Annotated in this window: 53 protein-coding genes; 36 read left to right on the top strand and 17 right to left on the bottom strand. The window is 64.6% G+C overall.

The window, feature by feature from the left end; all coding sequences use genetic code 11:
* Positions 1-104 precede the first annotated feature (104 nt).
* From AAG799_RS07195 to AAG799_RS07175, 5 genes are all read left to right on the top strand, one after another.
* The gene (locus AAG799_RS07195) at positions 105-1,391 is read left to right on the top strand and encodes a serine hydrolase (protein ID WP_341895131.1); all 1,287 of its coding nucleotides are present in this window, start codon (positions 105-107) and stop codon (positions 1,389-1,391) included.
* A 33-nt stretch (positions 1,392-1,424) separates the two neighbouring features.
* The gene (gene uraD / locus AAG799_RS07190) at positions 1,425-1,946 is read left to right on the top strand and encodes a 2-oxo-4-hydroxy-4-carboxy-5-ureidoimidazoline decarboxylase (RefSeq protein ID WP_341895130.1); all 522 of its coding nucleotides are present in this window, start codon (positions 1,425-1,427) and stop codon (positions 1,944-1,946) included.
* A 10-nt stretch (positions 1,947-1,956) separates the two neighbouring features.
* Positions 1,957-2,310 (top strand): hydroxyisourate hydrolase, encoded by a 354-nt coding sequence (uraH, locus tag AAG799_RS07185; RefSeq protein ID WP_341895129.1) that lies wholly within the window; start codon positions 1,957-1,959, stop codon positions 2,308-2,310.
* A gap of 15 nt (positions 2,311-2,325) precedes the next feature.
* Complete coding sequence (locus AAG799_RS07180) at positions 2,326-2,799, top strand: nucleoside deaminase (RefSeq protein ID WP_341895128.1); 474 nt, start codon at positions 2,326-2,328, stop codon at positions 2,797-2,799.
* A gap of 253 nt (positions 2,800-3,052) precedes the next feature.
* Positions 3,053-3,607, top strand: a complete 555-nt coding sequence (locus AAG799_RS07175; protein WP_341895127.1) for a hypothetical protein — start codon at positions 3,053-3,055, stop codon at positions 3,605-3,607.
* 51 nt (positions 3,608-3,658) lie between these two features.
* On the opposite strand, the gene AAG799_RS07170 is transcribed toward AAG799_RS07175, so the two are convergent.
* The 3 genes from AAG799_RS07170 to AAG799_RS07160 form a co-directional block, all read right to left on the bottom strand.
* The gene (locus tag AAG799_RS07170) at positions 3,659-4,846 is read right to left on the bottom strand and encodes a urate hydroxylase PuuD (RefSeq protein ID WP_341895126.1); all 1,188 of its coding nucleotides are present in this window, start codon (positions 4,844-4,846) and stop codon (positions 3,659-3,661) included.
* 115 nt (positions 4,847-4,961) lie between these two features.
* On the bottom strand, positions 4,962-5,570 hold the full coding sequence (locus tag AAG799_RS07165) for a PAS domain-containing protein (protein WP_341895125.1): 609 nt from the start codon (positions 5,568-5,570) through the stop codon (positions 4,962-4,964).
* Between the two features lie 106 nt (positions 5,571-5,676).
* Positions 5,677-6,225 (bottom strand): tetratricopeptide repeat protein, encoded by a 549-nt coding sequence (locus tag AAG799_RS07160; protein WP_341895124.1) that lies wholly within the window; start codon positions 6,223-6,225, stop codon positions 5,677-5,679.
* 71 nt (positions 6,226-6,296) lie between these two features.
* On the opposite strand from AAG799_RS07160, the gene AAG799_RS07155 reads away from it, so the two are divergent.
* Positions 6,297-6,848 carry a histidine phosphatase family protein gene (locus AAG799_RS07155; RefSeq protein WP_341895123.1) on the top strand — a complete coding sequence of 184 codons (552 nt, stop codon included), beginning with the start codon at positions 6,297-6,299 and terminating at the stop codon, positions 6,846-6,848.
* Between the two features lies 1 nt (position 6,849).
* Here the strand turns inward: AAG799_RS07155 and phnF are convergent, their stop codons facing one another.
* Positions 6,850-7,614: a phosphonate metabolism transcriptional regulator PhnF gene (gene phnF, locus AAG799_RS07150; RefSeq protein WP_341895122.1), complete on the bottom strand. Its 765-nt coding sequence runs from the start codon at positions 7,612-7,614 to the stop codon at positions 6,850-6,852.
* 113 nt (positions 7,615-7,727) lie between these two features.
* Here phnF and phnG point away from each other — a divergent pair, with 113 nt between their 5' ends.
* The 10 genes from phnG to AAG799_RS07100 are packed head-to-tail and all read left to right on the top strand — an operon-like array spanning position 7,728 to position 15,275.
* Entirely contained in the window at positions 7,728-8,219 is a 492-nt protein-coding gene (gene phnG / locus AAG799_RS07145; protein WP_341895121.1) for a phosphonate C-P lyase system protein PhnG, read from the top strand.
* 2 nt (positions 8,220-8,221) lie between these two features.
* Positions 8,222-8,830 carry a phosphonate C-P lyase system protein PhnH gene (phnH, locus tag AAG799_RS07140; protein WP_341895120.1) on the top strand — a complete coding sequence of 203 codons (609 nt, stop codon included), beginning with the start codon at positions 8,222-8,224 and terminating at the stop codon, positions 8,828-8,830.
* Position 8,831: 1 nt separating this feature from the next.
* Positions 8,832-9,938: a carbon-phosphorus lyase complex subunit PhnI gene (locus tag AAG799_RS07135; protein ID WP_341895119.1), complete on the top strand. Its 1,107-nt coding sequence runs from the start codon at positions 8,832-8,834 to the stop codon at positions 9,936-9,938.
* Positions 9,935-10,855, top strand: a complete 921-nt coding sequence (locus tag AAG799_RS07130; protein WP_341895118.1) for an alpha-D-ribose 1-methylphosphonate 5-phosphate C-P-lyase PhnJ — start codon at positions 9,935-9,937, stop codon at positions 10,853-10,855. The genes AAG799_RS07135 and AAG799_RS07130 overlap by 4 nt, the downstream gene beginning before the upstream one ends.
* Positions 10,852-11,634, top strand: a complete 783-nt coding sequence (gene phnK / locus AAG799_RS07125) for a phosphonate C-P lyase system protein PhnK (protein WP_341895117.1) — start codon at positions 10,852-10,854, stop codon at positions 11,632-11,634. The genes AAG799_RS07130 and phnK overlap by 4 nt, the downstream gene beginning before the upstream one ends.
* 7 nt (positions 11,635-11,641) lie before the next feature.
* On the top strand, positions 11,642-12,337 hold the full coding sequence (gene phnL, locus AAG799_RS07120; protein ID WP_341895116.1) for a phosphonate C-P lyase system protein PhnL: 696 nt from the start codon (positions 11,642-11,644) through the stop codon (positions 12,335-12,337).
* Positions 12,334-13,482: an alpha-D-ribose 1-methylphosphonate 5-triphosphate diphosphatase gene (locus AAG799_RS07115; RefSeq protein ID WP_341895115.1), complete on the top strand. Its 1,149-nt coding sequence runs from the start codon at positions 12,334-12,336 to the stop codon at positions 13,480-13,482. Before phnL ends, AAG799_RS07115 begins: the two co-directional genes overlap by 4 nt.
* Before the next feature lie 10 nt (positions 13,483-13,492).
* Positions 13,493-14,044: a phosphonate degradation HD-domain oxygenase gene (locus tag AAG799_RS07110; protein WP_341895114.1), complete on the top strand. Its 552-nt coding sequence runs from the start codon at positions 13,493-13,495 to the stop codon at positions 14,042-14,044.
* Between the two features lie 4 nt (positions 14,045-14,048).
* Positions 14,049-14,606 (top strand): phosphonate metabolism protein/1,5-bisphosphokinase (PRPP-forming) PhnN, encoded by a 558-nt coding sequence (gene phnN, locus AAG799_RS07105; RefSeq protein WP_341895113.1) that lies wholly within the window; start codon positions 14,049-14,051, stop codon positions 14,604-14,606.
* A 36-nt stretch (positions 14,607-14,642) separates the two neighbouring features.
* Complete coding sequence (locus AAG799_RS07100) at positions 14,643-15,275, top strand: LysE family transporter (protein ID WP_341895112.1); 633 nt, start codon at positions 14,643-14,645, stop codon at positions 15,273-15,275.
* On the opposite strand, the gene AAG799_RS07095 is transcribed toward AAG799_RS07100, so the two are convergent.
* Positions 15,272-15,964 (bottom strand): DUF1045 domain-containing protein, encoded by a 693-nt coding sequence (locus tag AAG799_RS07095; protein ID WP_341895111.1) that lies wholly within the window; start codon positions 15,962-15,964, stop codon positions 15,272-15,274. The genes AAG799_RS07100 and AAG799_RS07095 overlap by 4 nt on opposite strands.
* Positions 15,965-16,117: 153 nt before the next feature.
* On the opposite strand from AAG799_RS07095, the gene phnC reads away from it, so the two are divergent.
* From phnC to phnE, 3 genes are read left to right on the top strand one after another with little or no spacing between them, the layout of a single operon-like run.
* The gene (gene phnC / locus AAG799_RS07090) at positions 16,118-17,011 is read left to right on the top strand and encodes a phosphonate ABC transporter ATP-binding protein (RefSeq protein ID WP_341895110.1); all 894 of its coding nucleotides are present in this window, start codon (positions 16,118-16,120) and stop codon (positions 17,009-17,011) included.
* Between the two features lie 41 nt (positions 17,012-17,052).
* On the top strand, positions 17,053-18,054 hold the full coding sequence (phnD, locus tag AAG799_RS07085) for a phosphonate ABC transporter substrate-binding protein (RefSeq protein WP_341895109.1): 1,002 nt from the start codon (positions 17,053-17,055) through the stop codon (positions 18,052-18,054).
* Between the two features lie 56 nt (positions 18,055-18,110).
* Positions 18,111-18,923 carry a phosphonate ABC transporter, permease protein PhnE gene (gene phnE / locus AAG799_RS07080; protein WP_341895108.1) on the top strand — a complete coding sequence of 271 codons (813 nt, stop codon included), beginning with the start codon at positions 18,111-18,113 and terminating at the stop codon, positions 18,921-18,923.
* 71 nt (positions 18,924-18,994) lie between these two features.
* Here the strand turns inward: phnE and AAG799_RS07075 are convergent, their stop codons facing one another.
* From AAG799_RS07075 to AAG799_RS07065, 3 genes are all read right to left on the bottom strand, one after another.
* Complete coding sequence (locus AAG799_RS07075) at positions 18,995-19,174, bottom strand: hypothetical protein (RefSeq protein ID WP_341895107.1); 180 nt, start codon at positions 19,172-19,174, stop codon at positions 18,995-18,997.
* Positions 19,175-19,348: 174 nt separating this feature from the next.
* The gene (locus AAG799_RS07070; RefSeq protein WP_341895106.1) at positions 19,349-19,729 is read right to left on the bottom strand and encodes a hypothetical protein; all 381 of its coding nucleotides are present in this window, start codon (positions 19,727-19,729) and stop codon (positions 19,349-19,351) included.
* Between the two features lie 245 nt (positions 19,730-19,974).
* Positions 19,975-20,211, bottom strand: coding sequence for a YMGG-like glycine zipper-containing protein (locus tag AAG799_RS07065; protein WP_341895105.1), 237 nt, complete (start codon positions 20,209-20,211; stop codon positions 19,975-19,977).
* 236 nt (positions 20,212-20,447) lie between these two features.
* Here AAG799_RS07065 and AAG799_RS07060 point away from each other — a divergent pair, with 236 nt between their 5' ends.
* From AAG799_RS07060 to AAG799_RS07050, 3 genes are read left to right on the top strand one after another with little or no spacing between them, the layout of a single operon-like run.
* A complete protein-coding gene (locus tag AAG799_RS07060) occupies positions 20,448-21,026 on the top strand; it encodes a hypothetical protein (protein ID WP_341895104.1) in 579 nt (192 codons plus the stop codon).
* Positions 21,010-21,735 (top strand): response regulator transcription factor, encoded by a 726-nt coding sequence (locus tag AAG799_RS07055; protein WP_341895103.1) that lies wholly within the window; start codon positions 21,010-21,012, stop codon positions 21,733-21,735. The genes AAG799_RS07060 and AAG799_RS07055 overlap by 17 nt, the downstream gene beginning before the upstream one ends.
* Positions 21,728-23,233 (top strand): HAMP domain-containing sensor histidine kinase, encoded by a 1,506-nt coding sequence (locus AAG799_RS07050; RefSeq protein WP_341895102.1) that lies wholly within the window; start codon positions 21,728-21,730, stop codon positions 23,231-23,233. Before AAG799_RS07055 ends, AAG799_RS07050 begins: the two co-directional genes overlap by 8 nt.
* On the opposite strand, the gene AAG799_RS07045 is transcribed toward AAG799_RS07050, so the two are convergent.
* On the bottom strand, positions 23,234-23,806 hold the full coding sequence (locus AAG799_RS07045) for a DUF308 domain-containing protein (protein ID WP_341895101.1): 573 nt from the start codon (positions 23,804-23,806) through the stop codon (positions 23,234-23,236). It lies immediately after the preceding gene.
* 91 nt (positions 23,807-23,897) lie between these two features.
* Between AAG799_RS07045 and AAG799_RS07040 the strand changes: the two genes are divergently transcribed.
* The gene (locus AAG799_RS07040) at positions 23,898-24,908 is read left to right on the top strand and encodes an adenosine deaminase (protein ID WP_341895100.1); all 1,011 of its coding nucleotides are present in this window, start codon (positions 23,898-23,900) and stop codon (positions 24,906-24,908) included.
* Here AAG799_RS07040 and AAG799_RS07035 read toward each other — a convergent pair.
* Together AAG799_RS07035 and AAG799_RS07030 are read right to left on the bottom strand one after the other, a co-directional pair.
* Positions 24,905-25,381 (bottom strand): OsmC family protein, encoded by a 477-nt coding sequence (locus AAG799_RS07035; protein WP_341895099.1) that lies wholly within the window; start codon positions 25,379-25,381, stop codon positions 24,905-24,907. The genes AAG799_RS07040 and AAG799_RS07035 overlap by 4 nt on opposite strands.
* Complete coding sequence (locus AAG799_RS07030) at positions 25,378-26,280, bottom strand: LysR family transcriptional regulator (protein WP_341895098.1); 903 nt, start codon at positions 26,278-26,280, stop codon at positions 25,378-25,380. The genes AAG799_RS07035 and AAG799_RS07030 overlap by 4 nt, the downstream gene beginning before the upstream one ends.
* 130 nt (positions 26,281-26,410) lie before the next feature.
* Here AAG799_RS07030 and AAG799_RS07025 point away from each other — a divergent pair, with 130 nt between their 5' ends.
* Positions 26,411-27,601 (top strand): acyl-CoA dehydrogenase, encoded by a 1,191-nt coding sequence (locus AAG799_RS07025; protein ID WP_341895097.1) that lies wholly within the window; start codon positions 26,411-26,413, stop codon positions 27,599-27,601.
* 32 nt (positions 27,602-27,633) lie between these two features.
* Positions 27,634-28,854 carry a CaiB/BaiF CoA-transferase family protein gene (locus AAG799_RS07020; RefSeq protein ID WP_341895096.1) on the top strand — a complete coding sequence of 407 codons (1,221 nt, stop codon included), beginning with the start codon at positions 27,634-27,636 and terminating at the stop codon, positions 28,852-28,854.
* Here AAG799_RS07020 and AAG799_RS07015 read toward each other — a convergent pair.
* On the bottom strand, positions 28,851-30,071 hold the full coding sequence (locus tag AAG799_RS07015; RefSeq protein ID WP_341895095.1) for an ATP-binding protein: 1,221 nt from the start codon (positions 30,069-30,071) through the stop codon (positions 28,851-28,853). The two genes, AAG799_RS07020 and AAG799_RS07015, sit on opposite strands and share 4 nt — an antisense overlap.
* 329 nt (positions 30,072-30,400) lie before the next feature.
* Here AAG799_RS07015 and ggt point away from each other — a divergent pair, with 329 nt between their 5' ends.
* Positions 30,401-32,179, top strand: a complete 1,779-nt coding sequence (gene ggt, locus AAG799_RS07010; protein ID WP_341895094.1) for a gamma-glutamyltransferase — start codon at positions 30,401-30,403, stop codon at positions 32,177-32,179.
* A gap of 1 nt (position 32,180) precedes the next feature.
* On the opposite strand, the gene AAG799_RS07005 is transcribed toward ggt, so the two are convergent.
* From AAG799_RS07005 to AAG799_RS06985, 5 genes are all read right to left on the bottom strand, one after another.
* Positions 32,181-33,032: an ABC transporter permease subunit gene (locus tag AAG799_RS07005; protein WP_341895093.1), complete on the bottom strand. Its 852-nt coding sequence runs from the start codon at positions 33,030-33,032 to the stop codon at positions 32,181-32,183.
* On the bottom strand, positions 33,029-33,922 hold the full coding sequence (locus AAG799_RS07000) for an ABC transporter permease subunit (protein ID WP_341895092.1): 894 nt from the start codon (positions 33,920-33,922) through the stop codon (positions 33,029-33,031). Before AAG799_RS07000 ends, AAG799_RS07005 begins: the two co-directional genes overlap by 4 nt.
* On the bottom strand, positions 33,919-35,001 hold the full coding sequence (locus AAG799_RS06995; protein WP_341895091.1) for an ABC transporter ATP-binding protein: 1,083 nt from the start codon (positions 34,999-35,001) through the stop codon (positions 33,919-33,921). Before AAG799_RS06995 ends, AAG799_RS07000 begins: the two co-directional genes overlap by 4 nt.
* A gap of 26 nt (positions 35,002-35,027) precedes the next feature.
* A complete protein-coding gene (locus tag AAG799_RS06990; RefSeq protein ID WP_341895090.1) occupies positions 35,028-36,227 on the bottom strand; it encodes an extracellular solute-binding protein in 1,200 nt (399 codons plus the stop codon).
* Between the two features lie 64 nt (positions 36,228-36,291).
* Entirely contained in the window at positions 36,292-37,014 is a 723-nt protein-coding gene (locus AAG799_RS06985; RefSeq protein WP_341895089.1) for a GntR family transcriptional regulator, read from the bottom strand.
* A gap of 556 nt (positions 37,015-37,570) precedes the next feature.
* On the opposite strand from AAG799_RS06985, the gene AAG799_RS06980 reads away from it, so the two are divergent.
* The 10 genes from AAG799_RS06980 to AAG799_RS06935 form a co-directional block, all read left to right on the top strand.
* Positions 37,571-38,458 carry an AraC family transcriptional regulator gene (locus AAG799_RS06980; RefSeq protein ID WP_341895088.1) on the top strand — a complete coding sequence of 296 codons (888 nt, stop codon included), beginning with the start codon at positions 37,571-37,573 and terminating at the stop codon, positions 38,456-38,458.
* A 197-nt stretch (positions 38,459-38,655) separates the two neighbouring features.
* Positions 38,656-39,423, top strand: a complete 768-nt coding sequence (locus tag AAG799_RS06975; RefSeq protein ID WP_341895087.1) for an ABC transporter ATP-binding protein — start codon at positions 38,656-38,658, stop codon at positions 39,421-39,423.
* The gene (locus AAG799_RS06970; protein WP_341895086.1) at positions 39,420-40,121 is read left to right on the top strand and encodes an ABC transporter ATP-binding protein; all 702 of its coding nucleotides are present in this window, start codon (positions 39,420-39,422) and stop codon (positions 40,119-40,121) included. The genes AAG799_RS06975 and AAG799_RS06970 overlap by 4 nt, the downstream gene beginning before the upstream one ends.
* A 29-nt stretch (positions 40,122-40,150) precedes the next feature.
* The gene (locus tag AAG799_RS06965) at positions 40,151-41,338 is read left to right on the top strand and encodes an ABC transporter substrate-binding protein (RefSeq protein ID WP_341895085.1); all 1,188 of its coding nucleotides are present in this window, start codon (positions 40,151-40,153) and stop codon (positions 41,336-41,338) included.
* A gap of 2 nt (positions 41,339-41,340) precedes the next feature.
* Entirely contained in the window at positions 41,341-42,201 is an 861-nt protein-coding gene (locus AAG799_RS06960) for a branched-chain amino acid ABC transporter permease (protein WP_341895084.1), read from the top strand.
* Positions 42,201-43,109: a branched-chain amino acid ABC transporter permease gene (locus AAG799_RS06955; RefSeq protein WP_341895083.1), complete on the top strand. Its 909-nt coding sequence runs from the start codon at positions 42,201-42,203 to the stop codon at positions 43,107-43,109. Before AAG799_RS06960 ends, AAG799_RS06955 begins: the two co-directional genes overlap by 1 nt.
* The gene (locus AAG799_RS06950; RefSeq protein WP_341895082.1) at positions 43,106-43,588 is read left to right on the top strand and encodes a GAF domain-containing protein; all 483 of its coding nucleotides are present in this window, start codon (positions 43,106-43,108) and stop codon (positions 43,586-43,588) included. The genes AAG799_RS06955 and AAG799_RS06950 overlap by 4 nt, the downstream gene beginning before the upstream one ends.
* Complete coding sequence (locus AAG799_RS06945) at positions 43,588-44,778, top strand: Xaa-Pro peptidase family protein (RefSeq protein ID WP_341895081.1); 1,191 nt, start codon at positions 43,588-43,590, stop codon at positions 44,776-44,778. Before AAG799_RS06950 ends, AAG799_RS06945 begins: the two co-directional genes overlap by 1 nt.
* Before the next feature lie 54 nt (positions 44,779-44,832).
* Positions 44,833-45,639, top strand: coding sequence for an ABC transporter permease (locus AAG799_RS06940; protein WP_341895080.1), 807 nt, complete (start codon positions 44,833-44,835; stop codon positions 45,637-45,639).
* A partial coding sequence (locus AAG799_RS06935; RefSeq protein ID WP_341895079.1) for an ATP-binding cassette domain-containing protein occupies positions 45,639-45,886 on the top strand: 248 nt, incomplete at its 3' end. The genes AAG799_RS06940 and AAG799_RS06935, both read left to right, overlap by 1 nt.

Raw genomic sequence — 45,886 nt, 5'->3', positions numbered from 1 at the left:
GCTACGGTTTCTTCCAGGCCGCCGGCAGCCTGATCATGACCGGGCCGACCCTGACCAACGTGAACGACTTCCGCGCCATCCTGATCCTATGACCCGCTGATCCCATGAGCCCGCGCGCCGCCCTGCTGCTCGCCGTCCTGCCGCTGCTGGCGCTGGGCGGCTGCGTGCCGAGCGGCAGCATGAAGGCGCCACAGGCGGCCGCATCTGCGCCGGGCATCCGCAGCAATCCCGGCGGCCCCGATCTGGACCGCTACACCAACAATGCCGGTCAGTATCCGCGCGCCACGCCGGCCACCTGGTGGCAGCCGGTCTACAGCGTCGACGGCTTCTCGCGGCTGGACGAGATCTTCAGCGCCCGCGTGGTGTCGCGTGCGCCGGCGCCGCGGCCCTGGCGGCGAGCCGCGGCCGAACCGGCGCTGCAATACTCTGCTCCGCCGATGCGCGGCGGCGGGCGCTACGATATCGATGGCTATCTGGCGCGCAATCCCGCCACCGGCCTGCTGGTGGCGGTGGACGACACCATTCATGTCGAGCGCTATCAGTATGCCCGCAGCGATGCGCATCGCATGGTGTCGTTCTCGATGGCCAAGACGATCTGCGCCATCCTGGTCGGCCTGGCGGTCGCCGATGGCGCGATTGCCTCGATCGAGGATGCGGCCGAACGCTATGCGCCGGCGCTGGCCGGCAGCGAATATGGCCGCACGCCGATCCGCCATCTGCTCACCATGTCGTCCGGCGTGCGGTTCCGCGAGGATTACGATGGCCGCGACGACACCGTGAAACTGTCGCGCGCCATGCTGTTCGGTCCCGGCGGCGCCGGCGCAGTCAAGCAGTTCGATACGCGCGAGGCGGTACCGGGCGCGCGCTGGTATTATGCCTCATCGGAAACCCAGGTGCTGGGCCTGGTGCTGACCGGGGCGCTGAAACGTCCGATTGCCGACTATCTGTCGGAGCGCATCTGGCAGCCGATCGGCGCCGAGGCCGATGCCAGCTGGGTGATCGACCGCACCGGCCAGGAAACCACCTATGCCAATTTCAGCGCCGTGCTGCGCGATTATGCGCGGCTCGGCATGTTGCTGGCCAATGGCGGCAAGGTCGGCACGCAACAGGTGATCCCGGCCGACTGGCTGCGCGAGATGACGCGGGCGCATTTCACCAGCACGCAGACCGGCCGCTGGTTCGGCTATGGTTTCCAGACCTGGGTCTTCCCCGAGAATGACGGCAGCTTCGCGCTGCTGGGCGTGCGCGGCCAGACCATCTTCGTCGATCCGCAGCGCCGTCTGGTGATGGTGCATACCGCCGTGCGGCCCGATGCGCGCGATGCCGGCGGCGCCGAGGCCACCGCGCTGTGGCGCGGCCTGCGCCAGCATTTCCCCCGTCGCGCCGGATAGGCTATACAGAACCGGTCACCCGCCGGAGGCCGCATGCAGTCTGTCACACTGAGTCTTGCCGATCTCAACCGCATGGGCGCGACCGATTTCGTCGCCAGCTTAAGCGGCATTTTCGAGCATTCGCCCTGGGTGCCGGAGCGCGCGGTGCCAAAGCGCCCGTTCGGCAGCCTCGACAGTTTGCATGGCGCCATGGTGGCGGCGATGTGGGCTGCCAGTGAGCCCGAAAAGCTGGTGCTGCTGCGCGCGCATCCGCAACTGGCCGGCAAGGAGGCCGATGCCGGCACGCTGACGGCGCATTCCACCAGCGAGCAGGACAGCGTCGGCCTGACCCGCCTGAGTGCGGAAGAGAAGGCACGGATCGTCACGCTCAATGCCGCCTATCTGGAGCGTCACGGCTTTCCCTTCATCATCGCGGTGAAGCTGCGCAGCAAGCGCCAGATTTTTGAGGCTTTCGAGGCGCGGGTGAGCAATCCGCGCGAGATTGAACTGACCGCGGCGCTGAGCGAGGTGGGCAAGATCGCCCGCATCCGCCTCGAAGCGCTGCTGCAGGCTTGAGGAGACGCGAATGGCCCGCCTGAGCACCCATGTGCTGGATACCATGCATGGCAGGCCGGCTGCCGGCGTGACCATCGAGCTTTACGCGCTGGATGGCGATGCGCGCCGTCTGGTGAAGACCGTCACCACCAATGGCGATGGCCGCACCGATGCGCCGCTGCTGGCCAGGGAAACCTATAAACCCGGGCAGTATGAACTGGTGTTCCATATCGGCGCGTATTTCCGCAGCCTTGGCATCACACTGCCCAGTCCGGGTTTCCTCGATACCGTGCCGCTGCGCTTCGGCATGGCGGAGGCCGACGGGCATTACCATGTGCCGCTGCTGGCCTCGCCCTGGAGCTATTCGACATATCGCGGGTCGTAACCGCAGGAGGGTCCGATGTCCGATCATGCCACCTTCATGCGCCAGGCCATCGCGCTCAGCCGCCTGCATATGAGCGCCGGGGCCGGCGGCCCCTTCGGCGCGGTGATCGTGGCCGATGGCAAGGTGGTGGGCGAGGGCTGGAACAAGGTGACCTCCACCAATGACCCCACCGCCCATGCCGAGGTGACGGCGATCCGCGATGCCTGCACGCGGCTGGCGCGCTTCGATCTGCGCGGCACGGTGCTCTATACCAGCTGCGAACCCTGCCCGATGTGCCTGGCTGCCACCTACTGGGCGCGCATCGACAAGGTCTATTACGCCAATGAACAGGCCGATGCGGCGGCGATCAATTTCGACGATGCGTTTCTGTATCGCCAACTGGCGCTGCCGCGCGAGCGCCGGTCACTGGTCTGCGAACAGATCCTGCGCGACGAGGCGCTGGAGGTGTTCCGCGAATGGGCCGACAAGCCCGACAAGGTGCCGTACTGAGGAGGACGCGATGCGCGCTGGCCTGATCGCCCTGCTGCTGCTCATCACCTGTCCGGCCCATGCCACGCAGGATCTCATACAGAATCTGCCGGTCCGCAACTCGGTCATGACAACGTATATCGCCCAGGCAGTTCAGCCTGCCCGTGGGGTGGTTGTTTTGATGGCCGGTGGAAGTGGCCGCTTGGATATTGATGGAAACGGTCGGATCAGAAAACTTACGGGAAACCAGCTGATACGAACGCGGATAGATTATGTGGCTGCTGGATTTATGGCCGCGACACCCGATGTGCCTGATGATTTCAAGGAAGGTGCCGATGGGGTGCGCAACGGCTATCGCTGGAGTGCCGAGCATGCCGCTGATATTGGACTTTTGATCGAGTCATTGCGGTTTTTTCATCCCAAAGTCTACCTGGTCGGCACCAGCCGTGGCGCCTTGAGTGTTGCCAATGCTGCTGCGCGGCTGTCGGGTGCGCAGAAGCCCGATGCCATCGTCATCACCTCAGGGATGCTGATGCAGACCGACGCGCGGCAGCCGTCGGTACAGCGCATGGTCAAATCCGATTCGATCACCATGCCGGTTCTGCTGATGGCGCATGAGAACGATGCCTGCATCTACACGCCGGCCAGCGCCACGGCACAGTTCAAGGCGCTGCTGACCGCGGCGCCGCGTGTCGACATCATGATGCTGAAAGGCGGCCAGGCCGACAAGAAGGGTGAGGAATGCGAGGCCGCCGGCCATCACGGCTTCGCCGGCCTCGACCAGGACGTGGTCGCCGCCATCACCGGCTGGCTGAAGGCACTGCCGTAAGTTTCCTCACTTCAGTGGCGCCCAGTCCTTCATGCTAAAGAGGTGCTCCCCTCAATTGAGGGGAGCACCCGCCGCGATCCAGGCGGCGAGAATCTGGCGTTCCTCATCCGTCATCTCAGTGGCGTTGCCCGGCGGCATGGTCTCGGTGCGCACCGCCTGCTGATTGATCAGCGATGCGAAGCGGCGGATCTGCGCCGGGCTTTCCAGCATCACGCCTTTCGGTGCCTCGGTGATGCCGTCGAAGGTCGGCTTGGCGGCATGGCAGGTGGTGCAGCGGGCGGCGACCACGCGCTGCACATCCTCGATGGTGACGCCCTCGGCCAGAGTGGCGCGGCGCGGATCCCAGTGGGTGAAGAAGACCAGCCCAACGGTGAGCGCGAAAGCGACGCCAAGATATTCATAGCGGATGCCGCGGCTCTGGTTCTTCAGGTTGAAGAAATGCCGCACCAGCCCGCCGATGATCATCACCACGGCAAGGATCGCCCAGCCATAGGGATGGCCGTAGGTGACCGGGTAATGGTTGCTGATCATGGCAAACAGCACCGGCAGGGTCAGGTAGTTGTTGTGCAGCGAACGCTGCTTGGCCTGTTTTCCGTAACTGGGGTCGGGCACCTGCCCGGCCAGCATCTCGGCCACCGCCTTGCGCTGGTTGGGGATGATGTTCATCGCCACATTGGCGGCCATGATGGTGCCGATCAGGGCGCCGACATGCAGATAGGCGGCGCGGGCGGAGAAAACCTGCGTATAGCCCCAGGCGGCGGCCACCAGCAGCACGAAGCCGACGCTGGCGAGTGCTGCATCGTTGTTGCCGAGCGGCGACCGGCACAGCAGGTCATAGGCGATCCAGCCCAGCACCAGCGAGACCAGGCTGAAGCCGATGGCTTCCCAGCGGCCGAGCGGCAGCACCTTGGCATCGATCAGGTAGAGATCGGCGCTGACGTAATACAGCGCGCCCATCAGGAAGAAACCGCTCAGCCAGGTGAAATAGGCTTCGTATTTGAACCAGTGCAGTTCGGCCGGCAGCTGCGGCGGCGCGACCGAGTATTTCTCGGTGAAATAGAAGCCGCCGCCATGGATCAGCCAGGCCTGACCCAGCACGCCCTGCTGCTGGTCGACACCCTTGCGCAGCGAATTGTCGAGCCAGACGAAGAAGAAGGAGGAGCCGATCCAGGCGATGCCGAAAATCAGGTGCATCCAGCGCAGCACCAGATTGAGCCATTCCATTGCCAGATCGATCATGCCGTCCGTCCCCCGGGCGCCGCGCCGATGTTGCGGCGCGGCAAAGACCAAGCCCTACCGAGCCCGGGCAGAATCGTCAATCCGGATTGTGTACAATTTTACCGCGCAGCGCGGCTCAGACCTGCTGCCGGCGTGCATCCTTGGCATGCAGGAGCAGCGGTTCGCCCGGCATGTTGCAGGTGAGGATGCGGGTGATGCGACCCTGTGCATCGCTCAGCGGCAGTACGATGCGGTCCCAGCTGTTGATGGTGATCTGCATCGGCATTTCATGCCAGGTGAACAGCGGCATCGGGCGGCGCAGCAGGGCGCGGTAGCCGGCGATGTAGAAGGTGCTGGCCAGCGAGCCGGTGACGATTTCAGAGGTGCGCTTGCCGGTCATGTCGAAGCCGGCGACGCGGGCCACCTCGCTGCCATAGAGGCGGTAGCGGAAATCCTCGCCGTCATCCAGCACGTCGATCAGCAGGATGTAGCCCAGCGCCGGCTTGAGCTTGAATGGATCGATCTGCTCCGGCGTCACGCGGCCCTCGGCGTCGCGCAATGACAGCCAGAGATTCAGCACGAAGGGCAGTTGCGTGGTGGGCAGGTCTTCGGCGCGCGGGTTCCACTGCACGACCGGCGGCTGCAGGCCATGGCGCAGGAAAGGCGCGGCGAGCGGCGCGAGATTGCCGGTCAGCAGGCCGTCACGCATCGCGTCGATGGCGGTCCGGTCGGGGAGGTCGCTCATGGCTGGTCCATCATTGCGCCGCAGAAATACTGGTTTCCCGCCATTGCGGCAAGCTGGCGAGTAGGGCTGTCGGCTATGCAATCTGGCCGGTCAGTCGAGGCGGGCCTCAGTTCAGACGGGTGGGCGGTGGCGGTTCCAGCTCGCCCAGCATGGCCCGCACGCTGTCCAGATGCGGATTGAGCTGCAGGGCGGCGCCAAAGGCGCTGACCGCCGCCGCCGTTTCGCCATGGCGCAGGCAGATCTGGCCGAAGCCGCAGATGGCGCCGAAATGGCGCGGCTCGAGCTGCAGGGTGGCGCGGATATCGGCAATGCTCTCGGCATCGCGCTGCTGCAGATACAGCAGCGTGGCGCGCTTGTTCCAGGCCTCGGCCCAGTGCGGCGCGGCGCGCACCAGCTCGTCCAGCACCTGCTCGGCCTCGGCGAAGCGTCGGCGGGCAATGCCTGAAATCGCGCGCTGCAGACGCGCCTCCAGCGCAGGATCGGCATGGCTGGTCCAGATCGCCCAGATTTCATCCTCGATCTCATGGGCCGGCTGGGTGGACGTGCCCTGCTGCAGCGACTGGAACAGCCGGTCGAGCCGCGTGGCGATGCCAGCCGGCGCCGTGCAGGCGCCGTTCAGAATCTGCTTCAGTGTTTCGGCAACCGGCAAATCCATGCCCAGTCCCTCGTCCGGTATCGCCTGCGCCCTATCATCTAGAGCCAACCCCAGATGCGGCGAGGGCGGGAATGCGACTCTTCCAGATTGCCATCGGTTTGTGGCTGTGCTGTGTCGGTGGCACGGCGATGGCGGAACCGGCCCTGTGGCAGGCCCTGCGCAGCGGCGAGGCGGTGGCGCTGCTGCGCCATGCCGAGGCGCCGGGCACCGGCGATCCGCCTGGCTTCCGCCTGGAGGCCTGCGCCACCCAGCGCAACCTGTCGCCGGCCGGCCGCGCCCAGGCCGCGCGGCTCGGCGCGCTGTTCCGCGCCAACGGCATCGCCAATGCCGAGACCCGCAGCAGCCAGTGGTGCCGCTGCCGCGACACCGCCGCCGCCCTTGGCCTGGGCCCGGTGCGGGATGCGCCGGTGCTGAATTCCTTTTTCGGCTCGCCGCAGGCCGCCAGCACGCAGACCGCGGCCTTGCGCGCATTGATCGAGAGCCTGCCTGCCGGCCAGCCCGCCGTGCTGGTAACGCACCAGGTCAACATCACGGCGCTCACCGGCATCTATCCGGGCAGCGGCGAGGTGATCGTGGTGGCACGGCAGGGTTATCGCGTGCTGGGCCGGCTGGGCAGCGACTGACTTATTCCAGATGCTCGATGCTGAGTGTCACATGGTCGGCGGCAAAGCGCGCGCGCACGAATTCCACCGGCCGGCCGCGCTCGTCCACATTCACGGTCTCGCTGATCAGCACCGGGCGGGTGCGCGGCAGGTCGAGCAGGCGCGCATCGCCGGCGGCGATCAGTTTCGCCGCGATCCGCGTGGTGCGCCGCGTATAGTCGGCCACCCCGGCCAGCTTGAGCGCGCCGGTGATCGAGCCGGCGCGGCGGAACAGCTCGGGCATGTCGGGGAAGCGCTCGACGCTGAAGCAGTGGCTGCTCATGCTGACTGCGCGGTCATCGGCATGGTTGCGGGTTTCGATCTGCCATAACGGCGCCCCGGTCGGGATGCCGAGCGCGCGGGCGATCTCCGCCGGGGCCGGAATCTGGTCGGCCGAGATCAGCTCGCGCATCGGCTTTTTCTGCCGGGTCAGCAGGTTTTCGGTGAAGCGCGTGCGCGCGCCGATGCGGTAATCCAGCGACCCCTCGGCGACGAACATGCCGCGGCCTTGCTCGATGCTGACCAGCCCGGTCTCGGCCAGCCGGTTCATCGCCTGGCGCACGGTATGGCGGTTGACGCCGAAACTGTCGGCCAGCTGTTTCTCGGTCGGCAGCTGGATGCCCGGCTTGTAATCGCCACGGCGGATCGCCTGCTCCATCGCAGAGGCGATCTGGCGCCACACCGCCATGCCGGCACCCCGTTCAATCGGGCCGCGCCCGCTCCTGTCTTCCGCTCCTGATACCGCCATCGGACGCTCCGTCATAAAAGATTCGCCAAAGCATGGCTTGCTGATGCCGCGCCGGCGGGGTATTGAATGTGTAGATGTCTAGACAAATTTAGACCATTGCGCAAGAGGTCTGTATGAGCGCCCCGCTTCATGTTTCCGCCGACCCGGCCAGTGCCGATCCGGTCGTCCAGGCCCGGCAACGCCGCCTGCGGCTGCTGGCCCGCGCCGACCGCGCCACGCTGGAGGCCGCCTTTGCCGCCCTGCCCAGCCCGCCCAGCTGGCGCCGGCTGAAGCAGCCCGAAACCGGCCTGGCCATGGTGCGGGCCCGCGCCGGCGGCGCCGGGCAGCGTTTCAATCTGGGTGAGATGACGCTGTCGCGCTGCGTGATCGCGCTGGACGGCAGCAGTGTGATGGGCGTGGGCTATGTGCAGGGCCGCGACCAGCGCCGCGCCGAACTGGTGGCAGTGTTCGATGCGCTGAGCCAGGACGCCGCCGGCGCCGAACGGATCGAACAGCTGCTCATCGCTCCGGTGGAGCAGGATCTGGCAGCGAAACGCCAGCAGCGCGCGGCCAAGGTGGCCGCCACCAAGGTCGATTTCTTCACCCTGGTGCGCGGGGAGGATTGAGCATGACGACGATGACACAGATGGCGCCCGCCGCGGGCTTCGACGATCCGGTGCAGCAGAGCCAGCAGGCCTTCCGTGCGCTTCTCGATGCCATGGCGCGACCCGGCCGCGTGGTGACGGTGGAGACCGAGGCGGGCCATCCCGACGGCCTGGCGCCAGCACTGGCGGCCGCGCTGCTCACGCTGGCCGATCTCGACACGCCGGTCTGGCTCGGGCCGGGCTTCGATACCGATGCGGTGAAAACCTGGCTGCGTTTCCACAGCGGTGCGCCACTGGCGGCAACCCCGCTGGAAGCGGCCTTCGTGATGCTGGATGGCGCGCAGATGCCGGCGCTGGATGCGTTCTCGTTCGGCACCGATGAAGCGCCGGAACGCGGCGCGACGGTGTTCATTCAGGTGCCGGACCTGACCGGCCCCACCGCGATGACCTGGCGCGGGCCAGGAATCAAGGAGAGCGTGTCGATGCCGCTCTGTGGCCTGGGCGACGCGATCTGGAAACAGCGTGCAGCGCTGGCCCCTGAATTCCCGCGCGGCCTCGATCTCTATCTCGGCTGCGGCCGCGATCTGCTGGCGCTGCCGCGCAGCACCGTTATCGCCTTCGAAGGAGCCTGACATGTATGTGGCAGTCAAAGGCGGCGAGGCCGCCATCGGCAATGCGCATCAGCTGCTGGCCGAGGATCGCCGCGGCGATCCGGGCGTACCGGAACTGAGCGTGGCACAGATCCGCGAGCAGCTGAGCTTCAGTGTAGACCGCGTGATGACCGAGGGTTCGGTCTATGACCCCGATCTTGCCGCCCTGGCGCTGAAACAGGCGCGCGGCGACCAGGTGGAGGCGATCTTCCTGCTGCGCGCCTATCGCACGACCTTGCCGCGCCTCGCCGTGTCGCGGCCGATCGATACCGGCAGCATGCAGGTGTCGCGCCGCATCTCCTCCTGCTTCAAGGATCTGCCGGGCGGCCAGCTGCTCGGGCCGACCTTTGACTACACCCATCGCCTGCTCGATTTCGCGCTGGAAGCCGGCGGCGCCGTGCCGCCGGCCGAAGGCCGTGGCGCATTGGCCGCGCATCTGCCGCAGGTGGTCGACCTGCTCAATGCCGAGGGGCTGATCGAACGCGAGCTGCCCGATGCCGAGGCGGCGCCGGTCGGCGACCTGACGCGCGAGCCGCTGATGTTCCCCGCCGGCCGTGACGTGCGCCTGCAGACGCTGGCGCGCGCCGACGAGGGCTATCTGCTGGCGCTGGGCTATTCCACCCAGCGCGGCTATGCCAAGTCGCATCCCTTCGTGGGCGAGATCCGCTCCGGCGAAGTGGGTGTCGAGATCGATATCCCGGAGCTGGGCTTTGCCGTCGATATCGGCGACATCACCGTCACCGAATGCCAGATGATCAACCAGTTCAAGGGTTCGAAAACCGAGGCGCCGAAATTCACCCGCGGCTATGGCCTGGCCTTTGGCTATTCCGAGCGCAAGGCGATGGCGATGTCGCTGGTCGACCGCGCGCTGCGCGCCGAGGAACTGGGCGAGGATATCACCGCGCCGGCGCAGGATGCCGAATTCGTGCTCTACCACGCCGATAACGTCGAGGCCTCGGGCTTCGTGCAGCATCTGAAACTGCCGCATCACGTTGATTTCCAGGCCGAGCTGACCCTGGTGCGCACCATGCGGGCCGAGATCGCGGCCGCCAACGAGCAACAGGCCGAACTGGCGGAGGCCGCACAATGAACACGCAGTATCAGACCGGCGCCACCCAGGTGACTGCTACTTTGGCCGGCTACAACTTCGGCTTCCTGGACGAGCAGACCAAGCGCATGCTGCGCCGCGCGATCCTGAAAGCGGTGGCGATTCCGGGCTACCAGGTGCCGTTCGGCAGCCGCGAGATGCCGCTGCCCTATGGCTGGGGCACCGGCGGCATGCAGGTGACGGCCGCCGTGATCGGTGCCAAGGATGTGCTGAAGGTGATCGACCAGGGCGCCGATGACACGACGAATGCCGTGTCGATCCGCCGTTTCTTCGTGCGCATGACCAATGTCGCCACCACCGAGAAGACCCGTGAGGCGACTCTGATCCAGACCCGCCACCGGGTGCCGGAGACGCCGCTGTCGGAAGGCCAGATCCTGGTCTACCAGGTGCCGATCCCGGAACCCCTGCGCTGGCTCGAGCCGCGCGAGACCGAGACGCGCAAGATGCATGCCCTGAGCGAATATGGCGTCATGCATGTGAAGCTGTATGAGGATATCGCCCAGCATGGCCATATCTCCACGGCCTACGACTACCCGGTTCTGGTGAACGGCCGCTACCTGATGCGCTGCTCGCCGATCCCGAAATTCGATACGCCAAAGCTGCATATGAATGCCGCCCTGCAATTGTTCGGCGCCGGCCGCGAAAAGCGCATCTATGCCGTGCCGCCCTACACGGAGGTCAAGCCGCTCGATTTCGAGGATCACCCCTTCGAGATCGAACGCTGGCCGGAAGACTGCGCGCTGTGCGGCGCCCATGACAGCTTCCTGGATGAAGTGATTCTCGACGACAAGGGCGGCCGCATGTTCGTCTGCTCCGATACCGACTATTGCGGCGAGCGCCGCGAGGCGGGTCATACCGGCCGCATGAGCGCGCCCTACAAGGATGAGGCAGCGGAATGAACCTCGATCAGACGCCCCTGCTCAGTGTCGAGACCCTGAACAAGAGCTTCGGCCGCCAGATGGCCTGCCGCGACGTATCGTTCGAGTTGTGGCCCGGTGAGGTGCTGGGCATCGTCGGCGAGTCCGGTTCGGGCAAGTCGACGCTGCTGAATGCCATTGCCGGCCGGCTCACGGTCGATAGCGGCAAGGTGCTGTATCGCGCCGGCGATGACCGCATTGTCGACCTGGCCTCGGCCTCGGAGGCGCAGCGCCGCCACCTGATGCGCACCGAATGGGGCTTCGTGCAGCAGCATGCCCGCGACGGCCTGCGCATGACCTTCTCGGCCGGCGCCAATATCGGCGAGCGGCTGATGGCGCTGGGCGACAAGCATTACGGCACGCTGCGCGACACGGCGCTGGACTGGCTGCAGGCCGTCGAGATCGCGCCCGAACGCATCGACGACCTGCCGCGGACTTTTTCTGGCGGCATGCAGCAGCGCCTGCAGATCGCCCGCAACCTGGTGACGCGGCCGCGCATCGTGCTGATGGACGAGCCGACCGGCGGACTGGATGTGTCGGTGCAGGCGCGCCTGCTCGACCTGATCCGCCGGCTGGTGCAGGAGCATAACGTCGCCTGCATCGTGGTGACACATGATCTGGGCGTCGCCCGCCTGCTGGCGCATCGCCTGATGGTGATGCGGCGCGGCCAGGTGGTGGAGGCCGGCCTGACCGACCAGTTGCTCGATGATCCGCAGCATGCCTATACCCAGCTGCTGGTCTCCTCCGTGCTGAGCGTGTGAGGCTGTCATGGACATGATCCGCGTCGAAAATCTCGACAAGACCTTCACCCTGCATCTGCGCGGCGGCATCGCCCTGCCGGTGTTGCGCAACACCGGCTTCAGTGTCGAAACCGGTGAATGCGTTACGTTGCACGGGCCTTCGGGCGCCGGAAAATCCACCCTGCTGCGCTCGATCTATGGCAACTATCGGCCGCAGGCGGGCCGCATCCTGATCCGCCATGACGGCGAGATGGTGGATATCGTGAATGCCCAGCCGCGCGTGGTGCTGGATATCCGCAAGCGCACGCTGGGCTATGTCACGCAGTTCCTGCGCGTGATCCCGCGCGTGCCGACGCTGGATATCGTGGCCGAGCCGCTGCTGGCGCGCGGCGCCGGACTGGACGCCTCGCGCGCCCGCGCGGCCGAACTGCTGACCCGGCTGCAGATCGCCGAGAAGATGTGGGATCTGCCGCCGGCGACCTTTTCGGGTGGCGAGCAGCAGCGCATCAACATCGCGCGCGGCTTCTGCGCCGATTATCCGATCCTGCTGCTGGACGAGCCGACCGCCTCGCTGGACGAGGCGAACCGCAAAATTGTCATAAACCTCATAGATGATGCACGGCAGCGCGGGACAGCCATCGTGGCCATCGTGCATGATGCCGATACCCGCGCCGCCATCACCACCCGCCTGTTGCCTTTGCAAAGCCATGGAGTTGCGGCATGACTGCCGATCTTGTTGTGACCAATGCCCGTATCGTCGGGCGCAAGGATGAAATCGCCGCCGGCAGCCTGCTGGCGCGCGAGGGCGTGATTGCCGATATTTCCACCGGCCCCTCGGCTGTCGGCGGCATCGAGGATTTCAACGGCGACTACCTGCTGCCCGGCCTGGTGGAGCTGCATACCGACAATCTGGAAAAGCATTTCGCCCCGCGGCCGGGCGTGCGCTGGCCGGCCAAGCTGGCGGTGATCAACCACGATGCCCAGGTGGCGGCGGCCGGCATCACCACGGTGATGGATGCGGTGGCGGTCGGCGATGTGCGCGACGGCGCCGTGCGCATGGAAATCCTGCGCGAGATGATCGCCGCCATCGAGAGTTCCCAGAAGGACGGCATGCTGCGCGCCGAGCATCTGCTGCATCTGCGCTGCGAAGTGTCGTTCAAGGATCTGATGGGCCTGGTCGAGCCGATGTCGAATTTGAGCTGGCTCAAGCTGGTTTCGATCATGGATCACACGCCGGGCCAGCGGCAGTTCGTCAAGCCCGAGAAGTATCGCCAGTATTACCAGGGCAAGTTCGGCCTTTCGGACGAGGCGATGGACAAGTTCATGCATGAGCAGATCACCAATGCCGCCGCCAACGGCGAGCGCAACCGCCGTGCGGTGGTCGAGCTGTGCCGGGCCAAGGGGTTGCCGCTGGCCAGCCATGACGATGCCACCGCCGAGCATGTCGCCGAGGCGGCGGCCGATGGCATGGTGGTGGCGGAATTCCCCACCACCCATGAGGCGGCCAAGCTGTCGCGCGAGCATGGCATGAAGGTGATGATGGGCGGACCCAACGTGGTGCGCGGCGGCTCGCATTCGGGCAACATCTCGGCGCGGTCGCTGGCCGAGGCCGGCGAGCTGGACATCATCTCGTCGGATTACGTGCCGAGCAGCATGCTGCAGTCGGCCTTCCTGGTACCCGAGCAGGTGCCGCAGATCAGCCTGCCGCAGGCGATTGCCATGGTCTCGGCCAATCCGGCCGATGCGGTCGGCCTGACCGACCGTGGCGCCATCGAGACCGGCAAGCGTGCCGACCTGCTGCGCGTCGCCATGATCGACAATACCCCGGTGGTACGCGCCGTATGGCGCGGCGGCCGGCGGGTGATGTAGGTTGCTCACCATGCAGATCGTCGACCAGATCATCGTGTTGCTGGAAAAGGCCGGTGCCGACCGTTACGGCATGGAGGCTGTCAGCCAGCTGGAGCATGCCCTGCAATGCGCCATGCATGCCGAGCGCATGGGTTCGACGCCGGAACTGATCACGGCATCGCTGCTGCATGACATCGGCCACCTGGTGGGCGATGGCGACGAGGGCGCTGCCGAACGTGGTATCGATGCCGGGCATGAGCATCTGGCCGCCGACTGGCTGGAACGGTATTTCCCGCCTGCCGTGGTGGCGCCGGTGCGCCTGCATGTCGATGCCAAGCGTTATCTCTGCCAGGCCGAGGCGCATTACTGGGCCGGGCTGTCGCCGGCCTCGAAGACCAGCCTGGAAGTCCAGGGCGGCATCTACAGCGAGGCCGAGGCTGCCGGCTTTATCGCCCAGCCTTTCGCTGCCGATGCGGTATTGCTGCGGCGCTGGGACGATGCGGCGAAGACGCCCAATCTGAAAACGCCGGATCTGGCCCATTACCGGCCGATTGTGGCTGCCGCGCTGAAGGGCGCTGCCTGATCCGATGACCGTATCGCAAGGTCGCCTGGTTCTGGTGACGGGACCGAGCGGCGTCGGCAAGGACAGCCTGCTGGACGGTGCGCATGCCGCTTTGCGCGACCGCGCGGATATCGTTTTTCCGCGCCGGGTGGTGACGCGCGCGCCCGGCCTGGGCGGTGAAGATTATATCGCGGTCTCCGAGGCTGATTTTGCCGCCATGGCGGCGCGCGGCGATTTCGCCCTGCACTGGCCGGCCCATGGCCTGCATTATGGCATTCCGGCCAGCATCGATGCGGATCTGGCCGCCGGCCGGCAGGTGGTGGTGAATGTGTCGCGCGCGGTGATCGACGCGGCACGGCTGAAATATCCAGGCCTGCTGGTGCTGGCAATCAATGCCTCGCCCGATGTGCTGCGCAAACGCCTGCAGGCGCGCGGCCGCGAAACGGCTGACGAGATCGAGGAGCGGCTGCAGCGCGCGGCAGCCTACCGGCTGGATGGCCCCGATGTGGTGCAGCTGAACAACGATGGCCCGCTGGCCGAGGGCATCGCCGCTTTTGTCGGCCTGCTGGAAAAGTGCGGCTGATCCGGCATACTGGGCTTCCCGCCTCCGGAGCCCGCCATGGATACCCTGCTGCCGCTGTTCAGCATCATTGTCGCCATCGCGCTCGGCGCGATCAGCCCCGGGCCCAGCTTCGTGCTGGTGGCGCGTACCGCCATTGCCGGCTCACGTCGCGCCGGCCTGGGCACTGCGCTGGGCATGGGACTCGGCGGGCTCACCTTTGCCAGCCTGGCTTTGCTCGGCCTGATCGCACTGCTGGCGCAGGTGGCCTGGCTCTATCTTGGCCTCAAGATCGCCGGCGGCCTGTATCTGCTCTATCTGGCCTGGCGCCTGTGGCGCGGCGCCAGCGAACCGCTCACGGTCGATACATCGGGTGCAACAGCCGGTGCCGGTTTCGGCCGTGCCGTGCTGGTCGGGCTGTTCACCCAGCTGAGCAATCCGAAAACTGCCGTGGTCTATGCCGGTATTTTTGCGGCCCTGCTGCCGCAGGAGATGCCGCTCTGGCTGGCGCTCACGCTTCCGGCGGCGATCTTCTGTGTTGAATTCGGCTGGTATGCCCTGGTGGCCACGGCCTTTTCGGCCGGCGGGCCGCGTCGGGCCTATCTGGGCGCCAAGGGCTGGCTCGACCGGATGGCCGGCGGGGTGATGGCCGCTCTCGGCATTCGGCTGATTGTCGAGAGTGTGCGCGGCTAGCCGCCGAACGCGTAGCGCCCGGCGATGCGGAACGGTGCGCCCGGCTCGCCCTGCACGAAGAGGCAGAGATCGTCCAGTTCGACATCCCGGCGGGTGAAGGCGGCCGTCTGTTCGGTCAGATGCGCCAGCACGGCGGCGCGCTCGGCCTCGTCTGCGATCCGGCCGGTCAGCGTGAAATGCAGGCGGAATTCCTCCAGCACGTAAGGATAGCCCCAGTCGCGCAGATACTGCTCCTGCCGCTCACTCAGGCCGGCGGCGCGGCGGCGGGCCAGCTCCTGTTCCGATGGCGGTGCGCGGAAGCGGTCGAAGTCGCGGACGCAATCGGCGGCGAGCTGGTCCAGCGCCGGCATCGGCGTGGCGGGGCGCAGGGCCAGGAAGCTGCCCAGTGCAGCCATCTTCAGCGGTACGTGCAGCGGCTCGCGGCTCTCAGCGAAGCGCTCCAGCGCCATGATCAGCTGGGCCTCGTCAAAACCGTCCGCCAGATAGAACGGCGGCTTCAGTGTGCCGTGGAAACCGTATTGCCGCGGGTCGGCGGTCAGCGCGGCAATGCGCGCGGCCGGCAGGCCGGCGGCGGGCTGCGGCGGCGGGGTTTCGCCGGTCTCCGGGTCCCAGCCCAGCCACTGGGCGGCAAAGCGGTGCAGCGGGTGGTCTGCCGGCGGGGCGGTATACAGAGCGAAACGGGGCGCCATGCTGTCCTAGATGAATGTGCAGGTGGTCCTGTGGGTAACCTGATATCCGGTTAACGCGCCGGGGATTTCACCCCGCCGTCGCGGAACCGCAATCGAACTGTCATCTGGCGTTGCTATAGGCCCTTCCGTATCGCGGAAACAGAGGGGAATCGCATGCGCGCCGCCATCGAGATCGCCCATCTATCGAAAACTTTCAAGACGGGCAAGCGCGCGCTCGATAACGTCAGTCTTACCATCCAGCCGGGTGAGATCGTTGCCCTGATCGGAGCCTCGGGTTCGGGCAAGTCCACCCTGCTGCGCCATATCGCCGGCCTGATGCCGGGCGACCGCGATGACAAGTCGCAGATTGCCGTGGATGGCCGCATGGTGCAGGCCGCCGGCCGCATCGGCAAGGGCATCCGCGAAACCCGCGCCGGCATCGGCTTCATCTTCCAGCAGTTCAACCTGGTCGGCCGCATGTCGGTGCTGACCAATGTGCTGGCCGGCAATCTGGGCCGCATGCCGCTGTGGCGCACCATGCTGAAGCTGTTCACCGACGACCAGCGCCGCATCGCCGTGGCTGCACTCGACCGCGTCGGCATCGCGCCCTGCGCTTTCCAGCGCGCCTCCACGCTTTCGGGCGGCCAGCAGCAGCGCGCCGCCATCGCGCGCGCCCTGGTGCAGCAGGCGCGCGTGATCCTGGCCGACGAGCCGATCGCCTCGCTCGATCCGGAATCTTCGCGCCGTGTGATGGCCGCGCTGGCCGATATCAACCGCGCCGATGCGGTCACCGTCGTCGTCTCGCTGCATCAGGTCGATTTCGCCCTGAAATACTGCCGCCGTGTCGTCGCCCTGCGCGATGGCAAGGTGATGTATGACGGCCCCGCCGCCGCGGTCACCGCAGCCCTGCTGCGCGGCATCTACGGCGAGCAGACCGATCTCGATTTCGGCACGCTGGGCGAGGGCAACCTGCCCGAGGCCACGCTGCCGGAGCCGGCCGACGACAACCAGCCGCTCATCGAAGGCACCGCACGCGTGGTGCCGCGCCTGCAGAGCCTGCTGGCCTGAAATTTCACGCGTTCTTTTGCAAACCAATCGGGAGATTGACCATGCTTCGTCGCACCTTCCTCGCCTCTGCCGTCGCCGTCGCGGCGCTGGCTGGCGCCTCTGCCGCACAGGCCCAGACCCTGAAAGAACTGAATTTCGGCATCATCTCGACCGAGTCGAGTTCAAATCTGAAAACCATCTGGCAGCCTTTCCTGGCCGATATGGAAAAGCAGCTCGGCATGAAGGTGAATGGCTTCTTCGCTCCTGATTACGCCGGCATCATCGAAGGCATGCGTTTCAACAAGGTGCAGATCGCTTGGTATGGCAATGCCTCCGCCATGCAGGCGGTCGATCGCGCCGAAGGCGAGGTCTTTGTGCAGACGGTCGCATCTGATGGCGCACCGGGCTACTGGTCGCTGCTGCTGGTGCATAAAGACAGCCCGATCAAGTCGTTTGAAGACCTGCTCAAGACCCCGGGCAAGTACAGCTTCGGCAACGGCGATCCGAATTCGACCTCGGGTTTCCTGGTGCCGAGCTACTACGCCTGGGGCCAGAACAATATCGATCCGCGCAAGCATTTCACCCGCATGACCAGCGGCGGCCATGAGACGAATTCCCTGGCGGTTGCCAACAAGCAGGTCGATGTCGCCACCGGCAACACCGAGAACATGGATCGCCTGCAGAAAACCGCACCCGACAAGGCCGCGCAGATTCGCGTGCTGTGGAAGTCGCCGCTGATCCCGTCCGACCCGATCGTCTGGCGCAAGGATCTGTCTGATGCCGACAAGAAAAAGATCAAGACCTTTTTCCTCAGCTACGGTACCCAGCAGTCGGGCAAGAGCGCCGAGCAGCTGGCCGGCGAGCAGAAGGTTCTGAAGGACCTGCAATGGGCACCGTTCAAGGAGTCGAGCAACAAGCAACTGCTGCCGATCCGCCAGCTCGCCCTGTTCCGCGACAAGCTGAAGCTGGAAGGCGATGTCAACATGGCTGCTGACGAGAAGGCGAAGAAGATCGCCGAGATCGAGGCCAAGCTGGCGGAGTTGAACAAGCAGATCGGGTCGTAAAATCCACGGGGCGGTCTTCACGGCCGCCCCGCTCCCGTTTTCCTGAGGATATCACCATGTCTGCCACCACTGCTGTCGTCCGCGAATACCCCATCCATCCGCCCAAGACCGGGGCGAAGACATCGCTGGGCCGCCTGCTGGTGTATGGCCTGATCCTGGCGATGCTGGTGTGGTCGTATCGTGGCGCGGAGATCGCACCGCTGAAGCTGGTGACCGATGCCGGCAACATGGCGACCTTTCTTGGCGACTTCTTCCCGCCGGATTTCCATGAATGGCGGTATTATCTGGACGAACTGATCGTCACGCTGCATATCGCTATCTGGGGCACCGTGCTGGCGGTGATCTGCGCTGTGCCGCTCAGCCTGCTGGCGGCTTCCAATATTGCACCGGTCTGGGTTTACCAGCCGGTGCGGCGCGTGCTGGATGCGCTGCGCTCGATCAACGAAATGGTTTTCGCAATGCTGTTCGTGGTCGCGGTCGGCCTCGGGCCGTTCGCCGGTGCGCTGGCCCTGTGGCTGCACACCACCGGCACGCTGGCCAAGCTGTTCTCCGAGGCTGTTGAGGCGATCGACCCGCAGCCGGTGGAAGGCATCCGCGCCACCGGCGCCAATGCGCTGGAGGAGATCGTCTACGGCGTGATCCCGCAGGTGATGCCGCTCTGGGTGTCGTACTCGCTCTATCGTTTCGAGGCCAATGTCCGTTCCGCCTCGGTGGTCGGCATGGTCGGCGCTGGCGGCATCGGCGTGGTGTTGTGGGAGGTGATACGCGGTTTCCGTTTCGACCAGACCTGCGCGGTGATGATCATGATCGTGCTGCTGGTCAGCGCGGTTGACCTGCTCTCCGCCCGCATCCGCAAAGTGCTGATCTAGGTTGCTGCTCATCGGCCCAAAAAAAAGCCCGCCATCCGGCGGGCTTTTTCATGACGTGATCCTGGCGCGTATCAGTGGCGCAGGGCCGGGCGCGGCTTCGCCGCCTCATGGCGCTGCCAGGCGACGGGATGCGAGGCCTGCAGCTGCGGCTCGCGGGCGGTCGTCGTCTCGCTCTTGCGCGCGGTCAGGCGCGCACGCGCCTTGGCGAGGGCTTCCTGGGTCATATACAGCAGCAGGGTATTGGTCAGCATATCGGTCGCCTCCGTCTTTCTTCGGGCGCGGAAAAAATCATTCAGAATCACGTCTAACAGGGGCCAATCCTGCGGGCCAAGGACCAATCTGTGTTCGTAATCTTGTGTCCTCAATCACACCCGCCATCATCACGGCGGCGGCAAAGCCAGTATCAGCCCGCGCTGTGCCAGACATCAGCCCGCGCTGTGCCAGATCCCGTCAGTCATCCGGCAGGCCATGCCGTAACTCCGCTCATCCTGCCCGGCAATTGTGGCAAGAGCTTGGTATTCACGGCAGAACTTGCCGTCGCGCTCAAAGGTGCGCAGCGGGGTGATGGCATAGGCGGGCCCGCCATATTCGGCTTTGGCGGCGCCATACCAGCGTACCGCCGCGCGATCCGGTGCAAATTCCAGGATGCGGGCCACGCAGGCCTGGTCGATCTGGTCCATGCTGCGGCCGATCGAGGTACCGGTCAGCAGGTTGCGGCCCAGACTGGCACTGTCGCGGCTGGCATCGCGCATGAGTTTGCCGCGCTCGCAGATGCCGCGATCAATCCCATAGGGTCCGCCATACATGGCATAGGGGGTAGCCGTGTTCCGGCTGCTGACAGACTGCGTTCCGCTTATCGGCGATGCGCCTGTCGAGGTTTTTAGCGGATCAGCCATCGTCGCCCCGGATAACACCGAGGCGACGATGGCAGCGGCCAGGCCGAGGGTGGGTCGGCGACCGGGCCGCGGCGCGGCAGTGGAGGGGGTGCTCCACCACGGGGTTGAGGCAGGCATGACGCGCCGCTCCGCTAAACTCAACTCATCAACTCAATCTACTTGCGACCGTTGCTCTTCTCATTGGAGTCAACGATCAGGCCACCGGCCGTGCCCGCAGCCGCACCGATCAGTGCGCCTGCGACCGTATGGCCGGTCAGTAAACCGATACCCGCACCGGCCGCGGCACCAATGGCGCCACCGGACACAGCGCGCTGCTGCGTGTTGTTCATGTTGCTGCAGCCCATCGCAACGAAACCCGTCAATGCCAGGGCGACGATCGTCGATTTTTTCATCGAATCCTCCGTCTCTAGCGCTGCAAGGTTTTCCGCTTGCCGGGTTACCGGCGATTGGTCTGGGGAGGCGGGAGACCTTGCTTCGTCGCCAACAATTGGCGATCGGAGTTTATTCGGCAATGAGTATTTGGGCGCGTCCCGGTTTTATTGCGGACATCACAAGTATACCCTCTTTACATCACAGGTTTATCACAGGAATTACTATCGCCTTTACTTCGTTGAGATTGGTAGTTGTATTGAAACCGCTCAAATATTGGAATTTCGAGATTCATTGTGTCTTTTACACGCCGCCGGCCTTGCGTATCGTCTCGGGCATGCCGAATCGCAGCCTTCGATATTTCGCACTGGCTGTCCTGATGCTGCCGGTCCTGCTGGCTGGCTGCGAATGGGCACGGCTGGCATCGCCGCCGGCACCGCCGCCCGTGCAAGAGCCGGCACCGCCGCCGCCGGTGGACGCGCCGGCGCCGCCGCGCGCAACGGCACCGCTGCCAACACGCAAACCTGCGCAACCTGCAGCACCCGCCGCACCGGTGCCGGCCACGCAAGAGCCGATGGCACGACCGCCCGTGGTGGTGGGCCTCAATCGCGACATGCTGATCCAGCAATTCGGAGCGCCGGCCGCCGAGCATGAGGCGCCGCCGGCGCGCGTGCTGGAATTCGGCAAAGACGACTGCCGGCTGGCGGCCTATCTGTATTTCGACACCAGCCGCAATGATTTCTATACCCTGCAATACGAGGTCAATGGCCTGCCTGCGCCGCATGCCGCCGTCGACCAGTGCCTCTCAAGGATCGCCCGCGATGCCAGCCGCCGCTGATGCCCTGCTGATTGCCGTCGTCGATGACGACGACCTGTTCCGCGACACGATTTCGGCCAATCTGCGCGAGGCCGGCTACCGCGCCATCACCTTCGACAATGGCCCGGCGCTGATCGACTGGTTCGCCAAGGGCAACCGTTCGGCCGCTCTGCTGCTCGACTGGCAGATGCCGGTGCAGGATGGCCCCACCACACTGGAGCAGCTGCGCAACGCCGGTCATGGCATCCCGGTGATTTTCCTGACCGGCCTGAACCAGCCGATCTTCGAGGAGAAGGGGCTCAAGCTCGGCGCCGTGGATTTCGTCGACAAGAGCAAGAGTTTCGCCATCATCCTGCAGCGCCTGCGGATCGCGCTCGCCGCCAAGGCACCGGCGGCTGGCGAGGCCACGACCACCACGGTGGAGGGCGGCCTGTTGCTGGATGTCGCCAGCGCGCGGGCCGCCTGGAATAACGCCCAGGTCGATCTCACCCATGGCGAGTTCAAGGTGGTGCAGCTGCTGGCCCAGCGCGTCGGCCGCGATGTCGGTTATCGCGAGATCTACGATGCCGTGCGCGGTGCCGGCTTCGAGGCCGGCCAGGGTCCGGAAGGCTATCGCGCCAATGTGCGTGCTATGGTGAAGCGCATCCGCCAGAAATTCCGCGATCTCGATCCGGAATTCGACGCGATCGAAACCTATCCCGGCTTCGGCTATCGCTGGCGTCATGGCTGATACAGCCGCCCAGCTGCATCGGGTCTGGCGTTCGCTGACGGCGCGCGCGCTGATCGTGCTGGCGCTGTTCATTGCCCTGCCGGTGGTTCTGTACCTCACCTTCCGGCAGGCGGATATCGACCGCCAGCGCCTGTTGCTGGAGAGCATTCGCGTCAAGGGGCTGACGGTAGGCCGCGTGCTGGAAGACCGCCTGCAGCGTGCCGACATGATCCCGCTGTTCCGGCTGGGCGAAGAGCTGTCGCGCTTCCAGACTGAAGGCGTCAGCCTGCGCCTGCTGTTCCGCCCGCATGACAGCGCGCCCGATGCCGGTTTTCTGTATGTCGCCTCGGCGCCGCCGGTGATGCCGGCGGATCTGGAGGCCGAACGCGCCCGGCTGGATGCCACCGGCGTGCTGGCGCAACTGGGCGAGTCCTGCGCCGGCGACCTGCCGCTGGCTCTGCGGGTCGAGCGTTCGGATCGGGTGTCGGAGCTGATCACCTCGCTGACGCCGGTACGCACGGCGCGCGGTTGCTGGGTGCTGGTGATTTCCAGCAACCTGGCCGATGCGGCGGAGCAGCGGCTGGGGCAGCCCTACTGGCGCGCGCCGGAAGTGCAGGTGGCTGCCGCCATCTATCTGATCTTCGCCTTCGTCGTGCTGGTGATCGCTTTCGATATCGGCCATGGCCTGCGCCGCTTTGCCGCCACCGCGCGTGCGGTGGCCGAGCGCCGCATCGAGGGGCGCTTTGCCCAGCGCAACCAGATCCCGGAACTGGAACCGGTGGCCAATGCCTTTGATCGCATGGAAGATTCCCTGCGTGCCACGGCCAGCGAATTACGCGCCGCCGCCGAAGAAAGCGCGCATGCCTTCAAGACACCGCTCGGCACTATCCGCCAGGCCATGGTGCCGTTGCGCAGCCGGGTTGCCGCCGACGACAAGCGCTGTCAGCAGGCGCTGATGGCGGTGGATGGCGCCCTGGAGAAACTTGACGCGCTGGTGCGGGCTGCCCGCCATCTGGATGATGCGGTGGCCGACCGCCTCGATCCGCCGCGCGAGAAAGTCGATCTCGGTGCCCTGGTGGAGGATGTGGTCGATGCCTATGCCGCCGATGCGGCGGCGCGCGGCATCACCTTGCGCACCTCAATCGAATCCGAGGCCAGCGCGCCACTCGGTGGCCGCCTGATCGCCGATGCGCTGAGCCAGGTGATCGAGAACGCCCTGAGCTATGCGCCAGCCGGCAGCACGGCGACGGTGACGCTGCATCGCGGCACGCGTCGCGTGCTGATCGTGGTGGCGGATAACGGCCCCGGCGTCGAGGCAGCCTTGCTACCGCATATCTTCGATCGCCATGTGTCGTTCCGCGACCGCAACCGCCACGATCCCGGCACGGCGGCACCGGCCAATTTCGGCCTCGGTCTCTGGGTCGCCAAGCGCAACATGGAGGCAGTGGGCGGCACCATCGAGGCCGCCAATCGCCGCGGCGGCGGCTTTATCGTCACGCTCGGATTGCCGCTGGCGTAATTACAGGACCATGCTGTCGCGTTGGTGGCGGCGCCAGGCAAAGGCCAGCAGGCCGCCGCCGATCAGCAGCGCGAGCAGGCCCAGAACCCAGGTTGCCGCCACCGCCACTGCATTGGGAAACAGCAGCAGCAGCAGGCCGATCACCAGCAGCAGGATGCCGCCACGACTGAGTGGCCAGGCTGTGCCGACCTGCTTTTTCATTTGCAGGCTATGGGCGATGGCGATCAGGCCAAACAGTACCAGCCAGGCGGCCAGCACATAGATCAGCAGCGTCACCGTCACCTGCGGCCACAGCACGCTGATCAGGCCGATGGTGAGGCCGGCAATGCCGGTGGCCATCAGAATGCTCCTGCCGGCTTCGCCCGAGCGGTGGCGCAGGGCGAAGCCCAGCGTGATGGCGCCATCCATCAATGCATAGGCGCCAAACAGCATCACCAGCGCAGCCAGGCTGATACCCGGCCAGAAAATGGCGATCAAGCCGAAGACCAGGGCCGCCAGACCACGCAGCACGATCATCCACCAGAGGCGGCGCGGCATCGGCGCGGCGGCGCCCGGCGGCATGCGTTCGACCATGATGTGTTCCTGTTCCGGTTGAAGGATGGCACCCAATATAACAACAGGCACAATTGTTGTCGCGGCGCGGCCTGCGCGCTACCTTGTCGGCATGACCGATTTATCCGCTTTCATCGCCGGCCTGCCCAAGGCGGAGTTGCATGTCCATATCGAAGGCACCTTCGAGCCTGAGCTGATGTATGCGCTGGCGCAGCGCAACAAGGTGGCTTTTCCCTATGACTCGGTCGAGGCGCTGCGCGGCGCCTATCGCTTCGGCAACCTGCAGGATTTTCTCGATCTGTATTACCAGGGCATGAGCGTGCTGGTGACCGAGCAGGATTTTTACGACCTCGCCATGGCCTATTTCCGCCGCGCTGCTGCCCAGGCCGTGCGCCATGCCGAAATCTTTTTCGATCCGCAGGGCCATACCGAGCGCGGCGTGCCGTTCCAGACCATGATCGACGGGTTGTGGCGGGCGAAAGCCGATGCGGAAGCGCAGTTCGGCATGAGCATCAGCATGATCCTGTGCTTCCTGCGCCATCTGGATGAGGCGAGCGCGCTACGCACGCTGAACGAGGCCCTGCCCTGGCGTGACCGCTTCATCGGTGTTGGTCTTGATTCGTCTGAAAAAGGCCATCCGCCGTCGAAATTCCAGACCGTGTTCGCCCGTGCCCGTGGCATCGGCCTCAAGGCCGTGGCGCATGCCGGCGAGGAAGGGCCGCCGGAGTATGTGTGGGAAGCGCTCGACCTGCTGCAGGTACAACGCATCGACCATGGCAACCGCGCGCTGGAAGACGAGCGGCTGACCGCGCGGCTGGCGCGCGAGGCGATGCCGCTCACGGTCTGCCCGCTGTCGAACCTGCGGCTTTGCGTGGTGAACGACATGACCCGGCATCCGCTGCGCCGCATGCTGCAGGCCGGTCTGGTGGCGACGATCAATTCCGACGACCCGGCCTATTTCGGCGGCTATGTGAACGAGAATTACAGCGCGGTGCAGCAGGCGCTGGATCTGAGCCGCGACGAGATCGTGACGCTGGCGGCCAACAGTTTCCGCGCCGCCTTCATCGACAGGGCCGAGCAGCAGCGCCATCTTGGCGTCCTGACAGCCTACGCTGTCGGCTAGTTGCGTCGCCGGATTACCCCTTCGAGCTTGGTCGCCTCTGCGACCGTATTGGAAATTGTTCCGTATTTTCGGACATTCTGGTGGAGCAGTTCCAACCGGCGATCCGGCTCGTCCGTGTCGACGATCAGCTCATAGTCGATGGCGACCATTTTCGGCGGGCTGTCCTGCCGCTGGCCATGCAGACGTACCTCGACGCCACGCATTGAGAATTTCAGCATTGGGGCCACGCGCTCGATCCCTTTGATCATGCAGGCGGCAATGGCGGCCAGGAACAGCTCTGCAGGATTCAAGGCATCAGGGCGCCCTGCCATGCCGGTGTCCAGGGTGATTTGCGCGTCTTTGCAGTGCGCCACACTGCCGGCAGCATCGATCCGTGTCGCAGTAATCCTGTATTCCAGCATTAACGGCCGCCTTTGAGCGAGGAAGGGTGCCAGTTTGCCAGGTTGGCGCCCGGGCGCCTTGATATCGGTCAAGATGTGCCGTGCGCCATCTTCAGCAGCCAGTCGCGAAAGGCGCGCAGCACCGGATCGTTGCGACGGGCTTCGGGATAGAACAGGCAATAGGCCTGCTTGCTGCCGATGGTCTGCTCGAACGGCGCCACCAGGCTGCCATCCTTCAGTTCCGGCTCGACCAGGAAGCGCGGCACGATCGCAGCGCCCAGCCCCACCACGGCGGCCTGCACCACCATGGCGAACTGGCCATAGCGCGGGCCCAGCGTCACCTGCGGCGCGGCAATGCCTAAGGCGGCGAACCAGTCGCCCCAGGCCGATGGCCGTGTCGACTGCTGCAGCAGCGGCAGCTTGAACAGGTCTTCCGGCTTGCGCACGCGATGCTTCGCCAGCAGCTTTTTCGACGCCACCGGCACCAGCTCTTCCTCGATCAGGCGGTCGACCACGGCGCCGGGCCAGACCGGATCGCCGAACGAGATCGCCGCATCCAGCGGCTCGGCGGCAAAATCGAAGGTCTCGATCCGGGTCGGCAGGTTCACTGTGATCTGCGGATGTTTTGCTGCGAAGTCGGGCAGGCGCGGGATCAGCCAGCGCGTGCCGAAGGTGGGCAGGGTTGCGACCGAGAGAATGGCATTGCCGCTGCGCGCCGCCATGGTGTTCACGGTGGCGGTGCCGATGCGGCCCAGCGCATCCTGCAGCTCGCGCGCATAGGCGGCACCCGCGGGCGTGAGCACCACGCGCTGGCGGATGCGCTCGAACAGTGTCAGCCCCAGCAATTCCTCGAGCAGCTGCACCCGGCGGCTGATCGCCGCCTGGCTGACATTCAGCTCGGCGGCGGCAGCCGTGAAACTTTCATGGCGGGCGGCGGCCTCAAAGGCGGTAAGGGCCGAGAGCGGTGGCAGGAAACGGCGGGGAAGAGCCATAAACTTGATAACCTCCAGTCATCAAGTAATAGCGAATAATCGTTTGCGCGCCAAGCGTCGCTCGGGCAGCTTGCCGGGCCAGCCGAGGGGTATACTCTTCCCTCAAAACACGCAGTCCGAGGAAACCGCCATGAACGTGCAGTCCAAAACCAAAGCCGCCTTCAAGTGGGAAGACCCGTTCAACCTGGACGCGGAGCTGACCGAGGACGAGCGCCTGATTCGCGACTCTGCGCGCGACTACTGCCAGAGCAAGCTGCTGCCGCGCGTGAAGGAAGCCTTCCGCGAGGAAAAGACCGATCCGGCGATCTTCCGCGAGATGGGCGAACTCGGCCTGCTCGGTTCGATGATCGATGGCTATGGCTGCGCCGGCGCGTCTTACGTCGCCTATGGCCTGGTCGCCCGTGAAGTCGAGGCCGTCGATTCCGGCTACCGCTCGATGATGAGCGTGCAGTCCAGCCTGGTGATGTATCCGATCTACGCCTATGGCTCGGAAGCCCAGCGCGAAAAGTATCTGCCCAAGCTGGCGACCGGCGAATGGATCGGCTGCTTCGGCCTTACCGAGCCCGATCACGGTTCCGATCCGGGCGGCATGAAGACCCGCGCCAAGCAGGTGTCCGGTGGTTACGAGCTGACCGGCGCCAAGATGTGGATTTCCAACTCGCCGTTGGCCCAGGTCTTCGTCGTCTGGGCCAAGACCGAGGATGGCATCATCCGCGGCTTCATCCTGGAAAAAGGCATGAAGGGCCTGTCGGCGCCGAAGATCAACGGCAAGCTCTCCTTGCGCGCCTCGATCACCGGCGAGATCGTCATGGACGGCGTCTTCGTGCCGGAAGAAAACCTGCTGCCGAATGTGCAGGGCCTGAAGGGCCCGTTCGGCTGTCTGAACAGCGCGCGCTACGGCATCGCCTGGGGCGCCATGGGGGCGGCGGAAGCCTGCTGGCACCAGGCGCGCCAGTATGTGCTGGACCGCAAGCAGTTCAACCGGCCGCTCGCCGCCAACCAGATCATCCAGCTTAAATTGGCCAACATGCAGACCGAAATCGCGCTCGGCCTCAATGCTGCCTTGCGCGTCGGTCGCCTGCGCGATGCCGGCCAGGAAACCCCGGAAATGATTTCGCTGATCAAGCGTAACAACTGCGGCAAGGCGCTGGATATCGCCCGCATGGCGCGCGACATGCACGGCGGCAACGGCATCCATGAGGATTATCATGTGATGCGGCATCTGGTGAATCTGGAGACGGTGAACACCTACGAGGGCACGCATGACGTTCACGCGCTGATTCTCGGCCGCGCCATGACTGGCATTCAGGCGTTCTACTGAACCCTCCACAAGTAACAGGCGGAGGCGCCGGGATGCGTGCGCTCGACGATATCGTTGTGCTCGATCTCAGCCGTGTGCTGGCGGGGCCCTGGTGTACCCAGAACCTCGCCGATCTCGGCGCCACCGTGATCAAGGTGGAAAAGCCCGGCGAGGGCGATGACACGCGCAAATGGGGTCCGGTCTATCTGAAAGACCCCGAAACCGGCGCCCGCGCCGATTCCGCCTATTACCTGGCCGCCAATCGCGGCAAGCGCTCGGTCACCGTCGACATGGCGACGCCGGAAGGCCAGCAGATCCTGCGCGATCTGGCGGCCAGGGCCGATGTGGTGGTGGAGAATTACAAGCTTGGCGGGCTGAAGAAATACGGGCTGGATTACGACAGCCTTTCAAAACTCAATCCGCGCCTGGTCTACTGCTCGATCACCGGCTTCGGCCAGACCGGGCCGTATGCGCCGCGCGCCGGCTACGATTTCATCGTCCAGGGCATGGGCGGCTTGATGAGCGTGACCGGCGAGAAGGATGACCTGCCGGGCGGCGGGCCGCAGAAGGCCGGCGTGGCGCTGGCCGATGTGATGACCGGGCTGTATTCGACCATCGCCATCCTTGGCGCGCTGAACCAGCGGCATCGCAGCGGCAAGGGCCAGTATATCGACATGGCGCTGCTGGATGTGCAGGTCGCGACGCTGGCCAACCAGGCGACCTATTACCTGATCGGCGGCGAGGCCCCGGTGCGCATGGGCAACGGCCATGCCGCCATCGTGCCCTACCAGAGTTTCCCGGCTTCCGATGGCCATGTCATCATCGCCGTCGGCAATGATGGCCAGTTCGCCAAGCTGGCCGATGAACTTGGCCATCCGGAATGGAAGACCGATCCGCGCTTCGCCACCAATATCGAGCGGCTGAATCATCGCGCCGCGGTGGTGGCGGCCATCGAGGCGGAGACGAGGCAGCGCACGATGGATGACCTGATCGCGGCCCTGGAAAAGCGCCAGGTGCCCTGTGGCCCGATCAACACCGTCGACCGCGTCTTTGCCGATCCGCATGTGCAGGCGCGCGGCCTGCAGAAAACCGTGCCGCACAGCCAGCAGGGCAGCCTGCCCAGCGTGGCAAGCCCGCTGCGCCTGTCGGACTCGGCGGTCTCCTACGACCGTGGCCCGCCTTTGCTGGGCGAGCATACCGACGAGGTGCTGCGTGAGCAGCTGGGCCTCGATGCCGCCAGGCTGGCCGAACTGCGCAAGAAGGGCGTGATCTAGGCGGCCTGGAAGCGAACCCAGAATCGGCTGCCAATTTTCTCCTGGCTTTCGAAGCCGATCTCGCCGCCCATCGCATGGGTCAGGCGCCGGGCAATGGCCAGACCCAGGCCGGTGCCGGCCACTGCGCTACCCTCGCGGCCGAGCCGGTTGAAGCTCTGGAATGCATCCTGCCGGTATGCGCTGGCGATGCCGCAGCCGGTGTCCTGCACATAGAGGGTGATCTGGCGGTTATCGTCACATTCGCAGCCCAGCATCACCGTGCCGTTGGCGGGAGTGAACTTGAAGGCATTGCTGACAAAATTGCCCAGCACGCGCTGCAGCTGGGTGTAGTCGGCGCGGAAACTGATTTCGGTGTCGCAGAGCCGCTGGCTCAGCACCACGCCATTGATCCGGGCGGCGGGGTTGTGCAGCTGGAAAGCCTCATTGATCACATCCTGGGCGCTGATCGGCTCGAGATTGAGTGGGATCATGCCGGCCTCAAGCTGCGCCATGGTCAGCATGCCATCGGTCAACCGCAACAGAATATGCCCGGCATTCTTGATCGAGCTGACATACTCGATTTCATCCTGGCTCAGCCGCTTGCTCATATTCATTTCCAGAACCTGGGAAAACCCCAGAATGGCATTGAGCGGTGTGCGGAATTCGTGGCTCATCGAGCTGAGGAACCTGCTTTTCATCTGGTTGGCTACGGCCTGTGCGGCAGACAGGCGCTCGGCCTGCACGCGGGCCTTGTGCAGCTCCAGTTCATCGGCGGCAATCGCAGCCAGTTTGACCAGGCGGGCAATATCTGCTGGTCGCAGGATGCGTGGTTTGCGATCGATGACGCAGAATGTACCGAGGCGCTGGCCTTCGCTGCTGCAGAGTGGCGCACCGGCATAAAAGCGAATGCCGGGTGCCCCCAGCACCAGTGGATTTTTGTGAAACAGCGGATGCTCCGCTGCATTCTCGACGATGAAGGGTACGTCACCGAGAATGGCGTGGGCGCAGAAGGCGATGTCGCGCGGGGTTTCCCGCACTGACAGCCCGTGATTGGATTTGAACCACTGGCGCTCGGCATCGACCAGGGAGATCAGCGCAATCGGAGCATCCAGCAGGTCGGCTGCCAGCGCCGTTACGCGGTCAAAACGCTCATCCGGTTCGGTGTCGAGAATGCAGTAGTCGCGCAGTACGGCAAGGCGCTGGTCTTCATTGGCGGGCAGTGCGGCTGGAACGGTCATGGCGTCTCGTTGCGAGCTTGTGGTCGGCGCGACTGCGACTCTGGCTGAAACCGACGCTACCGCAGCATCTGCGGCGCTTTGCCTTACTTTCCGATAACGCTACGGCATTTGTCGGTGCTACAAAAAGAGCCAATGAAATCAATATCCAGCCCTATACCGCCGGCCGGCTTTTTACAGCGTGGCCGTGTTCAGCGGACAGATGGTCAAGGCACAGATGCCGCACCGGTTGCGGTGACGCCGGTCGTGAAATCCATCGCGTGTGGCAGATTATCTCTGACCGGGCGCTATCTGTTGCGGCAGGTTGCAGCTTTCGAACCAGGAATGTCGTCATGACGCCCAAGCGCATCGGCCGGATACCGGGACTTCTGGTGGTTATGCTTGTGCTGACGATTGTGCCGGCATGGGCGCAGCCGAGGCCGACGTTTGAGAGTATCGCGCCGGAGGCAGCCACCGGGCGTACGGAAAAGACAGCGGTGCGCGCCAGCCAGTATCTGGCAGCTGCCGCCAATCCCCATGCGGCCGAGGCCGGTGCGCAGATCATGGCCAGCGGTGGCTCGGCTGTGGATGCCGCGATTGCGACGGCCCTGGTGCTCAATCTGGTTGAGCCGCAGTCGGCCGGCATCGGCGGCGGCGGTTTCATGCTGGTCTGGGACAATGCCCGCCGACGCCTGCGCGCCTTTGATGGCCGCGAAACCGCTCCGGCCGGGGTGAACCTGCGGCTGTTTTATGATGCGGCCGGCAAGAAGCGGAGTTTCATGGATGCCGTGGTTGGCGGCGCTTCGGTGGGCGTGCCGGGCATGCTGCGCATGTTTGAACTGGTGCATGCCGAATATGGCAAACTGCCCTGGGCCGATCTGTTCCAGCCGGCGATCCGCCTGGCCGAGGCGGGCTTTGCGGTTTCACCGCGTCTGCATGAGTTGCTGAACCAGGACCGTTATCTGCGCGATATCCCGCCGGCGCGCGCGCTGTTCTACACCGCCGATGGCGCACCGAAGCCGGTCGGCAGCCTGCTGGCGAACCCGGCCTTCGCCGCTGTGCTGCGGCGGATCGCCAGCGAAGGCGCCGATGCCTTTTATCGCGGCGCGATTGCCGCCGATATCGTCGCCACCATCAACACCGCGGCCGGCAATCCGGGGATGATGACGCTGGACGACCTCGCCGGCTATCGCGCGCAGGAACGCGACCCGGTCTGTGCGCCCTATCGTGTTTACAAGGTCTGTACCATGCCGCCGCCATCCTCGGCGGTGAACATGCTGCAGGCGCTGGGGATTCTGTCGCATTTCGATCTTGCCCGGCATCCGCCGCTGTCGCCCGAGGCGGTGCATCTGATCGCGCAGGCCGAGCGGCTCGGCTATGCCGACCGTGATTATTATGTCGCCGATCCCGATCATGTGCAGATGCCGCTCGGTGGCATGACCGACCGCGGCTATCTGGCTGGCCGTGCCCGGCTGGTCGATCCGGTGCAGGGCAGCAGCCAGCCGGCGCAACCCGGTGAGCCACCCACCAAGCATGGTGCCGCGCAGTCCTTTGGCCGCGACAGTGCGCTGGAACTGCCGTCCACCACCCATGTCTCGACGGTGGATACGCAGCGCAATGCGGTGGCGATGACGGTGACGATTGAGAATGTCTTTGGCTCGAAGCAGATGATCCACGGCTTTCTGCTCAACAACCAGCTGACCGACTTCTCCTCGGAAGCCGAGGAGAATGGCCGCCCGGTGGCCAACCGGATCGCGCCAGGCAAGCGGCCGCGCAGCTCGATGGCGCCCACGGTGGTGTTCAATGGCGATGGCTCGCTGCGCCTGGTGGTGGGCTCGCCCGGCGGCAGCCGCATCCTCGGCTATGTCGCCCAGGCCATCATCGGCGTGCTCGACTGGAAGCTGGATATCCAGCAGGCAATCAGCCTGCCGCATTACCTGGATCGCAACACCGGTCTTGAGCTGGAAAAGGACACGCCGGCCGCCGGTCTGGCCGAGACCATGCGGGCGCGCGGCCACAAGGTGAGCGTGATCGAGCTGAACAGCGGCCTGCAGGGCATCGAGCTGGTACCCGATGGCGGCCTGATCGGTGGCGCCGATCCGCGCCGTGAGGGTGTGGCGCGGGGGCGTTGATCTAGGATTTCTTCACCCGCGTCACCAGCTGCGTCGGATTGACGAAGCGCAGGGCGATCAGCAGCCACACCATGGTGGTCGCCATATAGATCACTGCCATGGCATCGATCGACTGTCCGGCCCGCACGCCGGCGGCATAGACGGCATAATACAGCGCCACCACCAGCGTCTGGCTGCTGGGTCCGGCAGTGAAGAAAGTCAGCTCGAACATCGCAATGGTGCGGACCAGCACCATCAGCAGGGCGGCCAGGATACCGGGCGCCAGCAAGGGTACCAGCACATACACGAACATCTGGCGCGAATTGGCGCCGAAGACGCGGGCAGCGGCCTCGATGCGCGGATCGATCTGTTCGATGAAGGGGATCATCACCAGGATCACGAAGGGCACGGTCGGCACCAGATTGGCGAGGATGACGCCGAAGACCGAACCGGCGGCGCCGAACTGGTAGAGCACGGTGGCGAGTGGAATGCCGTAGGTGAGCGGCGGCACCAGCAGCGGCAGCAGGATCAGCAGCATCACCAGGCGCTTGCCGGGGAATTCGCGCCGCGCCAGTGCATAGGCCCCCAGCACACCGAGCAGGCCGGACAGCACGACGACGGCGCCGACCACCTGGAAGGTGGTGATCAGCACGTCGTCGAGCTGGAATTCGGCCCAGGCCGAGAAATACCATTTGGTGGTGAAGCCGTTTGGCAGCCAGGTGTTGAACCAGCGCGTGCCAAAGGAATTCACCACCACGCTGGCGATCATCGCCAGCAGGTTGAGGATGAAAAAGCCGACCAGCACCCAGATGGTGGTGGTCCATGCACGCAGGGCAAGGGGATGGCGATCCATGGCGATCATCTTCATGGTCATCCTTTGGCGCCGCCGACCGGGCCGCGATACAGCAATCCACGCGCGGAGAGAATGCCGGCAACGATCAGCAGCTGCACCGCGGCCATGATCATGGCGATGGTGGAGGCCAGCGGGTAATCGTAGGCCTCGTAAGCCGCGGTATAGGCGGCAATGGAGATCACGCGGGTCGATCCTGCCGGCGATCCCAGCAGCACCGCGGTGGGAAACACCGAGAAGGCCTGCACGAAGGAGAGGCAGAAATTGATTGCCAGGCCCTGTGCCAGCAGCGGCAGCAGGATATGGCGGAACCGCGCCCAGGGCCGGGCGCCCAGCGTTGCCGCCGCCTGCTCCAGCGCCGGGTCGATGCCGGTGACGTAAGACAGCGTCAGCAGGAAGGTGAAGGGAAAGATCGAGATCAGCAGGCCGAGAAAGGCGCCCCAGTAATTGTGCACCAGCTGCAGCGGCGCATGGATCAGGCCGAAAGTGATGAGCGTGCGGTTCAGCCAGCCCTGCGGGCCGAGATAGTTCAGCAGGCCTTCGGCGATCAGCACGGTGCCGAGCGTGATGGGCAGGACAAGAATCGTCGTGAGCAGGCGCTGGCGCTTCATATGGCGCACGCGCAGCGCAATCGGCACCGACAGCAGGATGCACAGTGCGGTGACCGGCACGGCCAGGCGCAGGGTCTTGCCGATGGTGTCATAGAGGAAGGGATTGCTGAAGAATGCCTGGTAGTTGGCATACCAGTCGCCCTGCTTGGGTTCGAGCGACAGCATCAGACCGTAAATGAACGGATAGACAAACAGTGCCAGCACGAACAGCACGGCCGGCAGCACCAGCAGCGTAACGTTGTCGACGCCCATGGCTGCCAGCCGCAGGCGCAGGGGCACGCGTTCGGTTGCGGTGTCCGTCATGATGCCGCCGGCCGGGCTTCGCCCGGATAGACCAGCACGCGGGCCGGATCGGCCCCCAGCGTCAACTGCTCGCCAGCCGAAACCTTGTGCTCGGAGCGGAAGAACAGCTCAAGCCCCTGCGCCGTGGTGGCGATGCCGTAGAAATCGCGACCGCGATACTCGGCGGAATTGACCGTGGCGCGGATCGGCCCGTTGCTGCGCGGCGTCAGGTCGTCGGGCCGGATCGCCACGATGGCCGTGTCGCCCGGCTTGGCGGCGCCGAGCAGGCTGCCCTGCAGGATACCCTGTTCGATGCCGACCTCGGCAGTGCCATTCGCGATGCTGGAAATCGCCAGCGACAGCAGGTTGCGATACCCCATGAACTCGGCGATGTCGGCATGGGCCGGGCGGGCATACAGTTCATCCGGCCGGCCGACCTGGCGCACGCTGCCGTCGCGCATCACCACGATGCGGTCGGCCAGCGACAGGGCCTCGTCCTGGTCATGGGTGACATAGATGGTTGTCGAGCCGACCAGATTGTGGATGCGGCGGATCTCGGCCCGCATCTCCAGACGCAGTTTGGCATCGAGGTTGGACAGCGGCTCGTCCATCAGCACCAGCGGCGGTTCGATAACGATGGCGCGCGCAATCGCCACGCGCTGCTGCTGGCCGCCCGAGAGCTGGCCGGGCAGCTTGTGCTTCTGCTCGCCCAGCCGCACCAGTGCCATGGCCTTGGCCACCTTGTCGTCGATCTCGGCTTTTGGCCGGCCCTGCATGCGCAGACCAAAGCCGACATTCTTTTCCGCGCTCATATGCGGGAACAGCGCATAGTTCTGGAACACCATGCCAAAGCCGCGTTCTTCAGGCTTCAGCGGGTCGATGCGCTTCTCGTCGAGCCAGATGCCGCCGCCGGTCAGCGGCAACAGGCCCGCGAGGCAATTCAGCGCCGTCGATTTGCCACAGCCCGAAGGGCCGAGCAGGGCTATGAACTCGCCGCGCGCGACCTCCAGTGAAACGTCACGCAAAGCGTTGTGCAGTCCGAAGCTGCGGCTCACGCGATCGAGCCGCAGCTTGCGGAAATCATGCGACATACCGGCCATTATACTCTGTCTCTTTTTCTATAAACTTACTTGGTCTTGGCGGCACCGATTTCCTGGTCCCAGCGTGCGAAGGCATAGACCAGCTTGTCGGGTGTCAGCGGCAGCTGCTGTGGTGTATCGGCGATCAGCTTGGCATATTCCGGCCGGCCGTATTCCGCGATCACCTTCTGGCTTTCCGGCGGCGCCATCGACAGCGGCACGTCCTTCACCGCTGGGCCCGGATAGAAATAGCCCTCGTCATAGGTGGTCGCCTGCGCCGGCTTGCTCAGCAGATAGTTCAGCAGGTCGACAATCACGGCCTGCTTCTCGGGCGCGACGCCCTTGGGGATGCAGAGATAATGCGCGTCCAGAATCCAGTGGAAGCCCTCGAGGGCGGCGACCTTGGCTTCCTTCGGCACCACACCGAGCGCGCGCGGGTTGATATCCCAGCCCATCTGGGTCGGGATCATGTCGCGCGAACCATCGCCCAGGGCCTTCATCGTCGGCCCGGTGCCCGACGGGTAGTATTCGATATTCTGGCCGAGGTCCTTGAGATAGGCCCAGGTCTTGTCCCAGCCATCCTTCGGATCTTTCGGATCCTTGTCGCCCAGCAGATAGGGCAGGCCCATCATGAAGACGCGGCCAGGACCGGAATTGGCCGGGCGGGCATACATGAAGCGGTTGGGATTGGCCCTGGTCCAGGCGAGCAGATCGGCCGCGGTCTTCGGCACGGTCTTGACGCGGTCGGGCATGTATTCCAGCAGCGGCCCGGCCTGGCAGAACACGATGCAGACACCCTGGTTGGCCGCCAGGCCCTGCATGGCTTTGGCGCCGGACAGGTAGATGTCGTCCAGCTTGGGCAGCTTCTCGGCGTAATCGGGAATGATCGGCTGCCACAGCTTCTGGTCCACGCCGGCCGACAGGGCATCGATGCCGGTCAGCACGATGTCGATATCAACGCGGTTGGCCGCCTGCTGTGCCTTGATCTTGCCGGGCAGTTCCGGCGCCGGCGCCTTGGTGAAGGTGATGCGCGATACCAGCTTGGGGTTGGCGGCGCGATAATTTTCAATGGCACGCTGGGTCAGGGCCAGGTTTCCGGCGACATCGACCACATTCAGGGCCACCGGGGCACTGGGCAGCGGTGGTACGGCAGCAAGAGCACCGGATGGCGCGCCCGCGAGACCGAAGGCGGCAAGACCGGCTGCGCCGCCGAGCAGGCCGCGGCGCGTGAACTGATGTTCATTCATTGTTGTTTCCTCCCAAGTTTATAACCAGTGGAACGCTACGTCTGTTTACTGAACCTCCATGGCATCACCGTCGCATGCCGACCGGGCGACCGCGCAGGGGCGGCGTGGCTTCGGATTCGCTGGCGAAATAGGCTTCGTTCTCGGCGACCAGAACCTGCACCGACTGAAACACACCGCGCAGATGCGTGCGCAGTGCCTCTACCGCGCCGGCGGCGTCGCGCTGCAGCACGCGGTCGATGATGGCCTGGTGTTCCGACAGGACTGCATTGCGCTTCAGCGGGCGCCGCACGGTGAGGTGGCGCACGCGATCCATCTGCGCCTTGGCGCTTTCGACCTGGCGCCAGACCTGCGGGTGGCCGGCAATCGCCATCAGCGTGGCATGCATTTCCTCGTCGGCATCAAAAAAACGGTCATTGTCGCCGACCTTGTGAAAGGCGCTCTGGCGGTCGAGCACGGCACTGAGCTGGTGCGCCTGTACGGTATCGATGCGGTCGGCAGCCAGCGCGATGGCGGAGCATTCGAGCGACTCACGCACGAACTGTGCGTCATAGACATCGCTGAGCCGGATGGGTGCGACGAAAGAGCCGTGCTGCGGATAGATATCGACCAGGCCTTCCTCGGCCAGCTTCAGCAAGGCCTCGCGGATCGGCGTGCGCGATACGCCGAAACGCGCGGTCAGTTCCTGTTCCGACAGCGGCATGCGCGGCGGCAGCGCGGCGGTGACGATTTCCTGCCGCAAGCGGTCATGCACCTGCATTGCGGCCGTCTGGGCGCGCACCTGGCTCATGAGGCAGCACCACTGCGAGGGCGACCGCGATGCGGTGGCCACAATACGGGCGCGGGTGCGGTTGCAGGCTGGTTCATGATCCTCCCGGGCCACTCGTTCGATGGCCTGCAGGACTATTAGAATACTAATATACTAGCGTCAACCGGATCTGCGGATCGCGGATATACTTGGCGGAGAAGTTATTAAAAATTAAACTATATCAATGCTTTATTGTTTTTTCGGCGACAAGCCCGCCGATGGAATCGATCAAGCGGCCCCTGCGCGGCGCTGGGCATCAGCCTCATTGCCCTGTGACGGGCACCGGAATCGAGCCGTGGTGAAACTGTAGCGGCGCTTTGAACCGGCGACTGGTCGAAACATTTCAAGGCGGCGACTGATCTGAACCATATTTGGATTGGTCTCGGATGGAGCGTCTGAATCGAAAAATCCACTCCATCTCCATGTTTTAATTGAAGTATTTTTGTTGTGGAGCCGTCCCGAGGTTTAGCGCTACCGTGTGACAGTTTGGCGTGCCGGCTGAAGCTGGCATGCCGCAGTCACCCTAAGGGTTTCGCTCATGACCGCGGATATGTCGCTGACCGACCTGGAGCAACACTGGGGCATTCGGTCACGCGGGAATCTGATCGCCCTGCCGGAAACCGGCGCGTCCATGTTCCGCTGGTCTCACGACAACGAGCCCGGGGACTTCAAATTCCGGCCGGTGCGCCACAATCACTACCTGCTGTCGCTGATACTCCAGCCGATGCAGGCCAAGGCCTGGGCGGGCCGTCGCCAGGTCTGGTCTGGTCCGATCGCCAAGCACACGGTTCGCATCGTGCATCCCGATGAAGAGAACCGCTGGCTCAGTCCGGGCAGCTTCGATCTGCTGCATATCATGATTCCCCGCACCACCATCGCCGCCATGTGCGGTCACGAAGCGGATGACGGTGCGCATACCGTGCGTTTCAATGATCCGCTGTATTCGCCCGATGAAATGATCTGCCAGATCGGCCGGCAGATGCTCAGCATCATCGACCAGGATGGCCCCTTCGTGAAGGATATCGCAGACGGGCTCTGTCATGCCCTGATCGCCTATATCCTGCGCCGCTATGTGATGGGCACCGGCCAGATGACGGCGGGTGTATCGAGCCGGGCCCAGATGCGGCGCGTGCTCGACATGGTGGCGGCCAATCTGGCAAAGGAAATCTCGCTGGAGCAGATGGCCGAGGCGGCCGGCATGAGCCCGTTCCACTTCTCGCGCGAATTCCGCAAATCGGTTGGCACTTCGCCGCACCGCTACATCGTCGAGCGGCGCATCGACCGTGCAAAAAAACTTCTGGGTGAGCATAATTTGAGCATTCTTGAGATTTCGCTGGATTGCGGATTCAAGGATGCATCGCATTTCTCCCGCGTCTTTCGCTCGCTGGTCGGCATGACGCCGCGAGATTATCGCGTCGCGAACTGATTTCAGTCGTATTCAATAAAAAGCAAGAATTGGCCATTCGCCGCAAGGATAGGCGAGAAATGCCGGATGGCCGCATCTAGGCTGCCTCAAAAGCCCGTTCGAAAGGGCGTGCAGGGGTTTGGCAATGCGTTGCGTGCGGTCGGGACAATCCAGTGAGGCGCCATGGGCGCCCGCAACAGCTGCAGGATGGGTCTGACATGACCGTGCCGTTGCTGCAGGTTCGCGGTCTCAAGCGCAGTTTCTACGGCATTCATGCCGTCAATGATCTTGATTTCGAGGTGGCCGAAGGCACGATCACGGCGCTGATCGGCCCGAATGGTGCGGGCAAGACAACCGCCTTCCAGTGCATCAGCGGTGTCGTGCGTCCCGATGCCGGCAGCGTGATCTTCGCAGGCCAGGAAATCGCCGGCTGCACGCCGAATGTCATCAGCAGGGCTGGGTTGCTGCGCACGTTCCAGATCGCCCGTGGCATTTCCCGCCTGTCGGTGCTCGAGAACCTGCTGCTCTATGCGCAGGCGCAGCCCGATGAATCGATTCTGTCGGCGCTGCTGCGCCGGGGCCGCACTGCCGAAGAGGCGGCGCTGGCGCGCGCCTGGCAGATTGCCAGAAAACTCAATCTGCTGCGTGTGGCCAACAATCCGGCCGGGGCGCTGTCGGGCGGCCAGAAAAAGCTGCTGGAGATTGGCCGCGCGCTGATGGCCGAGCCGCGGATGATCATGCTGGACGAGCCGATGGCCGGCGTGAACCCGACCTTAAGCGGTGAGATTGCCGAGCATATTGTCGGTCTGCGCGAGGAAGGCGTGACCTTCCTGATGATCGAGCATCACATGGAGATGGTTTCGAAATTCTGCGATCCGGTGATTGTCATGGCCGAGGGGCGTCGCCTGACCCAAGGCTCGTTCAAGGAGATCGCCGAGAATGACCAGGTACAGGATGCCTATATGGGGCGCCGGCGATGGGCATGATGCAGGCTAGGGCGGTCGTCTGCGGCTACGGTGCGGCAGACGAGATTCTCAAGGGCGTCGACCTTGTCGTTGCCAAGGGCGAGATGGTCGCCATTGTCGGTCCGAATGGCGCGGGAAAATCCACGCTGCTGAAATCGATTGCCGGCATGCTGCGCCTGAAATCGGGCGCCATCCTGTTCAAGGATGCGGAAATCCAGGACACCACACCGCGCGAGCGGGCGCGCATCGGCATCGCCTTCGTGCCCCAGGAAGCCAACATATTCCCAACGATGACGGTGCGGGAGAATCTGGAAATCGGCGGCTTTATTGCACCCGCCCTGGTGCCTGAGCGCATGCAGTCGATCTTTGCGCGGTTTCCCATGCTGGCCGAGAAAAGCCGCCAGCAGGCCCGCACCCTGTCCGGCGGGCAGCGCCAGATCCTGGCGATGGCGATGGCGCTGATGGTCGATCCCGATCTGCTGCTGCTCGATGAGCCCTCAGCCGGGCTGTCGCCGAAGGCGGCCGATGCGCTGTTTGACGAGATCGCGGCCATTCATGCCGGCGGCACCTCGATCGCCATGGTCGAACAGAATGCCTATGAAGCCCTGATGATTGCCGATTGCGGCGTTGTCCTGGTGGACGGCCGTGCGGTGCGCAGCGGACCGGCGCGGGATCTCGCAGCCGACCGGGACGTCCGACGTCTTTTCCTCGGAGCTTAACCAGTCATGCAACAGGGGGAGTACCGCCTATGAAACTGACCCGTCGCGCCGTGTTATCCGCCGGTGTCGCGATGCCGTTTATCGGCCGCGCCGCCTTCGCCCAGAGCAACACCATCGCCATCGGTGCCTTGACGCCGCAAACCGGTGCCGGTGGCTCCTATGGCCCATCGATGGTCAAGACCATCCGGGCGGTGGTCGATGAAGTCAACGCCGCCGGTGGCGTGCTGGGCCGCAAGGTCGAGCTGATCTCGGAAAATGACGAGACCAGCCCTGAGGCCGGCGTGCGCGCCGCCCGCAAGCTGATCGATGTCAACAAGGTGAGCGCGATCGTCGGCACCTGGGCCAGTTCGGTGACCACTGCGGTGGCGCCGCTATGCTGGGAAAACAAGGTGATGCTGTTCACGGTCTCCGGTGCCGACAGCATCACGCAGCTGCCGCATCAGGGCTTCATCATCCGCACGCAGCCGACGAGCAAGCTGCAGAGCACCCGCATTGCGGAATTCCTGCTCAGCCGCGGTGCCAAGCGCACCTTCGTTATGTCGGCGCAGACGCCCTTTGCCGTCAGCGGCTTCAATACGGTGAACGAGGTGCTGACCGCGGCCAAGACCGAGGTTCTGGGCCATGTCATCTATGATCCGGCCAAGGCGACCTTCCGCTCCGAGCTGGAGCAGGCCATCAAGACCAAGCCTGATACCATCTTCTTCAACAGCTACACGCCCGACCTGACCACCCTGCTGCGGGAGCTTTTCAGGCTGGGCTATGAAGGCCGCAAACACACCATGGCCTATGCGGCGAATGCCAAGCTGCTGGAAGCATTGCCGGCCGAGGTGACCCAGGGCCTGACCAGCATGGCGCCGTCACCCGATGTCGACAGCCCGGTCTACAAGAAGGTCTGCGACATCCTGGGGACGAGCGATCCTGATCCCTATTCCTGCCAGACCTATGATCATATCACCATGGCGCTGCTGGCCATTGCCAAGGCCGGCGAGGCGTCAGGCACTGCCATTCATGGCAATGTGCGCAAGGTCAGCCAGGGTGGCGGCACCAAGATCGGTTCCGCCGTCGAGGGCCTGAAGCTGATCGCGCAGAAGACCGAGGTGAATTACGAAGGTGCCTCCGGTCCCTGCGATTTCGCCGACACCGGCGACATCATCACCTGCAAGTTCCGTTTCGATATTGCCGAAGCGGGCAAGAACCGCCTGCTGGGAATTTCGTAAGCATGGAGGTTGTCCAGATTCTGGTGAATGGATTGATGGCGGGGACGTTGCTGGCGATCCCCGCCATCGGCTTCACCGCCATTTTTGCCGTACTCAGATTTCCGAATTTCGCCGTCGGCGGCCTGATGGCCATCGGCGCCTATACCGGGCTGGTGGCCAATACCATGGGCGGCCTGCCGCTGCTGGCCACCCTGCCCATCGCCTTTCTGGTGGCGGGCCTGATCGGCGTCGGTTCGGACAAGCTGATGATCAGCGGGCTGCGACCGTCAGGTCCGCTGGCGGCGGCCATCGGCACGATTGCGCTTGGCCTGCTGCTGGAAAACGTTCTGCGTTTCATCTTCGGCAACGAATTTCGCACCTTCAATATCCCGCCGGTGCGCGACTGGCGCTTCGGCGATCTGCGGGTGCCGCCGCATCAAGTGGAGAATGCGGCCTATGCCATCGCCATCATGGCCGCGCTGTTCTGCTTCCTGATGTTCACGCGGTCGGGCAAGATGATGCGCGCGGTGGCCGACAATGCGGCCCTAGCGGGCCTGAAAGGCATCAACGCCACCCGCACCACCGACCTCGCCACCTTCATGGGCATGGGTCTGGCCGGGGTTGGCGGTGTGCTGATCGGCCTCGACGTCGCCATCGATCCTCTGATCGGCACGCGCACCATGCTGGCGGTCTTTGCCGCCGCCGTGGTCGGTGGACTGGGCAGCATCCCCGGCGCTGTGCTGGGCGCTTTCGTGATCGGTCTGGGCGAGGAACTGGCCCTGCTGGCCGTGGCGCCGACCTACCGCACCGCCGTCGGCTTCCTCGCCATTCTGCTGATTCTGTCCTTCCGCCCGCGCGGTCTGCTCGGGGAGCGCCGCTACTGATGGAAAACTACCTGATTGCCATGACGGTCTTTGCCGGCATCTATGCCATCATGGCGCTCGGCATGAACCTCATCTGGGGTCTGGGCGGCATGGTCAATCTCGGCCTGGCCGGCTTTTACGCTGTCGGTGCCTATACCAGTGCTCTCGTAACAACCAGGCTGGGACTGCCGATCTATCTGGCGGTTCCGCTCGCCGTTCTGGTCAGCGCGCTGGTCGGTGTCGTGGTGGCGGTCATCACGGCCCGCCTGCAGGGCGATTATCTTGCCATCGTCACGCTGGGCCTGGCCGAACTGGTGCGGCTGACCGCCAGCAACGAGATCTGGCTGACCAACGGGACCGATGGCATCAGCGGCGTGCCGGGGCCCTGGCGCGGCGTGCTGTCGCCCACGGCCTTCAACAGTCTGTATCTGGCGATCGTGCTGTGCATCGTCGTGATCCTCTACCTGCTGCTCTCCAGGCTGGCGGCCAGCCCCTTCGGCCGGGTGCTGCGCGCCATCCGCGAGGATGAGATGGTCGCTGCCGTCGCCGGCAAAAGTATCCTGTCCTTCAAGATCCGCACCTTTGCCGTCGGCTGCGGGCTGGTCGGCTTCGCCGGCGCGCTGTTTGCCCATTACAGCTCCTATGTGGCGCCGGATGTCTTCCAGTCCATCGTCACCATCCATGTCATCCTGGCGGTTGCCGTCGGCGGGGTCGGCAACATGCGGGGCGCGCTGCTCGGTGCCGTGATCGTCATTGCGCTCGGCGAGGCCACACGGTTCCTGGCCGGCAGTCTGGATTTCATCGCCCCGAGCCAGGCGGCAGCGGTGCGCGAAAGCCTGATCGCCCTGTTTCTGATTGTGGTGCTCAACGTTCGCAAGCAGGGCCTGCTGCCAGAGAAAATGCCGGTTTATTTGGAGGAGAAACGATGAGTCTGCGTACCGTAGTGTCCGCTTTCGATGCCAGCGACCAGCCGGCCGCGCTATATGCCGCGATCAGCGATGCGCTGGCCACGACGCCTGGCTTCAAGCTGTTCACCATCCTGGTCTGCCAGCACGAAAAGCAGGTCACCCAGCGCATCTTCACCAGCAACCCTCAGGCCTATCCGGTCGGCGGCACCAAACCGATGGCCTCCAGTCCATGGTCGGACCGCATCATTGAGCGCGGGGAAACGTATATCGGTCGCACGCGGGAAGACATCAAAACCGCCTTCTTCGATTACGAACTGATCTGGTCGCTGGGTTGCGAAAGCGTCATCAATGTGCCGATCCGCTGGCGTGGCAAGACGCTGGGGACCTTCAATCTCCTGCATCAGGCGAATTATTATACGGAAGCCCATGAAGACAGTGTCCGCCTCATGGCCCAGCTGTCGCTTCCGGCAGTCAATCTCAGCATCGAAAGGATTTCGTGATGACCTTCCTGTCCCATGCCGTCCGTGATTCCCGCCTTGGTGCCATGCGCCAGCTGATGGAGCGCCTGCGGTTTGATGCGCTGATCTTCACGGCGGCCGACTTCTTCCAGTATGCGACGAATTTCCACGTCGACGTTCAGCCCTGGGAGCGTCCGATCATGGTGGTGGTGCCGCGCGACGGTAAGCCGCGCGCCATCATGAACGAGTTGTCGACCCATCATATGATGATGGCGCGCGAGCGCGGCCATGTCTGGCTGGACGAGATCGAATTCTATGCCGAGCATCCCAAGGTGGCCGAACGCCAGTATCTGCTGCCGCAGCTGCCGGAGATTGCGACAGAGCTGCTGAAGAAGGCCGGCTTGTCGGCATCCCGCATCGGGGTCGATGGCACGCCGGGTTTCCTGGCCCGTGCTGCCGCGGCCTTGCCCGATATGAAGCTGGTGCCCTGTCTGGGCGACATGCGTTCACTGCGCTGGGTCAAGCATCCGGAAGAAATCGAGGTGATGCGGCAGGCCAGTGCGCTGTCCGACTGGGTGCAGGAACGCTATCGGGAGAATATCCGTCCCGGCCGGCTGGTGCAGGAACTGGATTACCAGATGGCCAGTCTGATGGTGGAAGAAGGCGCCAAGCGTTTTCCCGGCGCCAATCTGGAAGTGATGCGCTGCTGGACATTAAGCGGCCCGGCCTCGGCCTCGCCGCATGGCGATGGCGCCTCCTGCGGTGCCAGGATCAGCAAGGGCGATGTCCTGGTCAATATCGTCATCCCGCGGCTGAATGGCATCGTGATCGAGAATGAGCGCACCTGGTTCGCCGGCGCGCCTTCGGCCGACCAGCGCAAATTCTACGAGGTTGCCCGGGCCGCCAATGAAGCCGCGACCGGCGCGGCTGTCACCGGCAAGGCCGTTTCTAGCATCGACGCTGCCGCCCAGCATGTGATCGAGAAGGCCGGCTGCAGCCAGTATATCCGGCACCGCACGGGCCATGGCATGGGCATCCTTGGGCATGAATATCCCGATGACATGGCCTTCAATCACCGCGCCCTGCTGAAGGACGAGGTCTATTCGGCTGAGCCGGGCATCTATGTGTATGGTCTGGGCGGCTTCCGTCTTGACGATACGGTGGTGGTCGGCGAGCAACCCGAAATCCTGACCAAGTCGCCGCGCAATATCGAAAACCAGATCATCAACTGAGGCTGCGGTGTTCCTTCGCTCCGGATCTGACGAAATCCCGCTGAGGCTGTCGCGATGATAGTGGCTGCGCGTCGCATTCTGTTCCGCGGCTGGGTGATGCTGGCCTATCTGGCCATCTTCGCGCCCGTCGTCATGATTGTGACGATCAGCTTCTTCCAGCAGGAAATCGTCAGCTTCCCGCCCGATGGTCTGACCCTGCGCTGGTACTGGAACGCCTGGCAGCGGCCGGAATTTGCCCGCGGCTTTGTGTCCAGCCTGCAGATTGCGGCACTGGCGACTGCCATCGGAGTGCCGATCGGCACGGCAGCGGCCCTGGCGCTGGTTCGCTCCTCGCTACCCGGTCGCGGCGCATTCAACAGCCTGCTGCTCGGTCCGTTGGCCGTGCCGGGGGTGGTCGCCGGTGCCGCACTGTATATGTTTTATGTCCGCACGGAGAATTTCCTCGACCAGGATATCACCGCCACGCTGGGCGGACTGATTGCGGCCCATACCCTGCTGACCATTCCATGGACCGTGCGCCTGGTGGCGGCCAGCCTGCAGGGTCTGGATCGCGCGGCGGAAGAGGCGGCGGCCAATCTTGGGGCGCGGCCATTCACGGTGTTCCGCCGGATCACCCTGCCGATGATGCGCCCCGGGATTGTAGCGGCATCGATGTTCTCCTTCATCCAGAGTTTCGAAAACCTCGACCTTACCATGCTGCTGGTCGGGCCGGGGCGCAGCACCCTGCCGGTGGCCATGCTGAGCTATCTCGAATTCCGCATCGATCCGACGCTGGCGGCAGTGGCGACGGTGCAGATCCTGCTGGTCGGCATCCTGATGGCGGTAACCGATCACTTTGTAAAATTGTCACGGGTAATCTGATGGCGCAGTTGAAGCTCAGCAGTCTGGCGAAGCATTTTGGCACTGCGGTTGCCGTCGAGCATGTCGATCTCGAGGTGCAGGACGGCGAGCTGGTCGCTCTGCTCGGTCCATCGGGCTGCGGCAAGACCACGACGCTGCGCATGGTTGCCGGTTTCGTGACGCCGACCGCGGGCCAGATCCTGATCGGCGGCAAGGATGTCACCCATGCGCCACCCTATGCCCGCGACACCGGCATGGTGTTCCAGTC

Origin of the sequence: Ferrovibrio terrae, from assembly GCF_943371255.1 — a bacterium.
GTDB classification, from domain to species: domain Bacteria; phylum Pseudomonadota; class Alphaproteobacteria; order Ferrovibrionales; family Ferrovibrionaceae; genus Ferrovibrio; species Ferrovibrio terrae_B.
This window is presented reverse-complemented; position numbering and strand designations above follow the sequence as displayed.

What these genes read in the sequence shown, in the direction of transcription:
- AAG799_RS07025 (WP_341895097.1), top strand. Translation starts at nt 26,411, where the DNA reads ATGAACGTGCAGTCCAAAACCAAAGCCGCCTTCAAGTGGGAAGACCCG.
- phnF (WP_341895122.1), bottom strand. Translation starts at nt 7,614, where the DNA reads ATGGCGGTATCAGGAGCGGAAGACAGGAGCGGGCGCGGCCCGATTGAA.
- AAG799_RS07015 (WP_341895095.1), bottom strand. Translation starts at nt 30,071, where the DNA reads ATGACCGTTCCAGCCGCACTGCCCGCCAATGAAGACCAGCGCCTTGCC.
- AAG799_RS06950 (WP_341895082.1), top strand. Translation starts at nt 43,106, where the DNA reads ATGAGTCTGCGTACCGTAGTGTCCGCTTTCGATGCCAGCGACCAGCCG.
- AAG799_RS06965 (WP_341895085.1), top strand. Translation starts at nt 40,151, where the DNA reads ATGAAACTGACCCGTCGCGCCGTGTTATCCGCCGGTGTCGCGATGCCG.
- AAG799_RS07155 (WP_341895123.1), top strand. Translation starts at nt 6,297, where the DNA reads ATGCGACTCTTCCAGATTGCCATCGGTTTGTGGCTGTGCTGTGTCGGT.
- phnG (WP_341895121.1), top strand. Translation starts at nt 7,728, where the DNA reads ATGAGCGCCCCGCTTCATGTTTCCGCCGACCCGGCCAGTGCCGATCCG.
- AAG799_RS07165 (WP_341895125.1), bottom strand. Translation starts at nt 5,570, where the DNA reads ATGAGCGACCTCCCCGACCGGACCGCCATCGACGCGATGCGTGACGGC.
- AAG799_RS07050 (WP_341895102.1), top strand. Translation starts at nt 21,728, where the DNA reads ATGGCTGATACAGCCGCCCAGCTGCATCGGGTCTGGCGTTCGCTGACG.
- AAG799_RS07095 (WP_341895111.1), bottom strand. Translation starts at nt 15,964, where the DNA reads ATGGCGCCCCGTTTCGCTCTGTATACCGCCCCGCCGGCAGACCACCCG.
- AAG799_RS06970 (WP_341895086.1), top strand. Translation starts at nt 39,420, where the DNA reads ATGATGCAGGCTAGGGCGGTCGTCTGCGGCTACGGTGCGGCAGACGAG.
- uraD (WP_341895130.1), top strand. Translation starts at nt 1,425, where the DNA reads ATGCAGTCTGTCACACTGAGTCTTGCCGATCTCAACCGCATGGGCGCG.
- AAG799_RS07100 (WP_341895112.1), top strand. Translation starts at nt 14,643, where the DNA reads ATGGATACCCTGCTGCCGCTGTTCAGCATCATTGTCGCCATCGCGCTC.
- phnH (WP_341895120.1), top strand. Translation starts at nt 8,222, where the DNA reads ATGACGACGATGACACAGATGGCGCCCGCCGCGGGCTTCGACGATCCG.
- AAG799_RS07130 (WP_341895118.1), top strand. Translation starts at nt 9,935, where the DNA reads ATGAACACGCAGTATCAGACCGGCGCCACCCAGGTGACTGCTACTTTG.
- AAG799_RS06990 (WP_341895090.1), bottom strand. Translation starts at nt 36,227, where the DNA reads ATGAATGAACATCAGTTCACGCGCCGCGGCCTGCTCGGCGGCGCAGCC.
- AAG799_RS07075 (WP_341895107.1), bottom strand. Translation starts at nt 19,174, where the DNA reads ATGCTGACCAATACCCTGCTGCTGTATATGACCCAGGAAGCCCTCGCC.
- AAG799_RS07055 (WP_341895103.1), top strand. Translation starts at nt 21,010, where the DNA reads ATGCCAGCCGCCGCTGATGCCCTGCTGATTGCCGTCGTCGATGACGAC.
- AAG799_RS06980 (WP_341895088.1), top strand. Translation starts at nt 37,571, where the DNA reads ATGACCGCGGATATGTCGCTGACCGACCTGGAGCAACACTGGGGCATT.
- AAG799_RS07170 (WP_341895126.1), bottom strand. Translation starts at nt 4,846, where the DNA reads ATGATCGATCTGGCAATGGAATGGCTCAATCTGGTGCTGCGCTGGATG.
- AAG799_RS07070 (WP_341895106.1), bottom strand. Translation starts at nt 19,729, where the DNA reads ATGTATGGCGGACCCTATGGGATTGATCGCGGCATCTGCGAGCGCGGC.
- AAG799_RS06945 (WP_341895081.1), top strand. Translation starts at nt 43,588, where the DNA reads ATGACCTTCCTGTCCCATGCCGTCCGTGATTCCCGCCTTGGTGCCATG.
- uraH (WP_341895129.1), top strand. Translation starts at nt 1,957, where the DNA reads ATGGCCCGCCTGAGCACCCATGTGCTGGATACCATGCATGGCAGGCCG.
- ggt (WP_341895094.1), top strand. Translation starts at nt 30,401, where the DNA reads ATGACGCCCAAGCGCATCGGCCGGATACCGGGACTTCTGGTGGTTATG.
- AAG799_RS06995 (WP_341895091.1), bottom strand. Translation starts at nt 35,001, where the DNA reads ATGGCCGGTATGTCGCATGATTTCCGCAAGCTGCGGCTCGATCGCGTG.
- AAG799_RS07135 (WP_341895119.1), top strand. Translation starts at nt 8,832, where the DNA reads ATGTATGTGGCAGTCAAAGGCGGCGAGGCCGCCATCGGCAATGCGCAT.
- AAG799_RS07045 (WP_341895101.1), bottom strand. Translation starts at nt 23,806, where the DNA reads ATGGTCGAACGCATGCCGCCGGGCGCCGCCGCGCCGATGCCGCGCCGC.
- AAG799_RS07115 (WP_341895115.1), top strand. Translation starts at nt 12,334, where the DNA reads ATGACTGCCGATCTTGTTGTGACCAATGCCCGTATCGTCGGGCGCAAG.
- AAG799_RS07030 (WP_341895098.1), bottom strand. Translation starts at nt 26,280, where the DNA reads ATGGCTCTTCCCCGCCGTTTCCTGCCACCGCTCTCGGCCCTTACCGCC.
- AAG799_RS06955 (WP_341895083.1), top strand. Translation starts at nt 42,201, where the DNA reads ATGGAAAACTACCTGATTGCCATGACGGTCTTTGCCGGCATCTATGCC.
- AAG799_RS07005 (WP_341895093.1), bottom strand. Translation starts at nt 33,032, where the DNA reads ATGACCATGAAGATGATCGCCATGGATCGCCATCCCCTTGCCCTGCGT.
- AAG799_RS07040 (WP_341895100.1), top strand. Translation starts at nt 23,898, where the DNA reads ATGACCGATTTATCCGCTTTCATCGCCGGCCTGCCCAAGGCGGAGTTG.
- phnN (WP_341895113.1), top strand. Translation starts at nt 14,049, where the DNA reads ATGACCGTATCGCAAGGTCGCCTGGTTCTGGTGACGGGACCGAGCGGC.
- AAG799_RS06960 (WP_341895084.1), top strand. Translation starts at nt 41,341, where the DNA reads ATGGAGGTTGTCCAGATTCTGGTGAATGGATTGATGGCGGGGACGTTG.
- AAG799_RS07195 (WP_341895131.1), top strand. Translation starts at nt 105, where the DNA reads ATGAGCCCGCGCGCCGCCCTGCTGCTCGCCGTCCTGCCGCTGCTGGCG.
- AAG799_RS07065 (WP_341895105.1), bottom strand. Translation starts at nt 20,211, where the DNA reads ATGAAAAAATCGACGATCGTCGCCCTGGCATTGACGGGTTTCGTTGCG.
- AAG799_RS07110 (WP_341895114.1), top strand. Translation starts at nt 13,493, where the DNA reads ATGCAGATCGTCGACCAGATCATCGTGTTGCTGGAAAAGGCCGGTGCC.
- phnK (WP_341895117.1), top strand. Translation starts at nt 10,852, where the DNA reads ATGAACCTCGATCAGACGCCCCTGCTCAGTGTCGAGACCCTGAACAAG.
- AAG799_RS06940 (WP_341895080.1), top strand. Translation starts at nt 44,833, where the DNA reads ATGATAGTGGCTGCGCGTCGCATTCTGTTCCGCGGCTGGGTGATGCTG.
- AAG799_RS06975 (WP_341895087.1), top strand. Translation starts at nt 38,656, where the DNA reads ATGACCGTGCCGTTGCTGCAGGTTCGCGGTCTCAAGCGCAGTTTCTAC.
- AAG799_RS07000 (WP_341895092.1), bottom strand. Translation starts at nt 33,922, where the DNA reads ATGACGGACACCGCAACCGAACGCGTGCCCCTGCGCCTGCGGCTGGCA.
- phnL (WP_341895116.1), top strand. Translation starts at nt 11,642, where the DNA reads ATGGACATGATCCGCGTCGAAAATCTCGACAAGACCTTCACCCTGCAT.
- phnD (WP_341895109.1), top strand. Translation starts at nt 17,053, where the DNA reads ATGCTTCGTCGCACCTTCCTCGCCTCTGCCGTCGCCGTCGCGGCGCTG.
- AAG799_RS07180 (WP_341895128.1), top strand. Translation starts at nt 2,326, where the DNA reads ATGTCCGATCATGCCACCTTCATGCGCCAGGCCATCGCGCTCAGCCGC.
- phnC (WP_341895110.1), top strand. Translation starts at nt 16,118, where the DNA reads ATGCGCGCCGCCATCGAGATCGCCCATCTATCGAAAACTTTCAAGACG.
- AAG799_RS07020 (WP_341895096.1), top strand. Translation starts at nt 27,634, where the DNA reads ATGCGTGCGCTCGACGATATCGTTGTGCTCGATCTCAGCCGTGTGCTG.
- AAG799_RS07160 (WP_341895124.1), bottom strand. Translation starts at nt 6,225, where the DNA reads ATGGATTTGCCGGTTGCCGAAACACTGAAGCAGATTCTGAACGGCGCC.
- AAG799_RS06985 (WP_341895089.1), bottom strand. Translation starts at nt 37,014, where the DNA reads ATGAGCCAGGTGCGCGCCCAGACGGCCGCAATGCAGGTGCATGACCGC.
- phnE (WP_341895108.1), top strand. Translation starts at nt 18,111, where the DNA reads ATGTCTGCCACCACTGCTGTCGTCCGCGAATACCCCATCCATCCGCCC.